The sequence below is a fragment of the Flavobacterium sp. FlaQc-48 genome (genome assembly GCF_044007335.1).
Classification (GTDB): domain Bacteria; phylum Bacteroidota; class Bacteroidia; order Flavobacteriales; family Flavobacteriaceae; genus Flavobacterium.
This window is the reverse complement of sequence record NZ_JBIPCR010000002.1, coordinates 461,372-519,042: the sequence shown is the minus strand read 5'-3', so window position 1 is coordinate 519,042 and position 57,671 is coordinate 461,372. Positions and strand designations below refer to the sequence as shown.

Below are 57,671 nucleotides of genomic sequence, written 5' to 3'. Positions count from 1 at the left end.
ATATTCAATTGTAAATATTTTTTCTTCTCCTTCATAATCCCAACGAATATACTCCGTATTATCTGTGTCGAATTTTTCTCCACCCACCGGATAAGTAAGAATTAATTCCGGGGCTACAAAATCATATACTACAGAAAACTCCTGAGTACCCAGCGGAACTCTTGAACCTGTAACAATAATTTTATATGTTCCTGGTGAAGGATTGTCCAAAGTTACCTGTTCGATATTATTCATATTGTCAACCCCTCTTGAAGCATTTGAATTTGGAGTTGTTGGATTTAAAACCCATGGTAAAGTAGTGATGCCATCTTTTACAATTTTAATATCTAAATCATTTATCTGAACTGAAGTTGCGCCAGGTGTTCCTTGTAAATCAGAATATGCAAGCATTACTTTTAGCGTCACCAATCCTGCCGGAACTACAATATCCTTTTCGTAAGTGGCTCCATTAGCAACTGTTGCGGTATAAAATAATTTGTTATCTAATGCTTTAACCGCTCTTAAACCATTTAAGTTACCAAATCCGTATTTATAATCAGGACCCGGATTACCAGCATCTTTGGCTGTATTGGTCACTAAAGCTTTCATTAAAGATGCTAAAGGTTTTGTTCCGTAAATATTTTTATATCTTTCGTACAACAATGCCACTGTACCTGTAGTTCCTGGTGTGGCCATAGAGGTTCCGCTCATTATCTGATACGAGTTACTATAATCTAATGAATAAACATTAGTACCCACTGCGGCAATCTGAGGAACTAAACGACCATCTATTGTGGGACCAAAACTACTATAGCTGCTTATTAAATCATCCGGATTATTTGCGGCTACATGCAATGCATTTTTTGAATTTTTTGTTGATGTATTAAAACCGCCAGGATAGGCTGTTTGCGCATTTCCGTTCGAATATATATTGAGCAGATAAGGGTAATCGACTGTAACTTTATCATCCCCTACATCTCCTGCATCATAACGTCTGGAATTGTATCCGGAAGTTAAATTTACACCGTATGAATTTGATGTTATCTCAATGCCATCCTCATCAGCTGATATTCTTCTTTCTTCGTAAACTAATTTATTATTCGATTGTACATTAAAATTCCAGCCGTACATTTGTACTTCAGGAGCCATTCCACGGGCTTTAGGGTCTAGTAAACCCGCTCCTCCAATGGTTCCGGAAACGTGATCTCCATGCGAAGAGTTTGATTCATATTCCCTATTGACAACTCTGCCGGTATGATCTTTATGTGGTTCAAGATTACCATCCCAAACCCCTACTTTTACTCCTTTTCCGGTTAATCCATAGCCTAGTCCCGGGATTACAGATCCTAAAACATTTGCTTTATGTGAAGTTAGTCCCGGTTTATTGTCGCTTTCGACCGGAGCAGGAACTAATTCAATGTTCTGCACCCAATTGAGTTTTGCAATTTCCTCAAGTTTTTCTTTAGGGGCCTGAAGATATAATTGGTTAAAATCTTCTATATTATTGCTGCTTTTAATAAATAATGATGCTAAATCCTGTGCAATAACCTTGTTGTCCACACCTTTAAAATAACTAATTACAACTTTTATTCCATTAGCTCCGTCTGCTGCGTAATCAGGAATAGCGTTATCAACAATCATTGGATCTAATTTATATTTAGGATCGACCGTTACAGATGCCCTGATATTATCTGAAATACTGCTCTTATTATAAAACTCCGGATTAACAGCGGCATAATAAGCATTATTGGATAAATAGCTAAGCAATGTTATTCCTTGTGATTTTAATTTTTGCTGCTCTTCTACTGATGGTATTTTTGTAAACTGCAACAAAGTATACTCTGTTTTAGGATTTTGTTTACCGGTAACCTTTTTCTCTTTAAACTGTTGCTTAAAGTTTGCTGTGGTAGCGATTTTATTTCCGTTTATGGAAATTGTAAAATCGCCTTCTGATGTCTTCTGTGACCATAAAGTAAAGGTCAATAATAACATAAATAAATTAAGTAATTTTTTCCTCATAATGTAATATTTTGGTTAACAAATGGTTGCGAAAGAGTAAACCTACAAATTAAACCATAAACAACAAATATTATTTATATCTAATTTGTTAAAAATAAAACATTCACACCTGTTATCGGATAAATATCTAACAAAACCGCAGGTTTAGCGCGACATAGATAAAGAACTAAGACTATAAAAATGAAAGTTAATTCATTCAAAATTAATTAAATCATAGTAACAGAGAAAAAAATCACGGAAAAAGGCTTACAAATTACTTTGTAAGCCTTCTTTTATTCTTAAATTCAAGTACTATTTATCTGCTTTTGGCTGTTTCGCTTTTTCTTCCCAATGATTCATGAGGTCATCATAATTCACTGGATGAGCCGGTTTTTGATTAACTAACCGACCTGATTCAAATGCTCTTAATAGTATCGTTTCTATCAAATAATCCTCATTAGACTCATAAGGTTTATATTCTGTTTTTAAACTTATATCAAATAAATTCGCTGTCGTATTGGAAACAAATGCTTTAAACCCGCTTTTCAGCGTTCGGATCAATTCATAAGTTGTAATTCCGGTTTGCCTGTGAATTAACTTTACTAAAATCTGTCCTTGTTTTCTGGAAAGTTTTTTAAGTCTTTCTTCAAATTCGTTATTAAGATAATCTTCTACTATCTTAAAATATTTTTTCTTTTCGCGACTGGTTTTCAAACGGGCCATTCCCTGGTTTAAAGCTGTCAATCGATCTGCAGCTAATTTTGCATACGGATATACTTTGTAAACCCTGTTTTGAAGAATCATAAATTGCTTCTGAGATTCAGGATCAAGCTTTTCTTTAGAAATAATAATCTCAGGCAGCTCAATAGTATCGTTTAAAATTGAATCCTGTTCGGTTAGTATATAGCCCATTTGCTGGTTTTCCTTTGGCGTAACCTGAGCCTGACCTGAAAACGAAACCAATATAAAGAATAAAATGCAGTAGGTAAATCTCATTGAATCATAATTTAAGTGTAAAATTATATATTTATATACAACTCTAATACCAAATTTATAAATTAGCAAAAAAATATTTTTATGAGCACAGAATCTATCTTAAAAGATACCTCTATTGCTTTCCTGGAAAGCTATCTTAATAACGCCTCACCTACCGGATACGAAAGCGAAGGGCAAAAACTCTGGATGAATTATTTAAAACCGTATGTAGATACTTTTATTACGGATACTTACGGAACTGCAGTTGGGGTTATTAATCCTGATGCGCCTTTTAAAGTGGTCATCGAAGGTCATGCCGATGAAATTTCATGGTATGTAAATTACATTACCGAAGATGGTTTATTATATGTTATCAGAAACGGTGGTTCAGATCATCAGATTGCACCATCAAAAAGAGTACACATTCATACAAAAAAAGGGATTGTGAAAGGTGTTTTTGGCTGGCCTGCCATTCATACCCGTTTGCGTGATAAGGAAGAAGCACCAAAAATCAGTAATATTTTTATTGATTTGGGTTGCGAAACCAAAGAGCAGGTTGAGGCAATGGGTGTTCATGTAGGTTGTGTAATTACATACCCTGACGAATTTATGATTCTGAATGAAAACAAATTTGTTTGCCGTGCTATTGATAACAGAATGGGAGGCTTTATGATTGCCGAAGTAGCCCGTTTACTAAAAGAGAACAAAAAAACACTTCCGTTTGGTTTGTATATTGTAAACTCCGTTCAGGAAGAAATTGGTTTGCGCGGTGCTGAAATGATTGCACAAACAATCAAGCCCAATGTTGCCATTGTAACTGATGTATGCCATGATACAACTACTCCTATGATTGATAAAAAGGTGGAAGGTGACCTTAAAATGGGAAAAGGCCCTGTAATTGCTTATGCGCCTGCAGTACAAAATAAACTACGTGATTTAATCGTTGATACTGCCGAAGAAAATAAAATTCCGTTTCAGCGTCATGCAACTTCAAGAGCAACAGGAACAGATACTGATGCATTTGCTTACAGTAATGGTGGTGTAGCATCGGCATTAATATCATTGCCATTGCGTTATATGCATACCACAGTAGAAATGGTTCATAGAGAAGATGTCGAAAATGTGATACAATTGATTTATGAATCTTTATTAAAAATTGAAAATAACGAAACTTTTTCCTATTTCAAATAAGAAGATGATTTAAAACGCAAATTCGGTTATTTTTAAAATAGCCGAATTTGCAATATAAAAAATGCATGAAAATACTTTTACTCGAAGATGATTTTACTTTATCTAAAGAAATAGCAACATTCTTTACTTCAAAAAAATTCGAATGTTTCCCTTTCTATGATGGCACTTTGTTGTTGAAAAAATATTTCCCGTACGAGTATGATTTGATAATTTTGGATATAAATGTTCCCGGAATAAACGGAATCGAAGTTTGTAAAGGTATTCGTGAAATTGATAAAAAAACACCCATTATCATGCTTACGGCTTTTAGTGAAATTGAAGATAAACTGGTTTCTTTTGATAATGGTGCAGATGATTATTTAGTGAAGCCCTTTCATTTTGAAGAATTATATGCCAGAATTACTTCTCTTTTAAGAAGAAAGGAAATTCCGCAACAAATCGAAAAAAAGATTGTGATACACGATTTGGAAATTTTGGAAGATGACATGAAAGTTTTTCGCTCAGGTGAAGAAATAAAACTAACCCCTAAAGAATTTAAACTGATTTTAATTTTGGCCCATGCCAAAGGAAAAGTGCTGTCTAAATTATTTATAGCCGATAAACTTTGGGATTACCACATCGAAACCAATCAAAATACTATTGAAGTTTATATTAACTTTTTGAGAAAAAAAATAGATAAAGACCACGAAACAAAACTTATTCGGACCAAAGTTGGTTACGGATATTATCTGAGCCATCAGGAATGACATTAAAAAACCGAATATCACTTTTAGTAAGCCTGTTATTTACAATCCTTTTTGGATTGGCTTCTACTTTGATATTTGTTTTATATTCTAACTTTAGGAAAGATGAATTTAGGGATCGTCTTGAAATTAAAGCGCTCTCGAACATTAAACTTCTGGTGAATGTTAAACAGATCGACAATCAGCTTTTGAAGATGATTGATCAAAATTCTATTAATAAACTCTATGATGAAAAAACACTGGTTTTTGATTCTGATTACAAACTTATTTATAGCAGTATTGACGATGCTAAAATTAAATGGTCTGTTGATGACCTAAAATATTTAAAAAAGCATAAAACCTTTTTTAAACAACAGGGAAATTATGAAGTCTATGGGGTTTTTTATGATACTAAAGACCGTGATTTTTATGCTTTAATATCGGCAACTGATAATTTTGGACAGCGCAGATTATTGTTTTTACGATATACATTAGTGGTTTCTTACATACTATTTACTTGTATTTGCTGGGTAATTACTTCGATTACGGTAAAAAAATTGATGAGTCCGTTGAATATTTTTCATCAAAAAATAAAAAAAATAAACGAGAATAATCTCGATACTCGTGTAGAATCAAAAAGCAATAATAATGAAATTGATTTGATTGCCAACGAATTCAATTTTATGATGGACCGGATTGAGATTTCTTACCAAAGGCAAAAAGAATTTACCGCACACGCTTCTCATGAACTTAGAACTCCTTTGTCAAGGATTACCTCTCAGATAGAAAATGTTATTGTTGATGCTAAAACAAGCGATGATCGAAAGAGCTTTTTAACAGCCATTTTATCAGATGTAAATCAATTGACTGAATTAATAAATTCTCTATTAATTCTATCTAAAATAGATAATAAGAATCATCAGGAAAATGAGCTCCATCGTATGGATGAAATTTTATTTTCTTCTATAGAAAGTTTAAATAAAAGCTATCCTGAATTTGTAATTTTATTTGAAATAGAAGAAAATGATCATTTAGATACTGCTTTAGAAATCAGAGGTAATAAAAACCTATTAGAAATTGCTATCAGTAATGTACTGAAAAATGCTTGCGTGTACTCTGATAACAAACAAGCTAAAGTGATTATAAGTGCGCAAGATGATCATTTAATTATCGCGATTTCAAATACCGGAAAAACATTAAATGAAGAAGAGCAAAAAAATCTTTTTCAGCCCTTTATGCGTGGCGAAAATTCTCAGGGAACCTCGGGATTTGGCCTTGGATTACGAATAGTTCAGCGTATTCTGACACTTCATAATGCGACTATAACTTACAGTGTCCCAAACATTAACACGAATTTATTTCAATTATTTTTTCATTTGTAAATTATTTTAAGGTATTTTTAAGGTAGATTTTAAGGAGTCTTAAAGTCCGCTGATAGCATATTTGTATAAAATAAAAATGATACAATGAGAAAACTATGTGCATTCCTACTTGTACTTTTCGGTCCGGTAGTTTTGGCTCAGAAAACAGTTACCCTTCAGGACTGTGAAAGCCAATTTCTAAAAAACAACCTCTTTTTGTTGGCATCACAGTATAATATTGATGCTTCGAAAGCACTCACAATTCAAGCCAGAATTTGGGATAATCCATCTCTTACTGCAGAATTAAATGCCTATAATCCGGAAAGGAATCAATATTTTGATATTGGAAAACAGGGACAAAAAGCATTTGGTGTTGAGCAATTAATTTATTTAGGCGGAAAAAAACGCAACGAAGTAAAATTAGCCCAAACCAATGAAAAACTGGCAGAACTACAATTCAATGATTTGCTGAGGACTTTGAAACTGCAACTTCGAAAAAGTTTTTTTACGGTGTATTACAACACAAAAAGTCTTGAAACGACAGACAAACAACTTGTTCATATTGAAGATTTAATCAATTCATATACTATTCAGGCTCAAAAAGGAAATATTCCTTTGCGGGATGTAGTGCGTTTACAATCACTATATCTTAACTTTAAAAATGAACGAATGGAAGTTGTAAATGAAAATATTGAAGAACAGGCCAACTTAAAATTACTATTAAATTCAGCAGAAAATATCGTTCCCGATGTTTCTAAAGAGGATTTTAATAAATATACCAAAACCATTCCGTTTGATCTTAAAAACTTTCAGGACCAAGCCATTGCCAATCGTCCGGATTATTTAGCCAGGCAAAAAGATATTGAGGCAAACGAGATAAATATAAAATGGCAAAAATCTCTCGCTATTCCGGACATTACTGTTGGTGCAAATTATGATCAGCGAAGCGGAGCATTTAATAAAGAAGCCAATTTAACCCTTGGAATTCCTTTACCGCTCTGGAATAAAAACAAAGGAAACATTAAGTATGCCCAAACGATTTTAGAACAATCAAAAATTGAAAAACAAAATTTCGAACTTCAATTGCAAACCGAAATTACTTCGGCATGGAACAAATGGGACGAATCTCGTAAAAACTATGTTGTCATAAAACCTACCGTGAATTCAGACTTTGAAGCCGTTTACAATGGAATCTTAACCAACTTTCAAAAAAGAAATATCAGTTTATTAGAATTTACTGATTTTATGGAAAGTTATAATCAGGCGTCTATTCAGGTAAATGAATTAAAGAAAAAAGTAGTGCTTTCAGGCGAAGAATTAAATAGTACCATCAACAAAGACTTATTCTAAAACTAAATAAAATGAAATATAAACTAATTATAGGAATTGCTCTCGTGAGTCTATCATTCGCAAGCTGCAAAAAAGAAGTTGAAAACCCTCAAACCAATACTTCTTTTGTTTTAAGTGATGCGATGTTAAAAACCACTACTACAGCAGAAGCAAAAACGCAACCTGTCAAAAATGTACTTAGCTTTTATGGAAAAATTACAGCCGATAATAACAAAATGATTGACGTTTATCCGCTTGTGGGAGGAAATGTAATCAAAGTAAATGTTGAACTTGGGGATTATGTACGAAAAGGACAAGTTTTGGCTACGATAAAAAGTACGGATATTGCTGATTTTGAAAAGCAATCCATCGATGCTAAAAATGATTTACTGGTAGCAAAAAATCATTTAAAAGTGGCCCAGGAACTATTTGACGGAAAATTAAATTCTGAAAGTGATGTGCTTCAGGCAAAATCCGAAGTAAATAAAGCGCAATCCCAATTAAGTAAAGTTCAGGAAACCTACAAAATTTATAATATAAAGGCAGGTTCAATTTATGAAGTAACGGCACCAATTAGTGGTTTTATCATTCAAAAAAGCATCAATCAGGATATGCTTTTACGAAACGATCGTTCTGAGAATATTTTTGATATTGCCGAAATCAGCGAAGTTTGGGCATTGGCCAACATTAATGAAATTGATATTAATAAAGTAAAATTAGGTATTGACGCTGATGTCACGACACTAAGTTATCCTGATAAAGTTTTTAAGGGAAAAGTCGATAAAATATTTAATGTTATTGATCCTGAAACAAAAGCTATGCAAGCCCGTATAAAATTGCAGAATCCGGGTTATATGTTAAAGCCTGACATGAATGCCAATATAAAGCTATCTTACAGTGAAGGCGAAACGATGATAGCCGTACCCAGTAAAGCAATTGTCTTTGACAAAAGTAAAAACTTTGTCATGATCTTTAAGGATCGTAATAACATTGAAACCAGACAAGTAGATGTTTACAGAGTGGTTGGAGATGTTACTTATATTTCAAAGGGATTAAAAGATAACGAAAAAGTCATTACCAATAATCAGCTGTTTATTTATCGCGCTTTAAACGAGTAATAAAATGGGAAAATCTGTAAACATATTGAGTTTTGCGACGTTGTTTATTTCAACGTTTTCATTTTCACAAGAAACAGATTCGATACGAAAATATAGTCTGAAATTTCAAATGACGTCTATATATCAATATCACCCCGCTTTTCATGCTGACTATTCAGGAACAAACAGTATGCATCCTGAAGACGAAGGTGCTTTATCCTTAACGTCTACTTTATATTTGGATGTTCCGCTCTGGAAAGGTGCTACCGCCACTTTTAATCCCGAAATGTCAGGAGGAGAAGGCTTATCTCAAGCCAGAGGATTAGGCGGATTTCCAAATGGCGAAACCTTTAGAATTGGAGATGCTAAACCTGTTGTTTATGTAGCAAGAATGCTTTTAGAGCAAAAATTTCAATTTAAAAACAATAAGTCACTGCAATTGGTTTTTGGAAAATTTGGATTATCTGATTACTTTGATAATAATGCTTATTCACATGATCCCAGAACACAATTTTTAAATTGGGCATTAATGACGCATGGAGCCTGGGATTATGCAGCAAACACCAGAGGGTATACAGATGGGTTATATGCTAATTATCAATTTAAGACCTGGCAGGTAAGAGCTTCATTAACAGCGCTGCCAACCTATGCCAATGGACCAAACGTTGAATTTAGTTTTAAAGATTCTAATGCGGTAAATGTAGAAATTGAGAAGCAAATAGTTTTTGAAAACAAGGATACTGGCAACATAAAATTATTAGGATTTCGAAATGTTGCGGGAATGGGAAATTACGACGAAGCGAATTCAGATTTTGTAACAATTCCGGATATCAAAAGTACCCGGCAAAATGGTCGTACTAAATACGGAGTTGGTTTAAATATGGATTATACACATGGTGATAACTGGGGACTTTTTGCCAGAATGAGTTACAACGACGGTAAAAATGAAACCTGGGCATTTACAGAGATTGACAGATCGGCACAATTAGGTATTAATCTAAAAGGAAAAATGTGGGACCGAAAAGATGATTTTGCAGGTGTCGCTGTAGTAGCTAATGGCTTATCGAATCCTCATAAAGAATATCAAAAACTTGGCGGAGATGGATTCATGATCGGTGATGGTACTTTAAACTACGGAATAGAACAAATCGTAGAAGTTTTTTATTCCTTTCACGTTCCTGATACAAAAATTACACTTTCACCAGATTATCAGTTTGCTATGAATCCGGCCTACAATAAAGACAGGGGACCTGTTCAGTTTTTAGCCATACGTTTTCATACTGAATTTTAAGGCATAATACGTAAACAAAATATTTATGCTTAAAATGAAAGCATTATAATTTAAAAATAAAAATTCATCATTTAAAATACTTTTTAAAATGAACAAATTCATAAGAAACATTATTGCTTTTTCCCTTAAGAACAAAGCATTTACCTTTTTCTGGGTAGGAATATTGGCTGTTGCAGGATTCATTTCTTTCAAAAATATGCCAATCGATGCTTTTCCGGATGTAACAAATACCCAAATTATTATTATTACACAGTGGAATGGGAAAAGTGCTGAAGAAGTAGAACGTTTTGTAACCTCGCCTATTGAGATCTCCATGAACTCGGTACAGAAAAAAACCAGTGTTCGTAGTATTACCATGTTTGGTTTATCGGTTATCAAAATCATTTTTGATGATGGAGTCGATGATACTTTTGCACGATTGCAAGTCAATAACTTATTAAAAAACGTCTCGCTCCCTGATGATGTCGAACCGGATGTTCAGCCTCCTTATGGACCTACTGGTGAAATTTTCAGATATATCGTAAAAAGCAATAGCAGAGATAGCAGGGAATTGTTAACCTATCAAAACTGGGTAATCGACAAACAACTTCGTTCCGTTCCTGGTGTGGCCGATTTAAATGTTTTTGGAGGGCAAACCAAAACCTATGAAGTGGGTGTTGATCCTATAAAATTGGCCAAATACAACATTACACCGCTTCAGGTTTATAATGCTGTAAATGGAGGAAACTTAAATGTTGGTGGTGATATTATAGAAAAAAATGGACAGGCTTTTGTGGTTCGTGGAGTTGGACTTCTAAAATCTATTCAGGATATTGAGAATATTATTGTTGACGATGCGAATGGAAATCCAATATTGGTCAAAAATTTAGCTACGGTTTACGAAAGTGCTATGCCAAGAGTCGGGCAAACCGGTTTAGCTAAGAATGATGATGTTGTTGAGGGGATTATCGTAATGCGAAAAGGCGAAAACCCTCAGGAAACACTGGCGTTGATTAAAGCAAAAATAAAAGACCTGAATGATAATGTCCTTCCAAAGGATATCAAATTAGAAACCTTTTATGATCGTGATAATCTAATGAATTTTACGACAGAAACGGTAATGCACAACCTCTTTGAAGGAATTATTCTCGTTACCTGTGTTGTATTTCTTTTCATGGCCGACTGGAGGACTACTTTTACAGTTTCGATTGTTATCCCGCTCTCCCTGTTATTTGCCTTTTTATGTTTAAAGATGATGGGAATGAGTGCCAACTTACTGAGTTTAGGCGCGGTCGATTTCGGGATTATTATAGATGGTGCTGTAGTTATGGTCGAAGGGTTGTTTGTGGTCTTAGATCACAGGGCACATCAACTGGGTATGACAGCATACAATAAAATAGCAAAAGGTAGTCTGATTAAGAAAACAGGAGCCGAAATGGGTAAAGCTATTTTCTTCTCTAAATTAATCATTATTACGGCTTTATTGCCAATATTCTCCTTTCAGAAAGTCGAAGGAAAAATGTTCTCTCCCCTCGCCTATACTTTAGGTTTTGCTTTAATGGGAGCCTTGCTTTTTACCTTGACATTAGTTCCTGTATTATCACACATTCTATTAAATAAAAACGTAAAAGAAAAAAACAATCCTTTTGTTAATTTCTGGGACAGAATAGTAAGCAAAAGTTTTGCATGGACTTTTAAACATAAAATACAAACACTTGTTGGTTCAATCTCACTTCTGGCAGTAGTTTTCTTTTCGGCCACCTTTTTGGGGACAGAGTTTTTACCGCAATTAAACGAAGGTGCTTTATGGGTAACGGCTGAGTTGCCAATGAGTACATCATTACCGGAAAGTGTAAAAACCGCAGCGATAATTAGAAAAGATCTCGAAAGTTTTCCTGAAGTAAAAAATGTTTTATCGCAAACCGGACGAAGTAATGATGGTACCGATCCAAATGGTTTTGGATTTATACAACTTCAGGTCGATCTAAAACCAAAATCAGAATGGAAGCGAAAAATTACGATGGACGACTTAATCAATCAAATGGATGAAAAACTAAAAGTTCATCAGGGAATTACGTATAATTATTCTCAGCCTGTAATTGATAACGTAGCAGAATCTGTTGCAGGTTTTAAAGCCTCAAATGCTGTTAAAATCTATGGCGATGATCTTGATAAATTAGACGAATTATCTAATGAGGTTTTAGCACAGATTAAAAACATTCCGGGTATAAAAGATGTTGGGATACTACGAAATGTAGGACAGCCTGAGATAAGTGTTGTTTTAGACAGAGATAAAATGGCCGCTTACGGAGTAACATTAAGTGATGCTCAGGCTGTTTTAGAATTGGCTTTTGGCGGAAAAACAGCAACTCAAAAATACGAAGACGACAAAAAATTTGATGTCAGAGTTCGTTTTTCAAAAGAATACCGAAAAGATGAAAATGATATAGCCGAATTAAAAGTTCCAACCATAAGCGGAATTAAAATTCCATTAAAAGAAATTAGTGACTTAAAAACCATTACTGGTCCGGCCTTCATTTACAGGGATAACACAAAACGTTTTATTGGGGTAAAATTCTCTGTTCGTGATCGTGACTTAGGCAGTACCATAGCAGAAGCTCAGGCAAAAGTAGCCAAAATGAAAATGCCGACAGGGTATACCGTAGGATGGACAGGGGAATTTGAAAATCAGGTTCGTGCCAGTGCCCGCCTGGCTCAGGTTGTGCCTATAAGCTTGATCGGGATATTTGTCCTGCTATTTATTTTATTTGGAAACATCAAAGATTCATTATTGGTTTTAGCCAATGTTCCGTTTGCAATTATTGGAGGGATTATTGCTTTGCATCTGACCCGAATGAATTTTGGAATCTCGGCAGGAGTTGGATTTATTGCCTTACTGGGAATTTGTATACAAAATGGAGTGATTCTTATATCCGAATTCCATCATAATTTAAAAGCAAAATTCACACTCGAAGAATCTATTTTTATGGGTGTAAAAGCCAGAACAAGAGCGGTAGTAATGACAGCGCTTATGGCGTCAATTGGTTTAATGCCGGCCGCAATTTCTACCGGAATTGGTTCAGAATCACAAAAACCATTGGCGATTGTTATTATTGGAGGATTGATTACAGCAACTATTTTAACTCTTTTGGTTTTCCCAATTATCTTCTGGGTTTTCAACCGTAAAAAAGATGTTCCAATTGAATAACGATATTTAAAATAGATTAATTGGTTAAATTAATTTGATTAGGTTTTAACGAAAAAAGCATCATTATCCAATAATGGTGCTTTTTTTAATAATACTAATAATAGTTTTATATCTTGCATAACATTCTTAAAAAGTAAATATCTTCATGAAATACATCTATTTTTTACTGACCCTTTTTTCAATTTCTTTACTTGCATCCGTGATAAACCCAAAAGAAGGATTCACTTGTTTTCTCGAAATTATTCCGGCTATTATTGGGGTCGTTATCTTAGCTTTTACCTTTAAAAAATTCCGATTTACCAATTTCACCTACACCCTGATCTTAGTTCACTGTATTATTTTGTTTATTGGTGGTCATTATACGTATGCTGAGGTTCCATTTTTTGATTATATCAAAGAATTGTTTCATCAAAGCCGAAATAACTATGATAAAGTAGGCCATTTTGCACAAGGCTTAGTTCCGGCAATGATCATTAGGGAATTGTTTATTCGTAAGAAAGTAATTAACAATCAAAGTTTTTTTAACTTTATAATCGTTAGTATTTGTTTAGCGATTAGTGCAACTTATGAATTTATTGAATGGTTTGTTTCCTTAGCAACCGGAGATGGCGGAGATGCATTCTTAGGAACACAGGGCTATGTTTGGGATACGCAATCAGATATGCTATTTGCAACGATTGGAGCGATTGTGGGTTTGATTTTATTTTCTAAAATTCAGGACAAACAAATTCAGAAGATTGATTTCTAACCCTTAAAATTATCCTGTTGTACCAGCCTTTCTTTTTTTCATTTACAATAAAGAACAGACTCTGTTAAACCAGCAGTAAATCTTTTTGATTTAATACTCTTACCCATAAAACTCAGATCAAAACTTGCTGCTCCAAAAAAGCACTATATTTTATTTCCCATGCAGGATCAGCTGATCTTTATATAAAAGTAGTTTCTTACTTATTTTGAAACTGATTAAGTTTAAAAATATAAAATGAAAAACGACCTGCTGCTCAAAGAAGGTCGTTTCATATACTAACTCAAAAACTTGATTTCAAATCTTATTTCAACTCTTTTAAAATGGCAATAGCTTCAGTGGCATTCGATAATTGCGCATATTTAAGAGCTGTAAAGCCTTTTTCATTTTTAGAAGATGGATTTGCTCCATTTGCCAGTAAAACTTTTAAAATATCCACTTTGTTATAACGGGCTGCAATCATTAAAGGTGATAAATCTTCAGAGATCTCGTTTACATCTGCTCCGTATTCTATTAATTTTTTTACAAAGTCAATATCTCCTTTACTAACTGCTACTGTAAGCGGGCTTGTAAAGTCGTATGCTACTTCCATTTGTGGTTGTACAAATGATTTTTGATTTGATGCTGTTGAAACATTTGCAAATGCAACTAAAGCAACTCCTAAATAAATGATTGAATTTTTCATAATGATTGATTGTTAATTGTTGATTGATTAATGATGATTTTTAAATTCTTTGTAAATGTACTGCTATTTGATGTATTATGTATAACAAAGTACCATGTTTTAACTAATTCTTAACATTCGATTAATAAATGTCGGCTAAACTTAAAATTTATGTTATCTCAATTAAAAGCTTCTTTACAATAGACGCTATAAAATCAAAAATGTTACAGTAAAATGGATTTTAATAAAAAAAAACATCAAAAAAATTCAGATTGACTAAATTGATACTTTAGTTTTTTAACTTTACTATCCAAATAAACTCATCATAATAAGCGAATTACAATTTTATTAATCAGCAAAAACAAATAATAACCTTAAAAACTACATTTTATGGGAATCATCAAAAAAATTCTGATTGTCCTGATCTTAATTGTAGCTATTGTATTAATAGCTGCGTATTTCATGCCTAAAAATTATACTGTCGAAAGAGAGATTACGATCAATAAACCGGTTGACAGTGTTTTTAATTATGTGAAATACTTAAAAAATCAAAACGAATTTAGTGTTTGGGCGAATATCGATCCAAAAATGAAATCAACGTATACAGGAACTGATGGAACTGTTGGTTCTAAATCGGCTTGGGAAAGTGATGTGAAAGAGGTTGGCGTTGGCGAACAGGAAATCACCAATATAACAGAAGGAAAGCGTATTGATTTTGCCCTTCGCTTCAAAAAGCCAATGGACGATACTGCTGTCGGGTTTATGTCTACCGAAACTGTATCAGGAAATCAGACTAAAGTGAAATGGGGAATTAATGGTATTATCCCCTACCCGATGAACATTATGTTGCCCATGATGAAAATGGATCAAATGATTGGAAACGATCTCCAAAAAGGTCTGGAGAATTTAAAAACCAAATTAGAGGAATAACGAAATCAGATCTTTAAGAGATAAAAAAGCATCATTACAAGTAATGATGCTTTTTTGTTGTGCCTTATTTTAGATTTTTCAAAATAGCAATAGATTCATTTGCTTTTGCATACTCTGCGTAATTTAACGCTTTAAAACCTTTTTCATTCTCGATCGAAGGATTAGCCCCGTTTTCCAGTAAAACTTTTATGATTTCAAATTTATTAAAACGTGCTGCCAGCATTAAAGGCGACATGTCTCTGGACAACTTATTTACATCGGCCCCGTATTTAATAAATTGCTTAACACTTTCAATATCTCCGGCGCATACCGCATAATGCAGTGGTGATGTGGCATAAAGAGGAGCATTAATCTGATTTTTTACCGGTAAACTTAGGTTTGAAGCTGGCAGGTTTGTAGATATAACCAGGGCCATACCTAAAACAATTAGTGATTTTTTCATGTTGATTGATGATTAAATGATTGATGATTTATATAAAAATTAAGGCATAATATTTTTTTTAAAATTCTTCTTTACTATAATAGACGAGTAAATGATCAAAAACGTTGCACTTAAATGAAAAAAAATATAAAAAAAAGTGCAACTCAGTTAGAAACATCATTGCACTTCTTTTTATGTATGTAAAAGTCTTTATTTTAAACTAAATTTTTTAGAATAAATCTGTTTGAAATCATTTTCAAACAAGGTAAATGGATCGTTATAAAACTTCATAAAATCAGGAACACTTAGCTGCCCCGGAAAAGGCGCGTAAAAATGAGTTGCACTTGTAGTGTCATTTCTCCAGACTAACACATACGTTAGCTGAAGATGCTCAGACTTTAAAACCTTTAATAAAGTTTCTGTCCACCAGATTTTATCCGGAATTGATTCTAAACCGGTTTCTGTCAAAGCAGCTAATTTTTTCTTTTTGATGGCAAGATCAGATATTATTCTGAGTTTTTTTACTGCAGCTTCGATGTTGTACTTTCCGTCACGTCCAAAATCTCCGTAATCATCCATGCCTAACATATCTGCGTAATTATCCCCCGGATATCGCTCTAAATATTCATTTTCAGAATTGAATCTGGCATCTGGGGAAAAAGCGTAAATAAAATTATGAACGCCCAAAGTATCCCGTAAATAAGAAACCGTAAACTGCCAGACAGCTATAAAATCTTCGCGCGAAGTATGCGATTTTCCCCACCAGAACCAATCTCCGTCAAACTCATGAAAAGGCCTGAAAATCATTGGTGCCAGTGTTCCGTCTTTTGCCTTTACCGAATGAGCAAAATCAGCAATGGTTTTTAAAATTTCTTTGTACTGTTCGTGATGTGATCCGCCTTCTTTAATTAATTTCATGGCAGCTACAGAAGTTGAATCTTTCCAGTAGAAACTATCCGAAGAAGCCGGATTCATGAAATGCCAGGAGACCGTTGTGATTCCGCCCCTTTCATAAGTGGCAATGACATTCTTTTTTAGAATTGCTGTAGTTTTTTCAATCTCTTCTTTAGGATGTCCTGAAAATCCACTAAAATCGATTCCAATAACGGCAGGATGTGAACCCGTAACTGATTTCACATCTGATCTGTTTTCTTCATTCGACCAGCCATGCCCGTATTCTAACGCATGCTGATGTCCAAAAAGGATATGTTTTTTTGAAATTGTTTTTAAATTCTCATACAAAGCTTTCGTTTCTTTTGTTGCATTTTTATCAATTTGCGCAAAAAGAAAATGCCCTGTTATCATCAATAGAAATAACAAGGCATTTTTTTTATTTGGAATAAAGTTCATGGTTTAAATTGTTAGTTAAACCCGAAAATTACTATTTCGTTGCAAGGTAATCTAATACGTTTTTATCAATACGTTGATCAATATTGTCAATATCCGCTTTAACGAATTTTTCTCCTAAAATATTCTCATATAATTCAATGTATCTTTCAGAAACTGATTCGATATAGGCATCTGTCATGTCCGGGATCTGTTGTCCTTCCTGTCCCTGAAAACCATTTTCAATCAACCAGCGACGTACAAATTCCTTAGACAATTGTTTTTGTTCTTCTCCTTTATCCTGTCTTTCCTGATATCCGTCAGCGTAGAAATAACGGGAAGAATCCGGTGTATGGATTTCATCAATTAAAACGATAACACCTTCTTTTGTTTTTCCGAATTCGTATTTTGTATCTACTAAAATTAATCCGCGATCAGCAGCAATTTCAGTTCCTCTTTGAAATAAATCACGTGTGAATTTTTCTAAAACAATATAATCTTCTTCAGTAACAATTCCTTTTGCCAGGATATCTTCACGAGAAATATCTTCATCATGAGAACCGTTATCCGCTTTTGTAGTAGGTGTAATGATTGGTTCAGGAAATTTATCATTTTCCTTTAAACCCTCGGCCATAGTTACACCGCAAATTTGTCTTTTTCCGGCAGCATATTCACGTGCTGCATGTCCTGAAAGATAACCGCGAATGACCATTTCGACCTTAAAAGGCTCACACAAATGCCCTACAGCAACGTTTGGATCCGGAGTTGCAATCAGCCAGTTTGGTACAATATCTTCCGTTAATTCCATAAATCTTGTTGCAATCTGATTTAAGATTTGTCCTTTGTATGGAATACCTTTTGGTAAAACCACATCAAAAGCCGAAAGCCTGTCCGTTGCTACCATTACCAAAAGTTCATCGTTTATGTTGTAAACTTCTCTAACTTTTCCGCGGTAAACTGATTTCTGATCTGGAAAATTAAAATTTGTAGTTGTGATTGTATTGCTCATTATTCTAAGTTGTGTTGTTTTTTATGAATGCAAATTTAAAACTAATTAAAATAAAAAAAGAATCTATTCAGATTCTTTTTTGTACCTCGATAAGAGTTTTCCGTTTTCAGTCTTTATTATGTGTGATTAAATATTCCCGCTGTCAAATGCTGTATTTGTTAACTTCCTATGTAAAATAGGATCTGGTTTTACGGAACCGTCTCCACCGGCTAAATTAGAAAAGTTTCTTATTTCCAATCTTAATCAAAATAAAAAATCCCGTTTATGATCGATAAACGGGACTTTCTACTGAGATACTTTATGTTTTACTTTTTCAGCAAAGTCGAATTAAATAAATTTAAAATTCTGCTGTATTCGTCAATCCACGAATAAGTTTCTTTAAATCCGTGTGATTCTACAGGGAATGAAGCAAGACTCCAGTTCTTTTTCTGTAATTCAATAAAACGTTGTGACAAACGTACAATGTCTTTATACTCTACATTATCATCAACCATTCCGTGTAACATTACCAGATTTCCTTTTAAATTATCAGCATAATAAATTGGAGAACTTTTTTTGTAAGCTTCAGGATCAGTTTCAGGGAAATTTAAAATGTTTCCTGTGTATCCATGGTTGTAGTGTGCCCAGTCGGTAACAGAACGCAACGCAGCACCTGATGTAAATTCGCCAGGAGTTGTCAGCATTCCCATTAAAGTGATAAACCCACCGTAAGAACCTCCATAGATACCCACTCTATTGGCATCGATCCCATATTTTTCAACTAATACTTTTTTACCATCAAGGTGATCTGATAAATCTTTTCCTCCCATAAAACGATAAATTCCGGTTCTAAAATCACGTCCGTAACCATCACTTCCTCTATAATCTATGTCCAAAACGGTATACCCTAAATCAGTCAGCATATTATGAAACATATACTCTCTGTAGTAATTACTCCAGTAGTTGTGAGCATTTTGCAAATAACCGGCACCATGAACAAATATGACTGCTGTCTTGTTTGCATTTTCTGCTTTTGGAGTATATAATCTAGCATTTACAGGAGTTCCGTCCTGAGCTTTAAATGTAATAACTTCCGGTTCTCTCCATTTGTAGTTTTTAAAACTTTCAGAAACCGATGAAGAAATCTGCTGTAAAGCAGTATTCTTTTTATTGTCGGCGATATAAAAATCCCAAGGAATATTTTTATAAGAATAACGAACTAAAAGTGATTTTTCGTCTGGAGAAAGTACAACTTCATGCGCACCGTCTTTGGTTAGAATTGGTTCTAAAGCTCCACCGGCAGCAGCAAGTTTATAAAAGTTTCTATTTCCCGGATGTGTTGTATTTGTTGTTAAGTAAAATGTTTTCTTATCATTTGATAATGTCACGTCACGAACTTCCCAATTTCCGCTTGTTAATTGTGTTTTCTTACCTGACTTTAAATTATAGGTATATAAATGTGAATATCCGGTAGCTTCAGACTGAAAATAAATTGTCTCATTGTCTGCCAAGAAACCAAGAGTTCCTGAATCAAAAGAATACGATGGAATTCCCGGACCGGCAATCCATGCATCGTCATGTTGATGTTCAATTTCTTTGAAAGTTCCATTTTCAGGATTTAAACTTACCAGCCATCTGTCTTTATTGTCCTGGCTTCTGATTTCAACAATACCAACAGATCCATCTTCGTTATAAACCGGCGGCTGGGCCATAATTAGCTTGTCTTCTTTTGCTTTATTTTTTAAATTATCGTACGATTCATAATACTTTGGTGTATCCTGAATGTGACTTAAAGTCGAAAAATTAACATAGTAAACTGTATCTTTTGCTACAGAATAAATTCCGAATTTCGTTTTTACTAAATTGGATGTAGATACTTTATTTTTGGTTTCGGGAGTTTGATTGTAACCATCATCGGTTATAAAGACTTCCATTTTTTCTTTTTTACTATCTGATTCTTCTACTAAACTAAAAGTCGCGAAATTTCCATTTGGATTTGCTTTTAGATTAAAGAAGTTGTCTTTTCCATAAAAATATTCTTTGGCAAAATCAGATTTAACGGCTTTATTTTTAGCAACATTCCATTGTTTTTTAGCTTCTTTATCTTTAATGAACTGAAATAATTCTTTTTGTTGGGTCTTTAGGAATGAATCTTTCTCGGGAGTTTTTTCTTTTTTAGTTCCTTTACTAAAATTCGTAATTTGTAAAATAGTTCCTTCTTTGGCATTGTATTTAAAAATATTATCATTTTGCTCAAAGAATACTATTCCTTCCGTTGCGCCTAATTCAAGATTTGAAATTGGGGCGCTTTGCTGAATGATTTTTTTTACTGCTTTTGTACTAATCGTGTACGAATATAATCCTCCTTTATCTGTATAATAAACGATATCTGAATTTGGTTTTCTTTTAAAATCCAGTTTTGAAAATGCGGCTTCTTTTGGCTCAGCCAAAACTGGCTTTGCTGCTCCTTTTTGCCAGAAATAGGTACTTGCGCCCAAATCATCTGTCGGATTCCATTCAAAATAAACTTTTTTACCATCTAAAGACCAGCGTCCGTTTGTTGGTTGATTTCCAATAAAAGATTCGCCTTTCATTATTTCTTCTAATTTCAGTGTCTGGCTCTGACCCGATACTGAGAAAATTAAAAAGGCAAGGATAAAAATGTTTTTTGTCATGGCATTTGTTTTTTAGAGAAAACAAAAATACACTTTGAAAAGTATTAAAAAAATGTTTTTGTTATTTGCTTGCGAATTTCTTTGCAAAATATTCATCTAACAAAAAAAATCCCTGAAGTATTATCTCCAAGGATCTTATTTTTATTAAAAGTATAAAATTTTAATTTTTAGAATGATAAAAGCGGTCTCATACTTTTTTTATTGCTACTTAATTCTCTACAATTTCTTTGTTTAAAATTTTTGAAGCAATATAATGGGCTACACCGTCTTCGGCATTGGTTTTAATGACTTCTAAGTTTGGCAAAGTTTCTTTTAGTAAAGCCGGAGCATTTCCCATAATTAAACCTTTTCCTGATGCGGATAACATTTGAACATCATTAAATCCGTCACCAAAAGAAATAGCCTGATCTAAAGTAAAACCTGCTTTCTCTAATACTACTTCGATTGCAACAGCTTTATCGATAGACTTGTCCATAAACTCTAAACAAGTTGGCAAACTAAAAGCATGATGCAAATGTTCTGAAGAATTAGCCAAGATAGCATCCTTCAGTTTTACTAATTTTTCATGATTATCACAGGAGAAGAAAATTTTAATTGCGCCAAAATCTTCCAGTGTTTTGTAATCCACTAACTCCGGACGATATTTTAGCTCTGCCTGAAAAGCATTTAATCTTTCGTTTATTCTATTGGTCTGCCAGACCTTTTCTTTGAATAAAACTACTGTAATTTCAGGATCGATTTCAACATTTAGTGCTGCTTTTACAACGTCACTATTTAAGTTGAAAGCAAAAAGTTCTTCTTTTTCGGGTGAATGAATTCTTGCACCGTTTGAACTTACCAAATAAACCGGAACTTCAAGTGTTTCTATAATGGCCATTGCATCAAGATGATGACGTCCCGTAGCCACTACAATAAGATAATTTTGATTGTGAAGTTCCTGAAAAACAGATTTCGTATACTCTGATATTCTGTGTTGAGGGTTGAGTAAGGTTCCGTCTAAGTCACTTACTACAACTTTTATATTTTTAAGTTTTGTCATATTAATACTCCAATATTTATGATGTGCAAATTTACAATTTTAAGCCCGGTTAAGCAAAGATTAGAAGACCTGAAAGTCTAAAATCACATAAGTTTATTATATATTTAACTATTTCATTAAATATTGTTTTTAACCAATTTAGGTTTTAACAACTCCTGATTTGTATAAATTCAATGCCTTCTGTAAAATTGTTTCAATTTGGTGCAAAGGTAAATCTTCGTTTGAATCGAAAAGCATAATTTTCATTCTGGAACGACTTTCCTGAATCAAATAAGTTTCTTCGAAATGTTTTCCTTCCACAATTCCGATATAAGGTTGTTTGAGTTTTTTATGAATCCATAAATAGCAGAACATTTTTCCTTTATAACAAAAAAAAGGCATTCCATATTTTAAAACATTGGTAATTTCATTGTCCTGCTTTAAAATAATTTCTTTTAATGCCAGAAAAATTCCTTTTATGGGTTCGTTTTGGTTTAGGTAGAAATCATCTAATTGTGTCATTTTTATAATAATTTACAAGCCATAACTATTTTTCCAGTCAAAAATGTTTTTCGGATGCTCATTATCATTTGGATAATTTGCTTGTACAAACTCAAATTGTTTTTCCGTTAATAGAACCATTCTTCCATCATTCCCTGAACTAATTGGATAAAATTGTTCGTTACTATTTTGTAATTTAAGCTCGCTATTTAACATTTTAATAAAGTTTATATATGAAATTCCCCAATCATTGTCACCAAAGTTACCATCGTATGCTGTATATTCTCTTCCATTCAGCCTAATTGTATGCTTCCAATGTTTTTCATTTTGATTATTGTATTCCTCAGAAAAAACAAGTTTCAAATTAAGTTTATCAAATGAAATTTTCACTATTTCCAGATATTGAATCAATCCTCCGCCTTCAAATAAAGTTTCAGAATCAATGACGTAAAACCTATTATCAGTAAAAATTAAATCTTCTTTCATTAAACCTTCAAAAAAGTTGAGTTCATTATATGAATTTTCAAATTCTGCTTTTGTTCTTTTCAAATTTGATTTATCTGTCAAATTAAAAAAATCATACCTTGATAATTCAGAGACAATTTCTTTACCAGATAATTTTGATTTACCACTTAAAAGATCATTTCGCTTGTTATGTTTATTTTGAGCTTTTAAATTTATTACAAAAAACAATAAGCTTATCACAAGAATTGTGACCGATTCCATTTTTCCCATTCAATGAATTTCTCAATTTGTAGTATTACTTAAAAAAAATATTCGTTTTACTCATTTCTAAATGAATTAGAATTATGAATAAAACGAATATTAATAAATGTTAAAACACATTTTACGATTTACATTTAACATTTCGTAAAAATTAAACTTAATCGTGATTCTCTATTTGTTTATAAGCATCGATTACCTTTTTCACTAATCTGTGACGTACGATATCTTTATCATCAAGATAAATAATTCCAATTCCGTCAACATCTTTCAGTACCAAAATGGCTTCTTTAAGGCCCGAAATAGTTCTGCGTGGTAAATCGACCTGCCCGGGATCACCGGTAATCATAAACTTGGCGTTTTTTCCCATACGGGTCAAAAACATCTTCATTTGTGAATGTGTCGTATTCTGCGCTTCATCGAGAATTACAAAGGCATTATCAAGTGTACGGCCACGCATAAATGCCAATGGTGCAATTTGTATAATTCCTTTTAATATGTAATCTTCGAGTTTTTCGTTTGGTAACATATCGCGCAAAGCATCATAAAGCGGTTGCATGTAAGGATCTAATTTTTCTTTCATATCACCGGGCAAAAAACCAAGATTTTCTCCTGCTTCTACTGCTGGCCGGGTCAATATGATCCTTTTTACTTCTTTGTCTTTTAGTGCTTTTACCGCCATTGCGACACCCGTATACGTTTTTCCTGTTCCGGCCGGGCCTACAGCAAATACCATATCGTTTTTCTTGATGGTGTCTACCAACAACTGTTGGTTTGGCGTCATTGCTTTAATAATCTTACCGCCAACTCCGTGAACTAATATTTTGTCATGATCGTATGCTTTTTTTTCATCCTGACCATCACTCATAATTACACGTTCAATTACATTATCGTCAATGTTGTTGTATCTGGTAAAATGAAGCATAAGCCTCTGAAATCTCTTTTCGAATTCATCTAAAACTTCTTTTTCGCCAAAGGCTTTTAAAGTGGTCCCTCGTGCTACGATTTTAAGCTTTGGGTAGTACTTTTTTATAATTTCAAGATGTGAATCCTGTGCGCCCCAAAAGTCTTTTGGAGCGATGTCTATTAGCTCAATAATTCTTTCGTTCAAATGAGATAAGTTTAAATTAAAAATAAATTCGTTTTGTAAATCTATTGCTGTCGGGTATTTTTTTAAATCACGGTTTTTAGTCGCTGTCACAGTTTTTAATAATTGACTAAAATTTACTTAAAATTTTATTTAAAATCAACTTTTTATTAAAACACTGAAAACAGAAACTCCAAACTGAGACTACTATATACGGTTACTATAATTTTATCGCAATTTGTCTTTTCTTTCTTTCAATTTGCATTTAGTATTCTTAGATTTGCATTTCTCAAATTTAATGAAAATTAGATTTAAATACTACCAATAGTTATAAACAAAATGATGTCAATAATTACCCTTACTACTGATTACGGCTTAAAAGACCACTTTGTTGGTTCGCTGAAGGGTAAAATTCTTTCTGAGCTGTCAGATGCAAGAATTATTGATATTTCGCATGACATCGATCCTTTTAACACTGCCGAAGCAAGTTACATTATTGGAGCATCTTACTTAAGTTTTCCTAAAGGAACTGTTCACCTCATTGGGGTCGATATTGAACGCAACAAGGAAAATCAGCATATTGCCATGCAATGGAATGACCATTATTTTATATGTGCCGATAATGGTATTTTAAGTATGCTGACCCAAAAAATTGTACCGCAGAAAATTGTTGCGATTAACATACACGATCGCTTTCCCAGTGAATCGAGTGATTTAGACATTTTTATACAAGTTGCCTGTCATATTGCAAAAGGAGGCTTGCTGAACGTAATTGGCAAAGAAATTCCGGCAGTTAAGGAAGTAACTGAATTACAGCCGGTTGTTGCTGCAGATGGGAATTCGCTAAAAGGATATGTTATTTACATTGATCATTTTGGAAACGTTATAACTAATATTTCAAAAAAACAGTTTTTAGAAATTGCAAAAGGACGTCCTTACGAAATCGCCATGAAGCCCAAAAGCATCAAGACCATTCTGCCTAATTATTCTGCAATTGCAACTTCTGAAAAATATCCCATTAAAACGTATGAAGGCGAAAAACTGGCTATTTTTAACGAAGCCGGTTTTCTTGAAATTGCCATCTTTAGAAGCAATCCTTCTAAAGTAGGTTCTGCAAATAGCCTGTTAGGATTAAATTACAGAGATGTAATTACGATTAAATTCAATTAAAATTTCAGATTGCTGATTTTGTTTGCGGAGTCTCTGGTGTGATCTTTTCTCTGTCGGGATGGTAATATTAGGGTAAAAACTATACTTCAGAATATTTTATTTTTTCCTGAAAAGAACAATCTATTTTGGTATTTTTGCGCACCTGAAATAATTTTAGACTTAAAAAAAATTAAATTCAGAAATCTAAAATTATAATATGTTTGTTCGAATAGTAAAAATGAGTTTTCACGAAGAAAAAATCCCGGATTTTCTGGAGAATTTTGAATCTGTGAAAGACAAAATACGAAATGCAGAGGGAAATCGTTTTTTAGAATTGTATCAGGATAAAAATGACAAATGCATATTTTTTACTTACAGTTATTGGGAAACTGAAGAAGATTTGGAAAATTATAGACAATCTGAACTTTTTAATACGGTTTGGAGTTTTACAAAGCAATTGTTTAATGCAAAACCGGAAGCGTGGAGTGTGGATAAATTAGTTTCTTTGCTTTAAAATTATAAAAATAATGAAATCTACTTTTAAGCAATTTGAGAAATGGCTTGTCTTACTGTTGTTTCCAGCAGTTGGAATATTTTTTTTATTTCATCAAACTCAAAGGCCGAAAATTAAAAGTAAAAATGATTTAGAAGTTGTTGAAGGAAAAATCGAAGATTATTCGTTTAAATACGTCTCTGGAGGCAAAGCAATATCAAGACAATTTTATATTTGGGTTAAAGGATATAATTGCAAATTTCAAATAATTGCTGATTATTTAAACTACTTTGAAAAAAGTAAATTTCAAGAATCAAAAAAAGATGGAGATTCAATTAAAATATTAATTCCTTCAGAAGATAAAGACAAACTTTATAAAAATGAACAGATAATAGTCATGTCCCTAAGTGATGATAAAAACACTTATTTATCACTAAAAGATACAATAGCTGAAGAAAAGAAATATTTTGATATATATGCTGGAATACTATTTTTATTAATTGGAAGCATATTAATTATACTATCTAAAAAGGGAATAATACGGACTAGATAACGATCAAAAAAAAAAAAAAAAATTACTGATTAAACGATTAAACAAAAAATAAATGAAATCAATCATTTTACGAGAAATAAAATCCTTTTTTGGCTCTCCTATTGGCTATTTGGTCATTGCTGTTTTCTTAATTAGCAACGGACTATTTTTATGGGTTTTTGAAGGAGATTATAACATACTGAATACGGGTTATGCTGACCTGACTCCGTTTTTTACATTGGCTCCATGGATCTTAATTTTCCTGATTCCCGCTGTTACCATGAGAAGTTTCTCTGACGAAAAAAAACAAGGAACACTAGAATTACTTTTGACCAAACCCTTGTCAATTTGGGAAATTGTAAACGGAAAATTTTCAGGTTCCCTTATACTGATCATTTTAGCTATTATTCCAACCTTCATATATGTAGAAGTAATTTGGAATTTGGGTTCTCCTGAAGGAAATATCGATATGGGAAGTACCATTGGTTCTTATTTTGGATTACTGTTTCTGATTGCTGCTTATTCTGCTATTGGAATTTTTACTTCTACCCTGTCCGAAAATCAAATCGTAGCTTTTATTGTTGCGGTTTTTCTTTGTTTTATCTTTTATTTTGGTTTTGAAGGTTTGGCTACTTTAATCCCGGGATCTTCTGCTGTAATTTCGTCGTTGGGTATGCAGGACCATTTTAAAAGTATGAGCCGTGGTGTTATCGATACCCGGGATGTTATTTATTTTTTAAGCATCACCGTATTGTTCCTGTCTTTTACTGTTTATCAATTAAAATCTTTTAAAGCCTAATGAAAGCATCTACTCAGCAAAATATCAAAACGTTAGGTATTATCGTTTTCGTTTTAATCGTTTTAAATGTATTGGGAAGTTTATTTTTTCACCGGTTTGATTTAACTAAAGACAAACGATATACATTATCTGAAACTTCTTTACAAATTATAAAACAGGTTAAGAATCCCTTATCAATCAAAATCTACATGCAAGGCGATTTGCCGGCAGATTTCAGACGTTTGCAGCAGGAAACAAAACAAATACTGGAAGAATTTCAGGCGTACAATGGTAATATCGTTTTTGAATTCGTAAACCCGTTAGAAAACAAAGACGAAAGCATGGATGTTATAAAATCTTTGTATCAAAAAGGTCTTACTCCAATAAACATTACTGTTGATGACAAAGGAAAACAATCTCAGGCAATGGTTTTTCCGTGGGCAATTGCGGTTTATAACAATAAAGAAGTAAATATTCCTTTATTGAAAAACATAATGGGAACTTCGACTACGCAAAAAGTAATAGGTTCAATTCAGCATTTAGAATATTCAATTGCAGACGGGATTAATAAAATTAGTAAAGACAGACAAAAGAAAGTTGCGATTATAAAAGGAAATGGCGAACTAAAAGAGGTTCATATTGCTAAAATGCTAATGCAAATTCGCGAAAGCTATTACATTGGTCCTTTTACACTGGATTCAGTAGCCAAAAATCCAACCGGAACTTTAGATGCCTTAAAAAAATACGATTTAGCCATTATTTCAAAACCAACTGAATCTTTTTCTGATGAAGAAAAACAAGTTTTAGATCAGTTTATCATGAACGGAGGCAAAACACTATGGTTAATTGATCAGGTCGCTGCTGACATGGACAGTTTGTACAATCAGGCAGGAGCTACACTGGCGTATCCGAGAGATTTGAATTTAAACGACATGTTTTTTAAATACGGATTCAGAATTAATCCTGATTTGGTAAAAGACGAACAAGGAAGCAAGTTAAAATTAGCTACCGGCGAACAAGGAAGCGCTACACAGTATCAGGAATTTATCTGGAAATTTGCTCCAATTGTAATACCAGCCAACAGCAATCCGATCGTAAAAAATTTAGGCCAAATTAAATTTGATTTTGCAAGTCCGATCGACACTTTAAAAAATGGAATCAAAAAAACGGTTTTATTGCAATCGTCTCCTTATTCTAAAGTAATCGGGACTCCGACAGAAATCAGTTTAAATAGCGTAAACGAAAAAACTTCTCCTCAGGATTATATCAACAAAGGCAACATACCGCTCTCTGTCCTGCTGGAAGGTTCTTTTCATTCTGCTTTTGAGAATCGCGTATTGCCTTTCAAAGAGAATTCATTTTTAGCAAAAGGAAAGCCAACCAAAATGATTGTAATTGCCGATGGCGATTTGGCCAGAAACCAATTAGATAAAAACATGATGCCGGTTGAATTAGGTTATGATCAGCGTACCGGAAACTTATACGACAACAAAGATTTTATGATGAATTGTATTAATTATCTGCTGGATGATACAGGACTTATTAACATTAGAAGCAAAGATGTTAACCTGCCATTATTGGACAAAGAGAAAGTTTATAAAAATTATAGCTTCACGCAATTCATAACTATCGGACTTCCAATTCTAATTTTATTGGTTTTTGGATTTGTATTTACCTACATCCGCAAAAGAAAATATGGAAAACAGATGTTGATAAAAAATTTGCAAAACTAAGTTTGTTTACGATATATTTGTAAAACCTATCTTAGTTGAAGAAATACTGAGAAAAAGAGCAAAAAAATAAAACAAAAGAGATGAAATTTATAGTATCGAGTTCGTACTTATTAAAACAATTACAAGTTTTAGGTAGTGTAATCAACAGTAACAATACGTTGCCTATTTTAGATAACTTTTTATTTGAACTAGACAATAATGAGTTGACAGTTTCGGCTTCGGATCTTGAAACTACAATGTCTGCTACATTATCAATCGATTCTACAAGCAAAGGAAGTGTGGCTGTGCCTGCTAAACTTTTACTTGAAATTTTGAAAACGTTTCCGGAACAACCTTTAACTTTTACAGTTGAAGAAAACAATACGGTTGAAATTAGTTCAAACTCCGGAAAATATGCTTTGGCATATGCTGCAGGAGAAGAATTCCCGAAATCAGTAAGCCTTGAAGAACCCTCTGTAACACTTGTTCCGGCTGATGTTTTGGCAACTGCTGTAAGCAAAACTATTTTTGCTGCCGGAAATGATGATTTGCGTCCGGTAATGTCAGGGGTTTTCTTCCAGTTCTCACCAGAAGGATTAACTTTTGTTGCTACAGATGCTCATAAACTAGTAAAATATGCCCGTACAGATGTAAAAGCATCTCAGGTTGCTGATTTTATTATGCCAAAGAAACCATTAAATATCTTAAAAAGTATTCTTGGAAGTTCTGATGCTGAAGTAAAAATCGAATACAACGATTCAAATGCGACTTTCTCATTTGATAATTATATTTTAACATGCCGTTTGATTGATGGAAAGTATCCAAATTATGAAGCGGTAATTCCAAAAGAAAATCCAAACAAATTAATGATTGACCGTTCTTTATTTTTAAGTTCAGTAAAACGTGTTGCGATTTTCTCTAATAAAACAACACACCAGATTCGTCTAAAAATTGCCGGGGCTGAATTAAATGTTTCTGCAGAAGATATTGATTACTCAAACAAAGCAGAAGAAAGACTGACTTGTGATTATCAGGGAGATGATCTTCAAATTGGATTCAATTCACGTTTTTTAACAGAAATGCTGACCAATTTACAATCAGATATGATTATGTTAGAGATGTCATTACCTAACAGAGCCGGGATTCTTACTCCCGTTGATGGATTAGAAGAAGGTGAAACTGTTACAATGTTGGTAATGCCCGTGATGTTAAATAGTTAACATCAAAACTTGTTTTTGTTACAGGGATCTTTTTTAGTTTCGAATTAAAGACATATCATTGTAAAAAAAAATATCGCTATTAACCAACCATTTTTTATACCTAGAAACCGCAATTCTTTTTTTAAGATTTGCGGTTTTTTATTTGAGGTGTTTTTAAATTACGTTCCAGATAAAAAACTTATCAGGAAAAACCCTTGAAGCTGTTCTGCATTAAGATAGTTTTTTAGATACTTATCAGATTGTTTCACAAAGAAAACCTGAAAACTGAAACCTTTTTTGCTTTAATTTACAACAGCTAAAACAATAAGTTTAATAAGATGATTGATAAAGATAATTTTCTAAAATTTATAAGTGACAATTTCAGCTATGATCAATTATATATTGATAAATTCATGCCTGAATTATGGTTTATAGAAATTGATTGTTTCCCAAATAAACCCTATAAACTTGCTATAGCGATTTATGACGAAAATATCCGGCTGGCCACAATAGAAAAAGAACCTGCTATAGATTTTTCTTTATATGATTTTATATTCAAAGAAAACAAAGAGGCAGAGCTGTTTATTGAAAAAATCATACAGGAGAAAAGTTTTCCTTTTCATCTCAAACAATAATTCTACTCTTATTTATTCTAATTCACTTTTTGAAATATTTGCTATCCTCTACAATTAAAAACATAAATCTCTTCCGGCAATTTAACCACTAGAATCATTTTAAAGTTGATAAAACAGCGTATTACCAATCACTTTCGCTAAATAAAGAATCATTTCTCCAAAAACGCTTTAAAAAGCCAAAGCGAACCCAAAACCGGAATAAATATTTTCATTAATTTTGTAATATGAAAATAGAAATTTGGTCGGACATCATGTGTCCGTTTTGTTATATCGGAAAAAGACAACTGGAAACCGCTTTAGCTGAGTTTCCCAATAACGAATTTGAAATTGAGTGGAAAAGTTTTCAACTGGACCCCACTATTACACCGCAATCCGGTAAAGACGTTTTTACGTTTTTAGCGGAACGAAAAGGCATTTCTGTCGAGCAATCTATAGAAATGCATAAAGGTGTCACAGAACGCGCAAAAAGTGCTGGTCTGGATTATCATTTTGATAAAGCGATTATTTCAAATTCTTTAACTGCGCACCGTATTATACAACTTGCTAAAAGTAAAAAGCTGGGTGATGAAATGGAAGAAATTTTCTTTAAAGCCTATTTTACAGAAGGAAGAGATTTAAACGATCCTCAAACCTTAATAGAATCAGGCGTTAAAGCAGGTTTAGATTCAAACGAAGTTAAAGAAGTTATTGAAAATGAAAGCCTCTATTTAAAAGACGTTCATTCTGACATTCATGAAGCCAATGAAATTGGTGTACAAGGAGTTCCGTTTTTTGTTTTTGACAGGAAATATGCCGTTTCCGGAGCCCAGCCGGTTGAAGCTTTCGTGCAAACGATAACGGAAGGATTAAAATAATTACTTTTTTGTCATCGTGAGGCACTAAGAATCTCCTTAGTAATTCTTCAATCTTGTCGAATTCTTTGCAGATTTTCTGGTGTAATTCTTCGTGCCTCAGGATGACAAACTATATAAAAAACTGTGCAATATAAGTGAATCAGGTCTTTTTTACTTAAAATGCCAAATAAGTCAAAATCTAAAATTATATCACTCCCATTTTTTGCATTAAAAAAGTAGCACTTTTATTTTTACAGATTCCACTTCGGAGTTTATAATCGAAATGAAGTTCGTTGTTTTTAATTTCTACTTCAAAACATTCATTGGTTAAAATATCAGGATATTCGTTTGTTGTCAGGCAGACTTCGATATCGTGCGTCGCTATGGCTCCAATGGCCTTTTTTGCTATAATCTTTTTAACTACTTCAATTGTTCCGTTACGCTTGTCATCAGAGTTAGTCCCTCTTAAAATTTCATCTAATAAAACAAAAGCGGGCTGTTCTTCCAGCGCATCCATAATTTGTTTTAAACGTTTGATTTCAGCAAAAAAATAAGATTCACTATCCGCTAAAGAATCTGATAATCGCATTGAAACTAAAACTGGAAGTGGGTGAATATTAGCTTTTGAAGCACAAACAACTGACCCTGCTCCGCCTAAAACCATATTAATCCCCAAACTTCTTAAAAAAGTACTTTTTCCGGACATATTAGAACCTGTTAAAATCATAAATGATTCCGGATAAAAATGAGTGTCATTCCCTACTCTTGTCGACGGATTAAGCAAAGGATGACTCAAATCTGAAAATCCGATTTTATAGTCTGAATTGATTTCAGGGAAAACAAAATCAGGATTATTATATCCCAGATTGGCTAAGCTATTCAAAGCTTCAAATTCTCCAATAATAGCAATCCATTTTTCAAGTTCTGCCGAATAGTTTTCTTTCCATTTTAAAAGCGCTTTTAGAACATGAAGGTTAAATAAGAATGTTCCGTTGAATACAATTGCGGTTACAAAATTGTTAATTGTATCCATTCTGGAAAACAACTCTGACAAATCTTTTAAATGTTTACTTGCGGTAGCATTTTTAAAAACAAGTTGCCTTTGCAGGTCAGTTAACCTCTTTGACTGAAAAGTTTCCGTTTCAATTTTCTGAACTAATAAACTGTATTGTTTAATGATTTTATCTACGTTATCTGCTTTTGCAATTTCAGATTGTATTCGCTTAAAAGATTGTCCTAAAACAATCATATTTGCAATAAAAATATACGTCAGATAGGATAGCAAAATCGCTTTTGAAGTAATAAAATAGCCTGTCAAAAATCCCAAAAACAAAGTTGGAAGAATAACAGACAGCGCAATTAAAACTTTAGGTAAAGTATTATTTTTAAATGAATTCCAATGAATTAATGAATCATAAGAGTTTTTACTGTCATTACTAATCATTGCCAGGGCCAGGAAATCCTGACGCCAATCGATTTTAGTTTTAAGTTCTTTAATAGCTTCCTGGTTTTCCAGAATAGTTTCATTAGACGATAAGTTTAATAATTGATTTGCTAATGTTTTTTTTCCAATAAAAGTAGCCGTTCTGTTTATATTCTGGAATAACGAATGATCTCCAAAAATATCCAGGTCGTACGCATAGGGATGATGAAAATCATTGAATTCAATTCCGTTTTCAAAAGGGATTTTTTCCCTTTTTAAATAAATGATCTCATTTTGATTGATTTTTAAAATTGCTGTAGTGAACTCTTTTTGAAAGGATAGCCGGGAATGAATTCGCATTAAAAAAATAAAACCAACAAAAGACAGAAAAGCAAAAGCTGCGTAAAGAATTTCACTGGTTTTTATGTAATAAAACATTAAAAATAAACACAGAAAAACACTTAAAAGTCGCAGAATACTTATGCTATTGTATCTCTTATTGATTTTATGAAAAATTGTAGTATAGTGCTCAACCTTATTTTTATATGCTTCCATTTTTTTAATTTGAATGAAATACAAATATAGGTTTTACACTTTCAAAATTACTATTGTAAAACAACAGATTTTATTAGCTTTCGTGCATTACCAAAACGGGTACTGAAACTTCTTTTGCTATTTTTTTTGTAAAACTTGCCTCAAATAAACTTTCAAAGAAAGATCTTTTGTGCGTAATAGTTGTCAATACATCGACATCTTTGTATAGTATAAAATCAATGATGGTTTCTTTGACTTCATCACTTGGCAGAACTAAAAATTCGAGGTTTTCACCTGAAAAATCTTTTTCCCACTCTTTTATCGTTTCATCTGAAACATCTGAATTTGAAGTTCTAACATACAAACTTTTTACTTTTGCATTTGTTTTTTTTGCGATAGCCAAAACTTTTCTAAGTTCAGCTTTATCTTTATCACGGTAACGGGTTGTAAATCCGATAACTTTTATCTTTTTGAATTTTGCATCCGCAGGAATACATAAAACCGGAACCTTTACTTCAGAAATTACGGAACTCGTATTTGATCCCAGAAAGAATTTCGTCCAGTCTGAAACTCCTGATGTTCCCATTATAACAAAATCAATATGATCTTCTTCTACTGCATTTTTTAAATTATAAATCAAATCGCCATCCATTAGACGGTGCTTTATGACAATATCATCCAATTTTCTTTCGCTAGCAATAGCTCTTAATTTTGGGATTTCATCTTTAAACATTTCAAATTTTGCTAACTCTATTGAACTGTAAATTGCAGCATAATTTTCCGGAAAAAACTGACTGTCATAAACGGGAATTTCAAATGTATGCAACAAAATAAGCTCGGCGTTGACAATTTTAGCAAATTCTAAAGCATGTACAAACGCATTTGTAGCAGCGTCAGAGAAATCGGTTGGAAATAATATTTTTTTCATTTTGATTTGGATTTAGAAGTTGTTCTCTCAAATTTAGTCATTCTAAAAAGAAAACAAACTGACAATTATCAGTATTTTAACATTTGACAATTTCTTATGAAATGATTTTTTTTAGTTGCAATTAAGTGCTCTTCAATACAACTTCACAAACACAACTTTATGGCTTTTTTTATACCTTTGCAGCATGATAAATCAAGATTCTATAGTTGCATTGGCAACTCCGTCAGGAGCCGGAGCCATTGCAATCATTCGTATTTCGGGAGCTGAAGCTATTTCAATAGGGAATTCGGTTTTTAAATCCATCAAGAACAAAGACTTAACCAGGCAAAAAACACACACTTTGCATTTGGGCCATATTGTAGATGATTCCAAAACATTAGACGAAGTATTGGTTTCTGTCTTTAAAGGCCCTAATTCCTATACAGGCGAAAACACGATCGAAATATCCTGCCATGGCTCTACTTATATTCAGCAGCAAATTATTCAGTTATTACTGCGAAAAGGCTGTAGAATGGCTGATGCAGGAGAATTTACCCTGAGAGCTTTCTTAAACGGAAAACTGGATTTATCGCAGGCAGAAGCTGTTGCCGATTTGATTTCGTCAGATAATGAAGCTTCTCACCAAATCGCCATGCAGCAAATGCGCGGTGGTTTTAGTAATGAAATTGCCAAATTACGGGAAGAACTTTTGAATTTCGCGTCATTGATTGAATTAGAATTGGATTTTGCAGAAGAAGATGTAGAATTTGCCGACAGGACTCAATTTCATGAATTATTGAATAGAATTGAATTTGTTTTAAAGCGTTTAATCGACTCGTTTGCTGTGGGAAATGTGATCAAAAACGGAATTCCGGTCGCGATTGTTGGTGAGCCAAATGTTGGTAAATCGACTTTGCTAAATGCTTTGTTAAATGAAGAACGCGCCATAGTTTCGGACATTGCCGGAACTACAAGAGATACTATCGAGGATGAATTGGTTATTGGCGGAATTGGTTTCAGGTTCATTGATACAGCGGGAATCCGTGAAACAAAGGATGTTGTAGAAAGCATTGGAATTAAAAAAACCTTTGAAAAAATAGAACAGGCACAGGTTGTTATTTACTTGTTTGATGGTTTGAAGTTTCAGGTTTCAAGTTCTGAGTTTATTTCCGAAATTGAACAAATCAAGAATAAATATCCGCTAAAACCTTTAGTAATTATTGTAAATAAAAAAGATATACTGTCTGCTGATGAAGTTTCAAATATTACATCTAAGCTTGAAAATTTAAATGCAAAACTTTTACTTATCTCTGCTAAAGAGAAAATAGGTGTTGAAGATTTAAAGAATGAATTACTTTCTTTTGTAAATACCGGTGCTCTTCGTAATAATGAAACAATTGTTACGAATACAAGGCATTACGATTCTCTATTAAAAGCTTTAGATGAAATACAAAAAGTAAAATTTGGCCTGGAAACCAATCTTTCAAGTGACTTAATTGCACTTGATATTCGTGAGGCTTTATACCAGTTTGGCCTTATCACAGGTCAGGTATCCAATGACGAATTATTGGGAAATATTTTCGCTAATTTCTGCATCGGAAAATAGGCTTCACAAAACATCACAAAATAAAACAAAGAATCCCAGTTAAAATGTCATAAAACGGCATTTTAACTGGGATTCTTCTTTCTGTTTATATAGTTTTATTTGTAGATAGTTTGTCCTTATTTGTACCATTATTGTACCACGAAAATAATTTTCCACGTTAGGATTATTTTTAGGCCAAATCATGACACAATGAGAGACACATAGAGACAATGGGACACTTACAGTCACATTTTATGAGTACGAATATCAAGATTAAACGAATTTGCGGGTTCTGTCAAAACGAATTCATCGCAAAAACAACAAAGACCCAGTATTGCTCTCTAAAATGCAGCAGCAGGGCCTACAAAGCGAGGACAAGGCAGTCCAAAATCGACCAGAGCAACAAAGAGACTGAGATTGCAAAAAATCCAGTCCTTGAAGCAGTAAGGATAAAAGATTTTCTCAGCGTTAAACAGGCAGGGATTTTATTTGGAATAAGCAGAAGCACTATTTACAGACTAGTAAGCAGAGGACAGCTGGACGTGGGAAAGTTTGGCAAACGAACAGTTATCAGAAGGTGTGATCTTGATTCCTTTTTTGCAATAACTATAGAGGATGTTCTTTTTAAACCAAAACAGCAATTTCCAGGCTTTGAGAATTGCTATACAATAACGGAGATTCAGCAGAAGTTCAATATTTCCTCTGGCGCGCTTTACAACTTGATTCAGCGTCGTGGCATTGTTAAATATGCGATTGGAAAATTTACCTATGTCGCCAAACAGGATATTGATACAATATTTAATGCGGAGTGAAGATGAAAAATATAAATGTTACACTTAGAAAAAGAACACTGCCAAGTGGAAAGATTACTCTATATCTTGATTTTTTCCCTGCTGTGTATAATCCTAAAACGCGTGAATTTTCCCGAAGGGAATATTTAGGTTTATATATGGTTGCAAAACCAAAAAGCAATATTGAGAAAGAAATGAACTTAGAGAATTTTTGCAAAGCAGAAATTATCTGCGCAAATAGGCTAAATGAACTTAATAAACAACAAATATATACCCCATTTGAACAAGAGCGCCTTCGCTTGATTGAGATCGGTAAAATGTCATTTCTGGAGTATCTAAAACAAACCGCAGAAAGTAAAATTGGAATTAACAGTGAAATATGGAGGTCTGCAATTACCCACTTTGAAATGTTTCTTAAGAATCAGGATATATTGATGCGGGACATTGATGTAACTGTTATTGAAGATTTTAGGGTATATATCTTAAAGGCAAAAAGTTTAAGAAAAAATAATAAGCCCCTCGCTCAAAACACTGCCCTATCCTATTTCAACAAGATTAAGGCCACTCTCAAAAAGGCTTATAAAAAAGGATTACTACAAACTGATGTTAACGCTGCGGTGGAAAGCATCAAGGAACAGGAATCACAAAGAAACTTCCTAACTATGGAAGAAGCCTCAAGATTGTTCAGGACACCTTGCAAAAAGGAAATTGTCAAGCGTGTAAGCTTTTTTTCGCTGTTAACTGGTATTCGTTATTCCGACATATCAAAACTTACTTGGGAAGAAGTCCAATACAGTAAACAAGAGGGATATTATATAAGATTCAAGCAACAAAAAACTGATAAGCCAATTACCCTACCGATTTCTCAGGAAGCAGTAGAATTTCTAGGTCCGGAAAGAATGAAGCATGGAAAGATCTTTCTTAATTTAAAAAAATGGGATTTTGACCGTTTGATACCTATCTGGATTAGAGATGCTTCAATTGAGAAACATATCACTTTTCACTGTTTTAGGCACACATATGCTACATTACAAATGGCAGCCGGTACCGATATATTTACGGTATCTAAGATGCTGGGACATAAAAGTATAAAGACCACACAGATATATACCAAAATCATAGATGAGAAAAAAAGGGAAACAACTAATAGGATAACTTTTAAATAGAAGTTTTAATAAAACTGATCTAGAAACCGCTTGCATATATAAGTTAAAATTTTATTTTTGCCAGCTCGAATTTAACAATATAAAAACATGAAAGATCTAGTAGCAAAAATTAATGCAGAAATAGAGATATTTAAAACTGAATCAGACTCACTCATTGAAAAAGGTGTCAAAGCATCTGGAGCAAGAGCTCGTAAATCAACTTTAGAAATTGAGAAGCTTTTAAAAGAGTTTAGAAAAATTTCAATTGAAGAATCTAAAAAATAAATCATTCTTACTTTTACTTATTAAAGCCTTTCAGAATCTGAAAGGCTTTTCATTTAGTACAAAATAAGAATACCAGTACATATTAACTGTTATATAAAAATGATTATTACATATATTTACACTTTAGTATAAGATAGCCTTGTTTCTATGGCAGTGATATATTTATATACAGAAATGGAGTACCAATAAAAATATACAATAATCTCAAAGTTTACTATTGCTGCAAAACTTTGAACAACAAAACAATAATGTTAACACCAATTTTAAAAAATAAAGTTGCAACATTGTGGGATAAATTTTGGAGCGGTGGAATTTCCAATCCTCTTAATGCTATCGAGCAAATAACCTATCTGCTTTTTATGAAGCAACTAGATGAGACTGATAAACAAAAAATCACTAATGCAGATTATTTAGGTGAAGCATTTAATTCTACATTTTCAGGAAAATATTTTCCTCCTGGAGTAGATGAAAAAGACGAAAAAAATGCTGTTGAAAAAGAAACACTAAGGTGGAGTCATTTTACAAAAATGCCTAGCGATGATATGTTATTGCATGTCCAAAGCAAGGTTTTTCCCTTCATCAAACAGTTAGATGATGCCAATTCGTTTTTTACAAAACACATGGCGAATGCTGCCTTTTTAATTCCTAGTGGAAGAATGTTAACCGAAGCTACAAAAACTATAGATGAAATTTACGCTGAACTTAAAAAAGAGAATCGATTTATCGATGCCCAAGGAGATTTTTACGAATATCTTTTAGATTCTCTACGCAAGTCTGGAAAAAATGGACAGTTTAGAACACCAACCCATATTATTGAATTAATTACCGAATTAGTTGAGCCTAAATTAGGTAACAAAATTGCTGATCCCGCCAGTGGAACTGCTGGTTTTCTTTTAGGATCATTTAAATATATTATTACACAATTCACAAGCCAAAACTACAAACAAGTCGACGATAACGGCTTCATTAGAGGTACTTTAGCAGACAAATTGGTGGATGAAAAAGCAAAAAAGATATTAAACGAAGAAAGTTTTTTCGGTTTCGATATTGACCCAACCATGATAAGAATAGGTTTAATGAACTTGATGATGCATGGAATAACGCAACCAAAAATTGACTATAAAGACACTTTAAGTAAAAATTATAATGAAGATAATTTTTACGATATAGTAATGGCAAATCCGCCATTTGCAGGAAGTATGGACAAAGAGGAACTTAACCCCAGTTTTACAGTTTCTTCTACTAAAAGTGAATTACTATTCTTAGAAAGAATTTACAAAATGCTTCGAATGGGTGGTACCGCTGGTGTAGTAATACCACAAGGGGTTTTATTTGGTAGTGGTAAAGCTTTTGTTGCTATAAGAAAATTACTTATTGATAAATGTGAATTAAAGGCTGTAATTGCAATGCCTTCCGGCGTTTTCAAACCCTACGCAGGGGTAAGTTCAGCTATATTATTGTTTACTAAGGGAGGTGAAACCAAAGACGTGTGGTTTTACGATATGAAGGGGGATGGCTGGAGTTTAGACGACAAAAGAAACCCAAAGAATCTCCCAAATGGTGATCGCGATTTTGAAGATTTGCATATAATAATCGAAAAATACAAGAATCGAAACTCAAAAAAAGAGACCGACCGTGCGCAGCAACATTTTTTTGTGCCAAAACAAGAAATTGTTGAAAACGACTATCATCTAAGTTTCAACGAATACAAGGAAGAAATTTACACGGAAATAAAATATGAAAAGCCAAAATATATTTTAGATAAATTATCTAAATTAGAAGAAAGTATAAAAACGGAAATTGATGAATTATTTAATATTTTATAATGAAGTTAGAAAAACTAAATAAAATATTTTCAATACAAAAAGGCGGACAAAATAAATTAACCGATAATGTTGGTATTAATTCAGTTAGGGTTATACAAATTGATGACCTTAGAAATGATACAAATATTAAATATAGTAATGACAGTAAGGGATTGTTAGCAACAGAAGAAGATATACTAATAGCTTGGGATGGTGCAAATGTCGGAACGGTGGGATATGGTAAAAAGGGCTATATAGGGAGTACTTTGGCTCGATTAAAAATAAAAGACGATAACAATTACGACTACAGATACTTAGGTTTATTTATAAAAAGCAAATCTAGTTATCTCAAAAAAAAATCAACAGGTGCAACAATACCGCATATTAATAAAAATTCCTTAGAGAATTTATTAATTCCTATTCCAGGAAAACTTGTCGAACAAATCCGCATTGCTGAAATACTAACAAAAATAGAGAACCTAATTGAGCAACGCAAAGAAAGTATTTCTTTATTAAATGATTTTTTAAAAAATACTTTCTATGATACTTTCGGTGATCCCCTTAAAAATGATAAGAAATGGAGTAAAGAACCTCTTACTAAATTTGGCACAGTAATAACAGGAAATACACCTCCAAGAAGTGATCTAAATAATTATTCTAATAATTATATTGAGTGGATCAAAACTGACAATATCTCTAATAAAAAAACTTTTATTAGCAAATCGAAAGAATATCTTTCAAAGGAAGGATTATCAAAATCTAGGTCTGTCGATAAGGGTGCGCTTCTCGTCGCGTGTATTGCAGGAAGCATTGAATCATTAGGAAGAGCTAGTCTAACGGATAGAAAAGTCTCTTTTAATCAACAGATAAATGCGATACAACCCAATGACGAAATAAATTCTTATTTTTTATATTGGTTGTTCAGAACTTCAAAAGTTTATATTGAAAATCACTCGACAAAAGGAATGAAAAAAATATTAACAAAAGGGCGGTTTGAAAAAATACTAATGATTAAACCTCCGATAGATATTCAGAATGAATTTGGCTTAATAGTTTTAAAAGCAGAAAATATAAAAGAAAAATTCGAAGAGAGTTTAAATGAGCTTGAAAATTTGTTCAGCTCATTGTCCCACCTTGCTTTTAAAGGTGATTTAAATTTAAACAAGTTAGACATTGGTACAAAAGCAATAGAAATTGAAGAGAAATTTAAAACTAAGAATAGTTTGGAATTAGAACTTATTTCCAAACCTATGGAGGAATTTATAAAGCAAACAAGAGAAATTCAAAAAAGAGTTAGTGTATCTACTGAAATATTACCTAAATCTTTATTAAAACAGATAGAAACTACTAATAAATCAATTTCCCCTTTTCAAAAATTACCTGTTATTCCTGAGGAATTAGCTCAAGCGATGAAAACTTTTGAAAATATAATTTCTATAACATCTAAACTGAATCAAGATGCAGAAAAACAATACGACGGTAAATTTAACTGGCAAGAAGTAAATTTCGAGATGGTTGCCAAATGGATTAAAGAGCAATATTCTGATTATCATTTTAATAGTGAGCTACTGGTAAACTTTCTCATAAATGAAAAAGTTATATTTCCAAATTATCACTCATCTGAAGAATTAAAAACTAATCCAAAATTAGTGGAATCAGATGATTTAAAATCATTTATATTTTCTGCTTTAAATAATGACAATCAATTTATAAAACTGGAGCAATTTTTTTACAATGGTGAGAAGGAAAATGTAGAACTTAAACTTCGCATAGAAGATTATCAAATAATTAATAGTAAGGGTAAAAAAATAACATCAGGTATCTATTTCAAAATTAAAGAATGAAAATAAAAAGTGTAAAAATTCTTGGAGATAACTTTAGAAGTCTAGCCGCTAATAAACTTTATGAATTCAATGTTTCGTTTAGAGAAGACAGATTATCTACAAAGGTATTTGCAGGACTGAATGGTAGCGGAAAATCAAATTTTCTAGAACTATTTTCGGAAATTTTTTATTTTCTAGAAATTTATCATTTAGATACCGTTAGTGATGAGGAAAAGAAAAGTAAAAATTTCGGATTTGAGATAGAATATTTCTTACCAGTCAAAAGTTCTGTCGTTAAAATTAATGAAGTTGAAGCATCATTTACATACGATCAGCAAATAAAAATCGTTAAATTACTTGGAGAAAAACCTGAATTTTCTATTATTACAATCGGTAATTCTACATTTGAGAGAGTTGATGAAAACACTCATCTACTACTTCCTAAAAAAATCATCGCATACACATCTGGTCAAAATGAATTATTAAGTAATCCGTATTATAAATTAAAGTATCATTATTTTAAAGTTTTTGAAAATATAAAGAAATTTGAAAAAGGAGAAGAGTTTGCCGAGAGTCACAGATTATTTTTTTTAGATTACAATGCTAATTTTTCAATTTTTATCTCTAACATGTTACTCGGTGATGAAAAAAAAATAGATCTTTTAAAAAAAATACTTCATATTGAGAAATTAAAATCCTTCAGAATAACAATAAATACTGATGACATATATAAAAAAGTGCTTCCGGTAAGTGAAACTATTACTGAAAATATCGAAAAATTAAAATTATGCTCTTCAACATGGATTGAAAAAAAAGTTGGCAAATTTAACCTGCTGATTTTTGATTTTTCTATTGATTCCTCCACGCGAGAAGCGTTTGCTTATTATTTTAAAAATTCATTTACACTGTTTAAAGTATTCTATGAATTAGAAATTTTTAATTTGTATTTAGTTGATCCAACTACAAGGAGACAAATGCTAAATCCTAATATGTCACTGAATATTTCTGATGAAATGCCAAAACCAAATCCTTCAAGATTAGTTTTTAGAATTGAAAAAATAGTTATTAGTAAAATTATTGATACAGAAATAGAAAAAGATATATATTACAAATCATTATCAGACGGAGAGCATCAATTTAATGAAGTAATTGGCACGGTAATGATGATGCAAGATGATGGCTGTTTATTTCTTATGGATGAGCCTGACACTCATTTCAATCCAAAATGGAGAGCAAAATTTATTAAAACATTAAATCTTGCAGCAGCTAATTCATATGACAGTTTCGGCAACATTATTAAAGTTAGAAATCAAGAATTAATTCTTACTACACATTCTCCATTTGTTATTTCAGATTCTTTTAGTCAGGATGTTTACAAATTTGAAAAAGAAAAAGGTTTAATTGAGTATACAAACCCTGATTTTCAAGTCTACGGTGCTTCGATATCAATTATTTTAGATGAAATTTTCGAAAAATCTGAAGGTATTTCAGAAATGGCGAGAAAAGAACTTAAAGATATGGTCGAAAACATCCACTCAATGGATGATTTAAGAAAAGTAGTCGAACGATTAAATAAAGATTTTGGTGACTCAGTTGAAAAATTTGATTTATTTAGTAAGCTTAGAAACATTAAAGTGGAACTTGAAAAAAAAGAAAAGTAATGCTGTATTTCTATAAATCCGTATCACCGCACCCTATTCAAAATCTTCATAATTATTTAGATTTCTTTTTTACAAAAATGTTTGATAACACTCAAACAACTTATTCACATGCTTACTTAATTCATCCAGATTTTCAAAATATTATTAACGCTTATAAAAATCAAATTGATGATAAGCTCATAGCCATTTTTAATGCATATAATAATTTGCCAACATTACAGGATAAGCAAGTTGTTAAAAATGCTTATTTAATAAACAATGATATAGAATCTATTGCGGATATTACAAAGGCCCCGATTAAATATAGTCAACTTCCGATAAGTATTTCTACTCAAATAAAAAGTTTTTATGACGAACTTTGGGGAGACAATAAAATTCTAGGCTATTCAATAGTCGTTAATTCATGTGGTACTGTAAAGCAACATTTTGAAAGTTTTCGAGAAATTAATGAATATCTAGTCTGTCCTTTTTGTGGTTTAGATTCACTTCTATGTGAGCATGATGATGGCAGAGATGACTATGATCATTACTTATTAAAATCAAAATACCCCTTTATTTCAATTAATTTTAACAATCTATTTCCGATGTGTCATAGATGTAATTCCAAAAATAAAAATCAAAAAGACTTACCGTATAATGACTTAACTACAATTCAAAGAAAATTCTATTATCCATATAGTAAAGAAATTAACCACACAATTAATCTTACTATTCTTTCTCCCGACATTGATTTAAAAGATTCTGCTAAATGGAAGTTAGAAGTAAATGCTGCAAATCCTTCTTATGAAGATTGTAAAGAAACTTGGAAAGATGTCTTCGAAATTGAAACTAGATATAAGGCAACAATTTCTAAGCATTCTAAATCATGGAAAGAACGAATATTTTTGAAACATTATAAAATTTGCAAAAAAAATCAACGAAATTATGCCGAATTTGAAGAAGATGTTTTGGATGATTTTAAAGACTATCTTAATATATCCAACGGAATTTTAATGAAAGCATATAATGAGTTTGTAATTAAAGATCCAAATTGTGAAGCGAACCTAAATAGCACTATGGTATTTTAAGAATATAAAGCTAAATTTTGAGAAAAGTTTTAAATTTACCCTTTGAAAAATATACTTCAATTGTACAATTTAAAAATTAGTTTATTTTAGATGTTTAATAACGTATGTATATATCATCATTTTAAAAATTGTATGTGTTCTTAAGCTATTTTTTATCTAAGTATTTGTCAATAATTGAAATTCCATATTCTAGTTCAAAATCAGAAAAAAAAGTTGACAGTGCGATCTTTTCTTTATTGCAAATACTATTAATTATTGCAAAAGGTATATTATATCCATCCGGCCTTTGTAATTTAGTTATTGTTGAAGTGGCTAAATTACAATCTTTTGCGTACTGCCTTTTAGTCACCTCTTCACCACCTTCATCAACTCTGTTTATGATCCAACGCTTTGAAATATAATTGCAGATATACTTATTAACAAGCATATTCCTTTGTACAGCTTCAATTTTGCTACTCATCCCCTGATAGTCTTTTAGTATTAAAACAAATTAAAGAAAAGAGCGTAAAAAAAGTGTTCGCGATCGCGAACAATAATTTTTTTTATATTATATTTGCATATGATCCTTTAAGGATCGTATTTTTGCGACTCTTCAAAAATATTGAAGCATTCGCTTAGAATCTCGCGTTAGAAAACTGGTAATTTTATAGAAACGAGATAATAAGTAAGATGCTCACGTCTATTGGCGTGGGCTCACTTATTGTTTCCAGGTATACCAGTACCTCTAACGCAGTAAGCTGAGTTCCGCGCTTTTTTTTTGGCCATAAATCAGGCACTACTCCGCTCCCATTCTCAGCAATGCTTATTTTTCTAAAGGCTCGTAATCAACAACAAATTTTGAATTAGTTAGTTGAGAAACACACTGCCCAAACCTGGCTGCAACATGGCAAAGCAGTGTGGCTTCTCAATCAATAATCTTTAATCTTCCCTGCCAATGAAATAAACCTGCTTTAAAATGAATTGAAACTTAAAATCTGCTTCAATTATAAAAAAATGGCCCTCTAACAGCGACTAAACTAGTATAGAGGACCATGGCCAATCAAATCATATTTAACTAACCAATCCCAAAATTATGAATAATTTTTCATTTTCCAAGGGTGGAAGAGATCTCTATTGCCTAATTTTTCTAGGTCTTCTTATCTCTTACTCACCAGTTTTTGCCAAAAATTACTCTCGGCAAAAGAATTTATTTCCCCAACAACACAAGGTTCAGGGCACTGTTACAGAAGGTACTAATCCCTTGCCTGGTGTAACTCTTGCTATTAAAAGCAAAAAAAACATAGCTGTGATTACTGATTTCAACGGTGAGTACGCGCTCTCCTGCTCTCCGTACGACACTCTGGTTGTATCTTATATGGGGTTCAAAACGGCAATGGTTCCCATTCAGGGTCGTTCAGTTGTAAAAATTATGCTATCCTACGATATCACAACACTTCAGGAAGTACGAATCAATGCCGGATATTACTCGGTGAAAGAAAGCGAGCGTACCGGCAGTATTGCCAGCATTACCTCAAAAGACATTGAAAAACAGCCGGTAACAAATATTCTGGCCACCATGCAAGGACGCATGGCAGGAGTTTCGATCACACAGACAACAGGCGTTCCTGGTGGAGGATTTGACATAAAAATCAGGGGACAGAACAGTTTCAGATCAGGCGCTAACAATCCGCTCTATATTATAGACGGTGTTCCCTATACTGCAGATGCTATTGGTTCAGGCACTCCCTCGGCAGTACTTCCCGGCCAGCCGAGCCCCTTAAACAGCATCAATCCTGACCAGATAGAAAGCATTGAAGTGCTTAAAGATGCGGATGCAACTGCCATTTACGGTTCACGAGGTGCAAACGGAGTAGTTTTGGTAACCACAAAAAAAGGGAGACAGGGCAAAACAAGTTTCAATGCAAAAATTAGCACTGGTGCGGCCACAGTAACAAGATTCATGAACCTGATGAATACACATCAGTATATTCAAATGCGAAAACAGGCGTACGCCAATGATGGAATAACAACAATTCCCGCCACTGCATATGATATTAACGGCACTTGGGATCAGAGTAGGTATACCAATTGGCAGAAAGAACTTTTGGGAGGAACTGCTGAAATATCAAATCTGCAGGCTTCTCTAAGTGGTGGCTCAGAGCATACTCAGTTTTTGTTGAGCGGAAATTTTAATAATCAAGGCAGCGTTTATATTGGTAATTTTCGATATAAAAAAGGCGGTTTTCGTTTAAATGTCAATCATGAATCTGAGGATAAGAAATTCAAAGCCAATGCCACCATAGGCTATACCCTGCAAGACAATAACCAACCTCAGGTAGACCTGATGAGAGAAACCTACACCATTGCTCCAAATGCACCTTTACTGTTCAATCCAGACGGTTCGCTAAACTGGGAAAACAGTACTTTTAACAATCCGCTTCGAAATCTAACAGGAAAATATAAAGCACTCACCAATGATTTAATTGCCAGTAGTCTCTTGTCTTATTCGGTGACTAAGAATCTGCAGCTCCAAGCTAATATAGGATATACCAGTTTAATCAATAATGAGAATACTACTAATCCATCGACAAGATTTAACCCTGCCTTTGGATACGGTCCTGAAAATTCTACCCTTACAACAGGTCGCATGGAACGATATTCATGGATCATAGAGCCTCAGTTGAACTGGACGCACTCTTTTGGACGAAACACTATAAGTACTGTTGCAGGAGCTACCTTCCAGTCCCAAAAATCCAATCAGCTTGTGCAATATGGGTCAGGTTTTGCCAACAATGGCCTGATTTCAAATATGGCTTCCGCCTCTTCTATAACCACATTGCTAAGCAGTGAAACAGTTTATAAATATCAGGCTTTTTTTGCAAGATTTAATTATAGTTATAATGACAAATATATTATAAACCTGACTGGCAGAAGGGATGGTTCTAGTCGTTTTGGACCAGGAAGTCAGTTTGCCAATTTTGGAGCTGTAGGAGCTGCATGGCTTTTGTCTAAAGAAAATATTTTTAAGAATAATACTCCACTAAGTTTCTGTAAAATACGGGCAAGCTATGGTATAACAGGTAGCGACCAGATAGGAGATTACCAATTTTTAGATACTTACACAGTTGCAGGCATCAAATACTCAAACATAAGCGGTCTTTCACCTAGCCGCCTTTTTAATCCGGAATTTGGCTGGGAAACTAATAAAAAATTTGAAACTGCTCTGGAAATAGGACTTTTTTCAGACCGACTGTTTTTAACTGGAGCCTACTACGACAATAGATCCGCAGACCAGCTTGCCGGTATTCCACTTCCAGGAACAACAGGTTTTACTTCAGTACAGGCAAATCTAGATGCATTAGTACAAAACAATGGTTTTGAATTTACCATTAGAACTCTTAATCTACAGCATAAAAACTTGAACTGGACTACCAATTTTAATTTAACATTCAGTCGTACCAGACTTTTAGAATTTCCAAATCTGCAAGGCTCTACTTATGCAAATACATTGGTTATTGGACAGCCTTTAAATATAAAAAAAGTATATCATTATACTGGGATAGATCAGCAAACAGGAGTATATACATTTGAAGATGTAAACCGTGACGGTCTTCTTACTGCCGTGGAGGACAAAAAAACAATATCTGATCTTACACCTCATTATTTTGGAGGTCTCCAGAATACCATAAAATATAAGAACTGGCAATTGGATTTTCTATTTCAGTTTGCAAAACAGAAAAATTATAACGGTTCATCCTATTTTGGTCTTCCCGGAACCGAGGGCAATTTGCCTGTATCAGCTCTAAACAGTTGGCGGGAGCCAGGAGACCAGTCAGTATTCCAAGTTTATACTTCGGGAACAAACAGTACAGCATCTGCTGCATACTACAGGTATTTTGAGAGCGATGGAGCAATAAGTGATGCCTCTTACATACGATTGAAGAACATTTCTCTTTCCTATGACATTCCGTTAAAAGATTTTAAATGCAGGATATTCTTCGAGGGTCAAAACCTTCTGACATTCACTCACTACGATGGCGCTGATCCTGAATTCACATCATTGGGATACCTGCCTCCTTTAAAAGTTTTTTCGGCCGGACTTCAATTTAATTTTTAAATAAAAAAATTATGAAAAAATATAATTCCACTTCAGATTTTTACTTTTCTTTTTTCTCTGCATGGAAAAAAATAAAGTTATCATTTGTATTAATGCTCTTCGCCCTTGCAATTTTGTCGTGTGATAATTTTGTAGAAGTTGACCTTCCTAATTCTCAGCTAACTGCATCGACTGTTTTTGAAGAAAAAACAACTGCAAATGCAGCCATGACTCAGGTTTATTCCAAAATGAGGGATGCAGGACTCTTTACGGGTTACAGCACAGGTATTTCTAATTTACTTGGAAACTATACTGACGAACTCAAATTTTATGGTAACACACAAGAGGGACCCGCTAATTTTTATAATAATGTAATATTGCCTTCAAATACAAGTATTAAGTCATTATGGAACAATAGCTATAACCAGATTTATGGCGCAAATGCCGTTTTAGAAGGTGTTACTGCTTCGGTTGCACTTTCAGAATTTGACCGAAATCAATTAAAAGGGGAAGCGCTCTTTACAAGGGCATTTATACATTTTTATTTGGCTGGTCTTTTTGGAAACATACCATATGTAACAACGACCAACTATCAACTGAATAAATCGATTTCTAAAGAACCTTCAAAGGAGATTTATCATCATTGTATTGAAGATTTAAAACTTGCGATTCAGTATCTATCTGCCTCATATGTAACTCCTGACCGTACAAGGCCAAATAAATACGCGGCAAAAGCTTTGCTTTCAAAAATACTACTCTACACAGAGCAGTGGGCTGAAGCCTCAAATGAAGCATCAGCGGTATTGAACAATACCGCACTTTATCCATTTGAAGGCAATTTGTCTAAAATCTTTTTAAAAGGAAGCACTTCAACTATCTGGCAGTTTTCATCAAATACACCTGCAGGAAATACATTAGAAGCTCAGACTTTTATTTTTACGGCCGGCCCCCCTCCATTATCCGCCTTAAGCGAGACATTAATGGGTTCATTCCAACCCATGGACCAGAGAAAAACAGCATGGACCACTGCGGTATCCAATGGAATCATAACATGGTATTACCCTTCCAAATACAAAAACAAAGGGAATGGATCTTCTACAGAATTCTCTATTCTCCTGCGATTAAGCGAATTGTATTTGATACGAGCTGAGGCACGGACACATAATGGAGATCTGACAGGCGGTAAGGAAGACCTCAATAAGATAAGAAATACAGCCGGACTAACCAATACCACTGCAATTAGCAAGCAGGAAATTCTTCAGGCAATACTAAAAGAACGTCAATTGGAATTCTTCACCGAATTTGGACATCGATTTTTCGATCTTAAGCGTTTTGATGCTATTGACAGTGTGCTCTTAGGTAGCAAACCACAATGGGATTCATTCAAGGCAATACTTCCGATCCCGGAATCTGAATTAATTTTAAATACAAACTTAAATCCGCAAAATACCGGTTATTAATGAAAGCATTACTAAACATCAGCAGATCATTTTGGATTAGTACTAATTTGCTTTTGACAATCTGCCCTTTAATGGGGCAGATTAAAAAAGCGGGTTCTGTACCCCAAGAAGATTATAAAAAATGGAGTACTCTTAGAATTACCGATTTATCCAATAATACTAAATGGACAGCATATTCATTATCCTATGAAACTGGAGAAGACACAACTTTTTTAAAAAACACTGAAGGGAAAATAAAAACTGCTATACCAAACATCAAAAATGGACTCTTTTTAAAAAACAACTCATTTGCCTGCCTTATGACCAATAATCGGTTTTTATTTTATGATTTAGAAATTAATCGCAAAGTATACGTTGACAGTATTACTGATTTCCAAACTGGTAGCAATCATATTATCTTAAGAAAAAAAAATGCCGACAGTAGCACCTCTGTGCTAATCTATGATCTTAATGGAACTTTATTAAAAGAGATTGAAGATATAGATTTTTACAGTTTAAGTCCTAATGGAAATAAATTAGCCTGTTCTCAACATTCTGATCGATCCTATCTTAAAATTTTAGATCTCGGCAAAAAAATTACATTAACAAAATTATCCGTTAGCGCACAGATTCATTATAAAATAATCAAATGGCATAATAAAGGCAAGGGTGTCCTGTTTGTTGGATGTCCTGCAAAATTCAAGAATACAAATTTTTCCGAACTAATTTTATACAAAACTGCTGAAAAAAAAATATATCATTACAATATTGGATCGGATAAAAACTTTGGAAAAAAAAATTTCATCGAAGGACGCTATCTGAACAATCTTTGTGTATCTGAGGATTTATCAAGTGTTTTTTTTATTGTAAAGGAAATTCGGGATCCTGAACCTGAGAAAGATATTGATGCTATCCAGGTTTGGAATGCTGAGGATAAAGATTTATTTCCTCGCAGAAAAGCACACGGTTATAATAATGAAGATTTTCATCTGATTCAATGGACTCCTGAAACAGGCAGAACAAAACGAATTGGAAATAAGGAAAATCCAAGAGTCATTTTAAACGGAAATCAAAAGTTTGCTCTGGTCTACGATCCCGAAAAAAACAAACCTTCATTTAAGCAAAAACCTGACTTGGATTTTTCTATATTAGATATTCAGTCGGGAGAAATTTCTCCTTTTTTACATGGACAGCCAAATACAGGCTTAACTAAGACAATGTCTTTTTCGCCAAATGGCCAGTTCATAGTTTACTTCAAGGATGGAAATTGGTGGCTTTATTCATTTGAAACAAAAAGTAACATCAACTTAACCAAAAGTATTCAGTCCTCATTTGCAATTACAAAAACACAGTACGGTATATCTACTTTTCCATATGGTTTCGCAGGCTGGACGCAAAATGACAAGAGTTTATTACTTTACGATGAGTTTGATCTTTGGGAATTCAGCACTTCTAGTTTTGAAGTCAAGAGAATTACACATGGACGAGAAGAAAATAAAATTTATCGTCTTGCTAATTATAGATCCGAAGATTTTTCCATCCTAGATTTTAAGGCTCATACTTTAGTTCCTGGCCACAATTTTATTTTAAGCGTTAAAGCCAATGATAATTCGAAATCGGGTATTTCATTTATAGATAAAATCAGAAAATTACAATCTGTTTTTTACGATTCTGCATATGTTTCTGGCGTAAAAAAAAGTGGCAACGAAAACAATTTTATCTATTTGCAGGAAAAATTTAATATTCCTCCTAAATTAATTTTAAAAACTCAAAATAAAAACCCCTATATAATATTTGAAAGTAATCCACATCATAAGAATTATACTTGGGGTCATTCTCAACTGATTACTTATAAAAATTCAAAAGGAATACTTCTTAATGGAACGCTTTTCTTTCCTGCCGGATTTGATACAGAAAAGACCTATCCAATGATCGTAAATATTTATGAAAAGCAAACCTTTAGGTTACATAAATATATGAATCCAACACTTCTAAATGGATCTTCGTTCAACATATCAAATTATACAAACAATGGCTATTTTGTGCTACTTCCTGATATTTCATATGAATTAGGAAATCCGGGATATTCAGCACTCGACTGCGTTACTTCAGCTGTCGAAAAGGTACTTAGGGAATTCCCTGTTAATCAAAAAAAAATAGGTTTAATCGGACATTCATTTGGAGGTTATGAAACCAACTTTATAATTACACAAAGCAAATTATTCAGCGCAGCAATTTCAGGCGCTGGCTTAAGTGATCTTAACAGTGGTTATTTGTCATTTAATCAGAATGATTACCTACCTGAAACTTGGCGTTATGAAAGTTTTCAAATGAGAATGGGCTCCACTTTGTTTGAAAATTATGAAGGTTTTCAAACAAACAGTCCGATAAGTAGCGCCGCAAATGTATTCACTCCCCTATTGTCTTATACTGGTGATAAGGATACCTCCGTTGACCCAGCACAAAGCAAAGAGCTGCATTTGGCGTTGCGAAGACTTAAAAGAAAACATATTTTACTAATATATCCCAATGAAGATCACGTTTTTACCAATAAGAAAAATCAGATTGACTTAACATCTAAAAGTTCTGAATGGTTTGAATACTATCTAAAAGACGGACCTAAGTTAAAATGGATGGAAGCGCAATAATAGAACAATGCTGTTCTCTAAGGAGAACAGCATTGTAATAACAACTAAATTGTTTAATCTAGTTAGAAACTTTATACATTCGAAGATCACAATTGTTGTTTGGATTTTCTTCATCAACCTTTCCGTAAAGTTGAGTGGTTCCTAATGAACAAATTTCGTCTGCCTGCTCAGTTTGGCATGTCACTGATTCTTGCTGACATGGATTTTGTTGATTAATGAATCTGTAAACCGGACGTTCATCTACCGTATTGGCACTACCCATTGATGCAGTAAAAAAAGCTCCCGCCCCTCCTAAGATTACAACTGCTAATGGAGCTGTAAATCTTTTTAAATTATTTGATTTCATAATATTAATATTTATATGGTTATGATCTACTCTTTTACAGGTTTTCGATCTAATCCCTGATATCGGCCGATATACCTTTAATAATTTTATTTTCCTTTAACGGTTTTGCGTTATATGCGATCTTAATTTGTAACATACCAGTTTCTGATCAATAAGAGCATATAGATGGTCTCCATATACATACATACCTCTCATTTTTTTTCGTCCTATATTATAGATAGGAAAACTTGAACGATAACTTTGATCTGAAAGATCATAAACATCTATTATGGAGGCGGTTTTCCATAAATATTCAGACTCATACTGACCCGGCAAAGAAGAATTGACAAACAGTAGATTTCCGTATGAAGCAATAAGTCTATTAACCCTTAATGGAGGTTTGGAGAAAGTTATCTTACCAGTTTTAGGGTTCTTAACTAAGTCAACATGAGCCGTGCTTACCGTATCTATAGTATTTCCTTTTATGCTTAATTTTAATTGATTCGAAATTAGCATATACTCATTTCGATAGTAATAAACATAAATAATCTTCTTTATTTCATGATTATAAATTAGTGCCCCATCAGTATCGAAAATGCCATCAAATTGTTTTTCAAGAAGGTCAGTACTAATTTTGGATTTTAAAGTATCTTTCAAATCTACTAGACCAACAGCATTTTCATTTGTTAGAGGATTAATATATCGAACTGCCAGTAAAGTTGAATCAACAGAAACCGCATTTGAAAAATAGTAACCACTTTTTAATTTTAAATTAGCACGCCAATCAACAGTACTACCACTAAAGATATAAGGAACTGTTCCTTCATAAACAAAAAAATGACCGTTACTCACTCTTACTACTGGAACAGAGAAAGGCATTTTTATTCGTTCTAGAGTAATGTTCTGTTGAGTTATTTGTTTTGATAAGGTGTCTAATACTATAACTTTAAGCGGTGCAGTCGAATTTCCTAGATATATCTTATCTTCATCACTTCCTGCAAAATAATAGGAATTAAATTTTAAATCAATCTGATAAATCTCTTGAGCGGTGTGCTGAGGAAAACGACGAATAAAATTGTTTTTATAATGAATTATATTGTCAGTAAAACGAAACATTAAAATCATTACCAAGCCACCAAAAAATACAGCTGCCAATATTAGAGTGATTTTAAATGTGATAATCTGCATGTAGCGATTATTTGTTTTACTTCCATATGGATGTAATATAAATGCAATTAAAGCTAATACTGTAAAAAAAATATTAAAAGCCAGATGTTGCTTCCATGTCATTTTTTCCAGAATTCCACCGCAGCTACAAGGAATATATGAACTATAGTTCAGCATAATATAGATATACAGAGAGAAAAGAAACATCAGCAAAAATGAGAGCAGTAATCCCCAGAATTTTAAGCCTCGAAAGATTAAAAGAATTGCAATACCAAATTCTAAAAGAGGGATAAAAATTACCATCCATCCGGCAAAAGAACTCAATATTGGTGACTGCCCCATTTGTATTTTAAAATTCTCAAAATCCAACAGCTTGCTGACTGCTGCATATACAAAGAGTAATATATACAGAAGGCAGATAACTTCTACAATAAAAGTCTTAAACCCCGGTTTCATAATCAGTCTCATAATTGGTCTATTTGAATTCAACAATGTAAAATTCTAAATTCCAAACCAATAAGACTTATACTTTCGGGAGCAAAAGTTAATTAAGAAGGATTAAGGTCATCCAGAGGAAAAAACCATCAATTTTGCCCCTGCCGAGTTCTTTAGGAGAGAATCCAAACTGTTTCTTGAATGATTTAGAAAAATTAGGATAGCTGTTAAAACCATTCATAAAGGAAATATTCTTAAGGGGAATATCAGTCTGCTCTATCATAAGATAAGCCCTTTTAAGTCGCTCTTCTGTATAAAACTTGTGGATGCTTGTACGGAAAAAATGCCGAAAGCCATCTTTGAGCTTAAAATCATTTGTACCAAATTGCCTTGCCAGGTCCTTAATTGACGGCAGTGGTTCGGAGAGATTTGCCAATATATAATCGTAAACACGCTGCATCAGACGCGCATCAGTTCTTCGAAAATTATGCTGCCTGTTTACTTTCACTTCAATTGATTCCAAGGCAGTTTCATTCACCTGGAGAAAAGGCGTCACAAAACTAAGAACGGTAAGGACACCATCGGATAATCGGGATACGGAACAATCTGCTGTTACAATGAGCTTTTTAAATGTTACAAAATTAAGTGTCATGATTTGGTCCGATAAAAGCATTCCTTTTAGCTGTTTTTTCTCAAGGTCTGACATACTGCTGAGATCAAGGTTTAAAAAATCCTGTATCGGCCGTCTAAGCATATCTGATGAATCATAACCCAAAATTTCCAATGCATGCTGATTCACGTTTTTAATGCAATGGTTCTCATCGAGAATAAAAGTGGCCGAAGTAACCATCCTGTGAGTAATATGAGGATTGACAAAGCTAGAATGAAAAACGGATTCCTTAAGCTCTTCTGCCAGCATATTTACCAAAACGACCAAAGTTTCAATTTCGTCATCATAAGGACTAAGGGGAATCTGGTTATTGAAATTACCACGTGCCATCTCCATTAACATCTTGTGCATCGATACCATTTGCTTACAGGTGTGGGGTCTTTTCATCTTTGCAAATTTTATGTATTTAATACTCCGTGATTCCAGCTGTTGCTAGATAAAGCCTTTTAAATAATCAAGTGCTTCTTTTTCAATTTCAAAGATTTGAGTAGGGACAGACGGTTTACTGATTTCTACATAAAAGATACTCATTGTCCTTGAGATCTTTTCATTAACCAGCAGCGCCACAGCTGTTGCAAGCAGGGATCCCGATTTGGCCAGGTAATCCCTTCCGGCTTTGTCGGTGGAAATAACTCCCGTTATATCGCAAAAAACAGGAAAATATCTCTCGTTCTGTAGTGCAACTCTATCTGCCACCACTCGCATGGCTACTTCTAAATCAATTGTCGTATTGGGCTTGTATTGGAAAAAAAGAATTTTATTCTCAATCCAAAACCGCGCGTTTTGATTCTCATAAGATTCATGTGCTGCAATCATGTCTTATCAGTGTTAAATTAAGGTTATCTGCTTTAACAAAAATACAAAGATTAAGAAGCAATTTTATTGCTAAATATGGATTTTTTCTTGCAAAAACATCGATTTTGTTGCCAAATCGGGAATAAAACTTGCCAAAATGGGAGTAAAATGTCATAAAATGGAAATACTTCCAATTTTTATAAGGAATTTTAGGTTAATAATTTTCGGGGCAGCGAAACATAAAAAAATATAAACCTAAAAATCGACTAAAAATGGCAAAAATAAAGCATAACAATTTTATCGATACTGTCGACACTGTTTTTTCAAGTGCAAAACACCAGGGCGTTCTGCACCTATACGCTGAGGGAGAATATCTTAATGGCCGGACAATAAAAGTGGCCGGCCGGGAAATGCTCCATTTTGGAACCACAGGATATTTGGGACTCGAACAGGACAAAAGACTCAAAGAAGCTGCAGTGAATGCAATAAATAATTACGGGACACAATTTCCTCTTTCAAAATCGTATCTCTCGCATCCTCTCTATGCAGAACTGGAAAGTAAAATAGAGCAGATGTATACCCTCCCGCCTATCATTACAAAGAACAGCACCCTTGGACACCTTGCCATTATCCCGACTCTGATAAGAGACGAAGATGCGGTAATCATTGACCATCAGGTCCACTGGAGTGTACAGAATGCCTGCCAGTTTCTCAAACTAAGAGGTATTCCTGTGGAGATGATACGCCATAATAATCTGGAGATGCTTGAAGACAAAATACGAATGCTCACAAGCAAATCTGCTAAAATATGGTACATGGCTGACGGAGTTTACTCGATGTACGGTGATTATGCGCCAGTTGGTGATCTTCTCTCTCTCGCTGCAAAATATCCACAGCTCAATTTGTATTTTGATGATGTTCACGGCATGAGCTGGAAAGGAAAAAACGGAACGGGTTTCATATTTGAAAGTATTGGGAAGCTTCAGGAAAATATTGTCGTGGTAAGTACCCTGAGTAAGACATTTGGAGCAAGTGGAGCCACATTTTTCTGTACCGATCAAAAAATTCGTGAAAAGATTAAAAATTTTGGAGGTCCCCTTACCTTCTCGGCCCAGCTAGAACCGGCTTCAGTAGCTGCTGCAATTGCCTCGTGTGACATTCATCTTTCTAGCGAAATAACCGAGCGCCAGAAAGACTTTGCAAAAAAAATATCGCACTTTAGTAGCCTGCTCTCAAATAGCAGTCTGCCAGTTGCCTCGCAAAATGATTCACCCGTATTCTTTCTGGGAATGGGAACACCTGCTACTGCCTTTAATTTTACCAAACGCCTATTCTCTGAAGGTTATTATCTCAATCTTGGCATCTATCCGGCAGTACCGATAAAAAATACCGGTATCCGCATTACCATTTCAGCCCATAACGATCAATCAGATATTACATCTCTTTTCAACGCCATGGAGCATCATTTCCAAAAATCCGTCGAAGAAACAGGTAGCAGCCAGGACAAGATCAGGAAAGCCTTCGGTATGGAGAGTATTTCAAAAACGCCACC

Annotated in this window: 47 protein-coding genes (2 of these 47 running past the window's edge); 29 read left to right on the top strand and 18 right to left on the bottom strand. The window is 33.4% G+C overall.

The features are described 5' to 3' along the window. Positions 1-1,998: the start of a S8 family serine peptidase gene (locus tag ACHRWY_RS05385; RefSeq protein WP_395353200.1), read on the bottom strand. The gene continues 4,899 nt to the left of window position 1, outside the view; 1,998 of the gene's 6,897 nt are visible here — the first part of the coding sequence; it begins with the start codon at positions 1,996-1,998; its stop codon lies off the left edge, out of view. A 291-nt stretch (positions 1,999-2,289) separates the two neighbouring features. Beyond that, positions 2,290-2,973, bottom strand: a complete 684-nt coding sequence (locus ACHRWY_RS05380) for a DUF4294 domain-containing protein (protein WP_395353199.1) — start codon at positions 2,971-2,973, stop codon at positions 2,290-2,292. 81 nt (positions 2,974-3,054) lie between these two features. Here ACHRWY_RS05380 and ACHRWY_RS05375 point away from each other — a divergent pair, with 81 nt between their 5' ends. The 8 genes from ACHRWY_RS05375 (at position 3,055) to ACHRWY_RS05340 (ending at position 13,878) form a co-directional block, all read left to right on the top strand. Further along, on the top strand, positions 3,055-4,143 hold the full coding sequence (locus ACHRWY_RS05375) for a M42 family metallopeptidase (protein WP_395353198.1): 1,089 nt from the start codon (positions 3,055-3,057) through the stop codon (positions 4,141-4,143). Positions 4,144-4,208: 65 nt separating this feature from the next. Continuing rightward, positions 4,209-4,889 carry a response regulator transcription factor gene (locus tag ACHRWY_RS05370; protein ID WP_395353197.1) on the top strand — a complete coding sequence of 227 codons (681 nt, stop codon included), beginning with the start codon at positions 4,209-4,211 and terminating at the stop codon, positions 4,887-4,889. Beyond that, positions 4,886-6,247 carry an ATP-binding protein gene (locus tag ACHRWY_RS05365; protein ID WP_395353196.1) on the top strand — a complete coding sequence of 454 codons (1,362 nt, stop codon included), beginning with the start codon at positions 4,886-4,888 and terminating at the stop codon, positions 6,245-6,247. The genes ACHRWY_RS05370 and ACHRWY_RS05365 overlap by 4 nt, the downstream gene beginning before the upstream one ends. An 84-nt stretch (positions 6,248-6,331) precedes the next feature. Then, positions 6,332-7,576, top strand: coding sequence for a TolC family protein (locus ACHRWY_RS05360; protein ID WP_395353195.1), 1,245 nt, complete (start codon positions 6,332-6,334; stop codon positions 7,574-7,576). A gap of 11 nt (positions 7,577-7,587) precedes the next feature. Continuing rightward, on the top strand, positions 7,588-8,673 hold the full coding sequence (locus tag ACHRWY_RS05355) for an efflux RND transporter periplasmic adaptor subunit (RefSeq protein ID WP_395353194.1): 1,086 nt from the start codon (positions 7,588-7,590) through the stop codon (positions 8,671-8,673). Positions 8,674-8,677: 4 nt separating this feature from the next. Beyond that, entirely contained in the window at positions 8,678-9,943 is a 1,266-nt protein-coding gene (locus tag ACHRWY_RS05350; protein WP_395353193.1) for a carbohydrate porin, read from the top strand. A gap of 88 nt (positions 9,944-10,031) precedes the next feature. Further along, the gene (locus tag ACHRWY_RS05345; RefSeq protein ID WP_395353192.1) at positions 10,032-13,130 is read left to right on the top strand and encodes an efflux RND transporter permease subunit; all 3,099 of its coding nucleotides are present in this window, start codon (positions 10,032-10,034) and stop codon (positions 13,128-13,130) included. 145 nt (positions 13,131-13,275) lie between these two features. After that, positions 13,276-13,878: a DUF2238 domain-containing protein gene (locus ACHRWY_RS05340; RefSeq protein ID WP_395353191.1), complete on the top strand. Its 603-nt coding sequence runs from the start codon at positions 13,276-13,278 to the stop codon at positions 13,876-13,878. Positions 13,879-14,179: 301 nt separating this feature from the next. On the opposite strand, the gene ACHRWY_RS05335 is transcribed toward ACHRWY_RS05340, so the two are convergent. Further along, entirely contained in the window at positions 14,180-14,560 is a 381-nt protein-coding gene (locus ACHRWY_RS05335) for an ankyrin repeat domain-containing protein (protein WP_395353190.1), read from the bottom strand. 369 nt (positions 14,561-14,929) lie between these two features. On the opposite strand from ACHRWY_RS05335, the gene ACHRWY_RS05330 reads away from it, so the two are divergent. Then, complete coding sequence (locus ACHRWY_RS05330; protein ID WP_395353189.1) at positions 14,930-15,469, top strand: SRPBCC family protein; 540 nt, start codon at positions 14,930-14,932, stop codon at positions 15,467-15,469. Positions 15,470-15,533: 64 nt separating this feature from the next. Here ACHRWY_RS05330 and ACHRWY_RS05325 read toward each other — a convergent pair whose 3' ends face one another. The 8 genes from ACHRWY_RS05325 to ACHRWY_RS05290 all read right to left on the bottom strand — a co-directional run bounded on the left by ACHRWY_RS05325 (position 15,534) and on the right by ACHRWY_RS05290 (position 24,232). Then, a complete protein-coding gene (locus tag ACHRWY_RS05325; RefSeq protein WP_395353188.1) occupies positions 15,534-15,911 on the bottom strand; it encodes an ankyrin repeat domain-containing protein in 378 nt (125 codons plus the stop codon). Between the two features lie 189 nt (positions 15,912-16,100). Further along, positions 16,101-17,240 (bottom strand): glycoside hydrolase family 26 protein, encoded by a 1,140-nt coding sequence (locus ACHRWY_RS05320; RefSeq protein WP_395353187.1) that lies wholly within the window; start codon positions 17,238-17,240, stop codon positions 16,101-16,103. A 31-nt stretch (positions 17,241-17,271) separates the two neighbouring features. Next, complete coding sequence (locus tag ACHRWY_RS05315) at positions 17,272-18,225, bottom strand: phosphoribosylaminoimidazolesuccinocarboxamide synthase (RefSeq protein WP_395353186.1); 954 nt, start codon at positions 18,223-18,225, stop codon at positions 17,272-17,274. 305 nt (positions 18,226-18,530) lie between these two features. Beyond that, on the bottom strand, positions 18,531-20,879 hold the full coding sequence (locus ACHRWY_RS05310; protein WP_395353185.1) for a prolyl oligopeptidase family serine peptidase: 2,349 nt from the start codon (positions 20,877-20,879) through the stop codon (positions 18,531-18,533). 208 nt (positions 20,880-21,087) lie between these two features. After that, complete coding sequence (locus ACHRWY_RS05305; protein ID WP_395353184.1) at positions 21,088-21,918, bottom strand: Cof-type HAD-IIB family hydrolase; 831 nt, start codon at positions 21,916-21,918, stop codon at positions 21,088-21,090. Positions 21,919-22,056: 138 nt separating this feature from the next. Beyond that, complete coding sequence (locus tag ACHRWY_RS05300; protein WP_395353182.1) at positions 22,057-22,419, bottom strand: DUF1801 domain-containing protein; 363 nt, start codon at positions 22,417-22,419, stop codon at positions 22,057-22,059. Positions 22,420-22,431: 12 nt separating this feature from the next. After that, positions 22,432-23,133, bottom strand: coding sequence for a hypothetical protein (locus ACHRWY_RS05295; protein ID WP_395353181.1), 702 nt, complete (start codon positions 23,131-23,133; stop codon positions 22,432-22,434). Between the two features lie 148 nt (positions 23,134-23,281). Further along, entirely contained in the window at positions 23,282-24,232 is a 951-nt protein-coding gene (locus ACHRWY_RS05290; protein WP_395353221.1) for a PhoH family protein, read from the bottom strand. A gap of 318 nt (positions 24,233-24,550) precedes the next feature. Between ACHRWY_RS05290 and ACHRWY_RS05285 the strand changes: the two genes are divergently transcribed. From ACHRWY_RS05285 to ACHRWY_RS05250, 8 genes are all read left to right on the top strand, one after another. Further along, the gene (locus tag ACHRWY_RS05285) at positions 24,551-25,378 is read left to right on the top strand and encodes an S-adenosyl-l-methionine hydroxide adenosyltransferase family protein (protein ID WP_395353220.1); all 828 of its coding nucleotides are present in this window, start codon (positions 24,551-24,553) and stop codon (positions 25,376-25,378) included. 196 nt (positions 25,379-25,574) lie between these two features. Then, positions 25,575-25,871 carry a putative quinol monooxygenase gene (locus ACHRWY_RS05280; RefSeq protein ID WP_395353180.1) on the top strand — a complete coding sequence of 99 codons (297 nt, stop codon included), beginning with the start codon at positions 25,575-25,577 and terminating at the stop codon, positions 25,869-25,871. A 13-nt stretch (positions 25,872-25,884) separates the two neighbouring features. Beyond that, a complete protein-coding gene (locus tag ACHRWY_RS05275) occupies positions 25,885-26,403 on the top strand; it encodes a hypothetical protein (protein ID WP_395353179.1) in 519 nt (172 codons plus the stop codon). 52 nt (positions 26,404-26,455) lie between these two features. After that, on the top strand, positions 26,456-27,181 hold the full coding sequence (gene gldF, locus ACHRWY_RS05270; RefSeq protein WP_395353178.1) for a gliding motility-associated ABC transporter permease subunit GldF: 726 nt from the start codon (positions 26,456-26,458) through the stop codon (positions 27,179-27,181). Beyond that, positions 27,181-28,893 carry a gliding motility-associated ABC transporter substrate-binding protein GldG gene (gene gldG, locus ACHRWY_RS05265; RefSeq protein WP_395353177.1) on the top strand — a complete coding sequence of 571 codons (1,713 nt, stop codon included), beginning with the start codon at positions 27,181-27,183 and terminating at the stop codon, positions 28,891-28,893. The genes gldF and gldG overlap by 1 nt, the downstream gene beginning before the upstream one ends. An 80-nt stretch (positions 28,894-28,973) precedes the next feature. Further along, positions 28,974-30,092 carry a DNA polymerase III subunit beta gene (gene dnaN / locus ACHRWY_RS05260; protein WP_395353176.1) on the top strand — a complete coding sequence of 373 codons (1,119 nt, stop codon included), beginning with the start codon at positions 28,974-28,976 and terminating at the stop codon, positions 30,090-30,092. Between the two features lie 317 nt (positions 30,093-30,409). Beyond that, positions 30,410-30,706, top strand: a complete 297-nt coding sequence (locus tag ACHRWY_RS05255; RefSeq protein ID WP_395353175.1) for a hypothetical protein — start codon at positions 30,410-30,412, stop codon at positions 30,704-30,706. Between the two features lie 224 nt (positions 30,707-30,930). Beyond that, on the top strand, positions 30,931-31,560 hold the full coding sequence (locus ACHRWY_RS05250) for a DsbA family protein (RefSeq protein ID WP_395353174.1): 630 nt from the start codon (positions 30,931-30,933) through the stop codon (positions 31,558-31,560). Positions 31,561-31,744: 184 nt separating this feature from the next. Here ACHRWY_RS05250 and ACHRWY_RS05245 read toward each other — a convergent pair whose 3' ends face one another. Both ACHRWY_RS05245 and ACHRWY_RS05240 read right to left on the bottom strand, forming a co-directional pair. Continuing rightward, positions 31,745-33,517, bottom strand: a complete 1,773-nt coding sequence (locus ACHRWY_RS05245) for a DNA mismatch repair protein (RefSeq protein WP_395353173.1) — start codon at positions 33,515-33,517, stop codon at positions 31,745-31,747. 73 nt (positions 33,518-33,590) lie between these two features. Continuing rightward, on the bottom strand, positions 33,591-34,424 hold the full coding sequence (locus ACHRWY_RS05240) for a universal stress protein (protein WP_395353172.1): 834 nt from the start codon (positions 34,422-34,424) through the stop codon (positions 33,591-33,593). Between the two features lie 184 nt (positions 34,425-34,608). Here ACHRWY_RS05240 and mnmE point away from each other — a divergent pair, with 184 nt between their 5' ends. The 8 genes from mnmE to ACHRWY_RS05200 all read left to right on the top strand — a co-directional run bounded on the left by mnmE (position 34,609) and on the right by ACHRWY_RS05200 (position 44,565). Continuing rightward, positions 34,609-36,009, top strand: coding sequence for a tRNA uridine-5-carboxymethylaminomethyl(34) synthesis GTPase MnmE (mnmE, locus tag ACHRWY_RS05235; protein WP_395353171.1), 1,401 nt, complete (start codon positions 34,609-34,611; stop codon positions 36,007-36,009). A 233-nt stretch (positions 36,010-36,242) separates the two neighbouring features. Beyond that, the gene (locus tag ACHRWY_RS05230) at positions 36,243-36,800 is read left to right on the top strand and encodes a helix-turn-helix domain-containing protein (protein ID WP_395353170.1); all 558 of its coding nucleotides are present in this window, start codon (positions 36,243-36,245) and stop codon (positions 36,798-36,800) included. A gap of 2 nt (positions 36,801-36,802) precedes the next feature. Beyond that, on the top strand, positions 36,803-37,945 hold the full coding sequence (locus ACHRWY_RS05225) for a tyrosine-type recombinase/integrase (RefSeq protein WP_395353169.1): 1,143 nt from the start codon (positions 36,803-36,805) through the stop codon (positions 37,943-37,945). An 87-nt stretch (positions 37,946-38,032) separates the two neighbouring features. Further along, the gene (locus ACHRWY_RS05220) at positions 38,033-38,209 is read left to right on the top strand and encodes a histone H1 (RefSeq protein WP_395353168.1); all 177 of its coding nucleotides are present in this window, start codon (positions 38,033-38,035) and stop codon (positions 38,207-38,209) included. 248 nt (positions 38,210-38,457) lie between these two features. Then, a complete protein-coding gene (locus tag ACHRWY_RS05215; protein WP_395353167.1) occupies positions 38,458-40,035 on the top strand; it encodes an N-6 DNA methylase in 1,578 nt (525 codons plus the stop codon). Beyond that, positions 40,035-41,858 (top strand): restriction endonuclease subunit S, encoded by a 1,824-nt coding sequence (locus ACHRWY_RS05210; protein ID WP_395353166.1) that lies wholly within the window; start codon positions 40,035-40,037, stop codon positions 41,856-41,858. Before ACHRWY_RS05215 ends, ACHRWY_RS05210 begins: the two co-directional genes overlap by 1 nt. Then, positions 41,855-43,498 (top strand): restriction system-associated AAA family ATPase, encoded by a 1,644-nt coding sequence (locus ACHRWY_RS05205; RefSeq protein ID WP_395353165.1) that lies wholly within the window; start codon positions 41,855-41,857, stop codon positions 43,496-43,498. The genes ACHRWY_RS05210 and ACHRWY_RS05205 overlap by 4 nt, the downstream gene beginning before the upstream one ends. A gap of 77 nt (positions 43,499-43,575) precedes the next feature. Then, positions 43,576-44,565 (top strand): hypothetical protein, encoded by a 990-nt coding sequence (locus ACHRWY_RS05200; RefSeq protein WP_395353164.1) that lies wholly within the window; start codon positions 43,576-43,578, stop codon positions 44,563-44,565. Between the two features lie 145 nt (positions 44,566-44,710). Here the strand turns inward: ACHRWY_RS05200 and ACHRWY_RS05195 are convergent, their stop codons facing one another. Beyond that, a complete protein-coding gene (locus ACHRWY_RS05195; protein ID WP_395353163.1) occupies positions 44,711-45,025 on the bottom strand; it encodes a hypothetical protein in 315 nt (104 codons plus the stop codon). 612 nt (positions 45,026-45,637) lie between these two features. Here ACHRWY_RS05195 and ACHRWY_RS05190 point away from each other — a divergent pair. The 3 genes from ACHRWY_RS05190 to ACHRWY_RS05180 are packed head-to-tail and all read left to right on the top strand — an operon-like array spanning position 45,638 to position 52,727. Next, positions 45,638-48,661: a SusC/RagA family TonB-linked outer membrane protein gene (locus ACHRWY_RS05190; protein ID WP_395353162.1), complete on the top strand. Its 3,024-nt coding sequence runs from the start codon at positions 45,638-45,640 to the stop codon at positions 48,659-48,661. Between the two features lie 11 nt (positions 48,662-48,672). After that, positions 48,673-50,100: a RagB/SusD family nutrient uptake outer membrane protein gene (locus ACHRWY_RS05185; RefSeq protein WP_395353161.1), complete on the top strand. Its 1,428-nt coding sequence runs from the start codon at positions 48,673-48,675 to the stop codon at positions 50,098-50,100. After that, the gene (locus tag ACHRWY_RS05180) at positions 50,100-52,727 is read left to right on the top strand and encodes an alpha/beta hydrolase family protein (protein WP_395353160.1); all 2,628 of its coding nucleotides are present in this window, start codon (positions 50,100-50,102) and stop codon (positions 52,725-52,727) included. The genes ACHRWY_RS05185 and ACHRWY_RS05180 overlap by 1 nt, the downstream gene beginning before the upstream one ends. Positions 52,728-52,785: 58 nt before the next feature. On the opposite strand, the gene ACHRWY_RS05175 is transcribed toward ACHRWY_RS05180, so the two are convergent. The 4 genes from ACHRWY_RS05175 to ACHRWY_RS05160 all read right to left on the bottom strand — a co-directional run bounded on the left by ACHRWY_RS05175 (position 52,786) and on the right by ACHRWY_RS05160 (position 56,140). Next, entirely contained in the window at positions 52,786-53,073 is a 288-nt protein-coding gene (locus tag ACHRWY_RS05175; RefSeq protein ID WP_395353159.1) for a hypothetical protein, read from the bottom strand. 96 nt (positions 53,074-53,169) lie between these two features. Then, positions 53,170-54,687, bottom strand: a complete 1,518-nt coding sequence (locus ACHRWY_RS05170) for a MauE/DoxX family redox-associated membrane protein (protein ID WP_395353158.1) — start codon at positions 54,685-54,687, stop codon at positions 53,170-53,172. A gap of 76 nt (positions 54,688-54,763) precedes the next feature. Beyond that, on the bottom strand, positions 54,764-55,711 hold the full coding sequence (locus tag ACHRWY_RS05165) for a helix-turn-helix domain-containing protein (protein ID WP_395353157.1): 948 nt from the start codon (positions 55,709-55,711) through the stop codon (positions 54,764-54,766). A gap of 45 nt (positions 55,712-55,756) precedes the next feature. Continuing rightward, on the bottom strand, positions 55,757-56,140 hold the full coding sequence (locus ACHRWY_RS05160; protein ID WP_395353156.1) for a hypothetical protein: 384 nt from the start codon (positions 56,138-56,140) through the stop codon (positions 55,757-55,759). Positions 56,141-56,391: 251 nt separating this feature from the next. On the opposite strand from ACHRWY_RS05160, the gene ACHRWY_RS05155 reads away from it, so the two are divergent. Beyond that, positions 56,392-57,671: the 5' portion of an aminotransferase class I/II-fold pyridoxal phosphate-dependent enzyme gene (locus tag ACHRWY_RS05155; protein ID WP_395353155.1), read on the top strand. It continues 1,147 nt past the right edge of the window; the window shows 1,280 of its 2,427 coding nt (coding positions 1-1,280); the start codon lies at positions 56,392-56,394; its stop codon lies off the right edge, out of view.

Excerpts from the sequence above, each read along its gene's own strand:
- ACHRWY_RS05380 (WP_395353199.1), bottom strand. The coding sequence starts at position 2,973 with ATGAGATTTACCTACTGCATTTTATTCTTTATATTGGTTTCGTTTTCA.
- ACHRWY_RS05375 (WP_395353198.1), top strand. The coding sequence starts at position 3,055 with ATGAGCACAGAATCTATCTTAAAAGATACCTCTATTGCTTTCCTGGAA.
- ACHRWY_RS05370 (WP_395353197.1), top strand. The coding sequence starts at position 4,209 with ATGAAAATACTTTTACTCGAAGATGATTTTACTTTATCTAAAGAAATA.
- ACHRWY_RS05365 (WP_395353196.1), top strand. The coding sequence starts at position 4,886 with ATGACATTAAAAAACCGAATATCACTTTTAGTAAGCCTGTTATTTACA.
- ACHRWY_RS05360 (WP_395353195.1), top strand. The coding sequence starts at position 6,332 with ATGAGAAAACTATGTGCATTCCTACTTGTACTTTTCGGTCCGGTAGTT.
- ACHRWY_RS05355 (WP_395353194.1), top strand. The coding sequence starts at position 7,588 with ATGAAATATAAACTAATTATAGGAATTGCTCTCGTGAGTCTATCATTC.
- ACHRWY_RS05350 (WP_395353193.1), top strand. The coding sequence starts at position 8,678 with ATGGGAAAATCTGTAAACATATTGAGTTTTGCGACGTTGTTTATTTCA.
- ACHRWY_RS05345 (WP_395353192.1), top strand. The coding sequence starts at position 10,032 with ATGAACAAATTCATAAGAAACATTATTGCTTTTTCCCTTAAGAACAAA.
- ACHRWY_RS05340 (WP_395353191.1), top strand. The coding sequence starts at position 13,276 with ATGAAATACATCTATTTTTTACTGACCCTTTTTTCAATTTCTTTACTT.
- ACHRWY_RS05335 (WP_395353190.1), bottom strand. The coding sequence starts at position 14,560 with ATGAAAAATTCAATCATTTATTTAGGAGTTGCTTTAGTTGCATTTGCA.
- ACHRWY_RS05330 (WP_395353189.1), top strand. The coding sequence starts at position 14,930 with ATGGGAATCATCAAAAAAATTCTGATTGTCCTGATCTTAATTGTAGCT.
- ACHRWY_RS05325 (WP_395353188.1), bottom strand. The coding sequence starts at position 15,911 with ATGAAAAAATCACTAATTGTTTTAGGTATGGCCCTGGTTATATCTACA.
- ACHRWY_RS05320 (WP_395353187.1), bottom strand. The coding sequence starts at position 17,240 with ATGAACTTTATTCCAAATAAAAAAAATGCCTTGTTATTTCTATTGATG.
- ACHRWY_RS05315 (WP_395353186.1), bottom strand. The coding sequence starts at position 18,225 with ATGAGCAATACAATCACAACTACAAATTTTAATTTTCCAGATCAGAAA.
- ACHRWY_RS05310 (WP_395353185.1), bottom strand. The coding sequence starts at position 20,879 with ATGACAAAAAACATTTTTATCCTTGCCTTTTTAATTTTCTCAGTATCG.
- ACHRWY_RS05305 (WP_395353184.1), bottom strand. The coding sequence starts at position 21,918 with ATGACAAAACTTAAAAATATAAAAGTTGTAGTAAGTGACTTAGACGGA.
- ACHRWY_RS05300 (WP_395353182.1), bottom strand. The coding sequence starts at position 22,419 with ATGACACAATTAGATGATTTCTACCTAAACCAAAACGAACCCATAAAA.
- ACHRWY_RS05295 (WP_395353181.1), bottom strand. The coding sequence starts at position 23,133 with ATGGGAAAAATGGAATCGGTCACAATTCTTGTGATAAGCTTATTGTTT.
- ACHRWY_RS05285 (WP_395353220.1), top strand. The coding sequence starts at position 24,551 with ATGTCAATAATTACCCTTACTACTGATTACGGCTTAAAAGACCACTTT.
- ACHRWY_RS05280 (WP_395353180.1), top strand. The coding sequence starts at position 25,575 with ATGTTTGTTCGAATAGTAAAAATGAGTTTTCACGAAGAAAAAATCCCG.
- ACHRWY_RS05275 (WP_395353179.1), top strand. The coding sequence starts at position 25,885 with ATGAAATCTACTTTTAAGCAATTTGAGAAATGGCTTGTCTTACTGTTG.
- gldF (WP_395353178.1), top strand. The coding sequence starts at position 26,456 with ATGAAATCAATCATTTTACGAGAAATAAAATCCTTTTTTGGCTCTCCT.
- gldG (WP_395353177.1), top strand. The coding sequence starts at position 27,181 with ATGAAAGCATCTACTCAGCAAAATATCAAAACGTTAGGTATTATCGTT.
- dnaN (WP_395353176.1), top strand. The coding sequence starts at position 28,974 with ATGAAATTTATAGTATCGAGTTCGTACTTATTAAAACAATTACAAGTT.
- ACHRWY_RS05255 (WP_395353175.1), top strand. The coding sequence starts at position 30,410 with ATGATTGATAAAGATAATTTTCTAAAATTTATAAGTGACAATTTCAGC.
- ACHRWY_RS05250 (WP_395353174.1), top strand. The coding sequence starts at position 30,931 with ATGAAAATAGAAATTTGGTCGGACATCATGTGTCCGTTTTGTTATATC.
- ACHRWY_RS05245 (WP_395353173.1), bottom strand. The coding sequence starts at position 33,517 with ATGGAAGCATATAAAAATAAGGTTGAGCACTATACTACAATTTTTCAT.
- ACHRWY_RS05240 (WP_395353172.1), bottom strand. The coding sequence starts at position 34,424 with ATGAAAAAAATATTATTTCCAACCGATTTCTCTGACGCTGCTACAAAT.
- mnmE (WP_395353171.1), top strand. The coding sequence starts at position 34,609 with ATGATAAATCAAGATTCTATAGTTGCATTGGCAACTCCGTCAGGAGCC.
- ACHRWY_RS05230 (WP_395353170.1), top strand. The coding sequence starts at position 36,243 with ATGAGTACGAATATCAAGATTAAACGAATTTGCGGGTTCTGTCAAAAC.
- ACHRWY_RS05225 (WP_395353169.1), top strand. The coding sequence starts at position 36,803 with ATGAAAAATATAAATGTTACACTTAGAAAAAGAACACTGCCAAGTGGA.
- ACHRWY_RS05220 (WP_395353168.1), top strand. The coding sequence starts at position 38,033 with ATGAAAGATCTAGTAGCAAAAATTAATGCAGAAATAGAGATATTTAAA.
- ACHRWY_RS05215 (WP_395353167.1), top strand. The coding sequence starts at position 38,458 with ATGTTAACACCAATTTTAAAAAATAAAGTTGCAACATTGTGGGATAAA.
- ACHRWY_RS05210 (WP_395353166.1), top strand. The coding sequence starts at position 40,035 with ATGAAGTTAGAAAAACTAAATAAAATATTTTCAATACAAAAAGGCGGA.
- ACHRWY_RS05205 (WP_395353165.1), top strand. The coding sequence starts at position 41,855 with ATGAAAATAAAAAGTGTAAAAATTCTTGGAGATAACTTTAGAAGTCTA.
- ACHRWY_RS05200 (WP_395353164.1), top strand. The coding sequence starts at position 43,576 with ATGTTTGATAACACTCAAACAACTTATTCACATGCTTACTTAATTCAT.
- ACHRWY_RS05195 (WP_395353163.1), bottom strand. The coding sequence starts at position 45,025 with ATGAGTAGCAAAATTGAAGCTGTACAAAGGAATATGCTTGTTAATAAG.
- ACHRWY_RS05190 (WP_395353162.1), top strand. The coding sequence starts at position 45,638 with ATGAATAATTTTTCATTTTCCAAGGGTGGAAGAGATCTCTATTGCCTA.
- ACHRWY_RS05185 (WP_395353161.1), top strand. The coding sequence starts at position 48,673 with ATGAAAAAATATAATTCCACTTCAGATTTTTACTTTTCTTTTTTCTCT.
- ACHRWY_RS05180 (WP_395353160.1), top strand. The coding sequence starts at position 50,100 with ATGAAAGCATTACTAAACATCAGCAGATCATTTTGGATTAGTACTAAT.
- ACHRWY_RS05175 (WP_395353159.1), bottom strand. The coding sequence starts at position 53,073 with ATGAAATCAAATAATTTAAAAAGATTTACAGCTCCATTAGCAGTTGTA.
- ACHRWY_RS05170 (WP_395353158.1), bottom strand. The coding sequence starts at position 54,687 with ATGAGACTGATTATGAAACCGGGGTTTAAGACTTTTATTGTAGAAGTT.
- ACHRWY_RS05165 (WP_395353157.1), bottom strand. The coding sequence starts at position 55,711 with ATGAAAAGACCCCACACCTGTAAGCAAATGGTATCGATGCACAAGATG.
- ACHRWY_RS05160 (WP_395353156.1), bottom strand. The coding sequence starts at position 56,140 with ATGATTGCAGCACATGAATCTTATGAGAATCAAAACGCGCGGTTTTGG.